Source organism: Serinibacter arcticus (genome assembly GCF_003121705.1).
GTDB lineage: Bacteria > Actinomycetota > Actinomycetes > Actinomycetales > Beutenbergiaceae > Litorihabitans.
On the sequence record NZ_PYHR01000002.1, the window covers coordinates 2,875,870 to 2,932,772 of the forward strand.

At 73.0% G+C, this 56,903-nt stretch carries 52 protein-coding genes, 2 pseudogenes and 1 riboswitch (2 of these 55 only partly in view); of the genes and pseudogenes, 30 read left to right on the forward strand and 24 right to left on the reverse strand.

Features of this window, described 5'->3' with window-relative positions:
• From kdpB to C8046_RS12885, 5 genes and pseudogenes are all read left to right on the forward strand, one after another.
• A pseudogene (kdpB, locus tag C8046_RS12865) lies at window positions 1-1,210 on the forward strand (potassium-transporting ATPase subunit KdpB) (it extends 985 nt beyond the left edge of the window).
• Window positions 1,211-1,316: 106 nt separating this feature from the next.
• Window positions 1,317-1,825: pseudogene (kdpC, locus tag C8046_RS12870) on the forward strand (potassium-transporting ATPase subunit KdpC).
• Window positions 1,826-1,844: 19 nt separating this feature from the next.
• Complete coding sequence (locus tag C8046_RS12875; protein ID WP_109229792.1) at window positions 1,845-4,412, forward strand: ATP-binding protein; 2,568 nt, start codon at window positions 1,845-1,847, stop codon at window positions 4,410-4,412.
• On the forward strand, window positions 4,409-5,080 hold the full coding sequence (locus C8046_RS12880; protein ID WP_109229793.1) for a response regulator transcription factor: 672 nt from the start codon (window positions 4,409-4,411) through the stop codon (window positions 5,078-5,080). Before C8046_RS12875 ends, C8046_RS12880 begins: the two co-directional genes overlap by 4 nt.
• Window positions 5,081-5,221: 141 nt before the next feature.
• Entirely contained in the window at window positions 5,222-5,623 is a 402-nt protein-coding gene (locus tag C8046_RS12885; RefSeq protein WP_199224475.1) for a DUF5684 domain-containing protein, read from the forward strand.
• Window positions 5,624-5,642: 19 nt separating this feature from the next.
• Here C8046_RS12885 and C8046_RS12890 read toward each other — a convergent pair whose 3' ends face one another.
• The 4 genes from C8046_RS12890 to C8046_RS12905 all read right to left on the reverse strand — a co-directional run bounded on the left by C8046_RS12890 (window position 5,643) and on the right by C8046_RS12905 (window position 10,382).
• Window positions 5,643-6,281: a maleylpyruvate isomerase N-terminal domain-containing protein gene (locus tag C8046_RS12890; RefSeq protein ID WP_109229794.1), complete on the reverse strand. Its 639-nt coding sequence runs from the start codon at window positions 6,279-6,281 to the stop codon at window positions 5,643-5,645.
• 41 nt (window positions 6,282-6,322) lie between these two features.
• The gene (locus C8046_RS12895; protein ID WP_235866322.1) at window positions 6,323-7,354 is read right to left on the reverse strand and encodes an NAD(P)H-binding protein; all 1,032 of its coding nucleotides are present in this window, start codon (window positions 7,352-7,354) and stop codon (window positions 6,323-6,325) included.
• A gap of 126 nt (window positions 7,355-7,480) precedes the next feature.
• Window positions 7,481-8,011, reverse strand: coding sequence for a flavin reductase family protein (locus C8046_RS12900; RefSeq protein WP_109229796.1), 531 nt, complete (start codon window positions 8,009-8,011; stop codon window positions 7,481-7,483).
• 43 nt (window positions 8,012-8,054) lie between these two features.
• A complete protein-coding gene (locus tag C8046_RS12905; RefSeq protein ID WP_235866323.1) occupies window positions 8,055-10,382 on the reverse strand; it encodes a glycoside hydrolase family 3 N-terminal domain-containing protein in 2,328 nt (775 codons plus the stop codon).
• Between the two features lie 126 nt (window positions 10,383-10,508).
• Here C8046_RS12905 and C8046_RS12910 point away from each other — a divergent pair, with 126 nt between their 5' ends.
• Complete coding sequence (locus C8046_RS12910) at window positions 10,509-11,438, forward strand: SMP-30/gluconolactonase/LRE family protein (RefSeq protein ID WP_109229797.1); 930 nt, start codon at window positions 10,509-10,511, stop codon at window positions 11,436-11,438.
• An 86-nt stretch (window positions 11,439-11,524) separates the two neighbouring features.
• Entirely contained in the window at window positions 11,525-12,925 is a 1,401-nt protein-coding gene (locus C8046_RS12915; protein ID WP_109229798.1) for an MFS transporter, read from the forward strand.
• On the opposite strand, the gene C8046_RS12920 is transcribed toward C8046_RS12915, so the two are convergent.
• Complete coding sequence (locus tag C8046_RS12920) at window positions 12,898-13,530, reverse strand: MBL fold metallo-hydrolase (RefSeq protein WP_109229799.1); 633 nt, start codon at window positions 13,528-13,530, stop codon at window positions 12,898-12,900. The genes C8046_RS12915 and C8046_RS12920 overlap by 28 nt on opposite strands.
• 152 nt (window positions 13,531-13,682) lie before the next feature.
• Window positions 13,683-14,090, reverse strand: a complete 408-nt coding sequence (locus tag C8046_RS12925; protein ID WP_109229800.1) for a hypothetical protein — start codon at window positions 14,088-14,090, stop codon at window positions 13,683-13,685.
• An 80-nt stretch (window positions 14,091-14,170) separates the two neighbouring features.
• Here C8046_RS12925 and C8046_RS12930 point away from each other — a divergent pair, with 80 nt between their 5' ends.
• The gene (locus C8046_RS12930; RefSeq protein WP_146197160.1) at window positions 14,171-15,061 is read left to right on the forward strand and encodes a hypothetical protein; all 891 of its coding nucleotides are present in this window, start codon (window positions 14,171-14,173) and stop codon (window positions 15,059-15,061) included.
• Between the two features lie 48 nt (window positions 15,062-15,109).
• On the opposite strand, the gene C8046_RS12935 is transcribed toward C8046_RS12930, so the two are convergent.
• The gene (locus C8046_RS12935) at window positions 15,110-16,228 is read right to left on the reverse strand and encodes a GTP-binding protein (protein WP_109229802.1); all 1,119 of its coding nucleotides are present in this window, start codon (window positions 16,226-16,228) and stop codon (window positions 15,110-15,112) included.
• 52 nt (window positions 16,229-16,280) lie between these two features.
• On the opposite strand from C8046_RS12935, the gene rpmB reads away from it, so the two are divergent.
• The 7 genes from rpmB to C8046_RS12970 are packed head-to-tail and all read left to right on the forward strand — an operon-like array spanning window position 16,281 to window position 18,175.
• Window positions 16,281-16,517: a 50S ribosomal protein L28 gene (gene rpmB / locus C8046_RS12940; protein WP_109229803.1), complete on the forward strand. Its 237-nt coding sequence runs from the start codon at window positions 16,281-16,283 to the stop codon at window positions 16,515-16,517.
• Entirely contained in the window at window positions 16,517-16,687 is a 171-nt protein-coding gene (gene rpmG, locus C8046_RS12945; RefSeq protein WP_109229804.1) for a 50S ribosomal protein L33, read from the forward strand. The genes rpmB and rpmG overlap by 1 nt, the downstream gene beginning before the upstream one ends.
• The gene (gene rpsN, locus C8046_RS12950; protein WP_109229805.1) at window positions 16,687-16,992 is read left to right on the forward strand and encodes a 30S ribosomal protein S14; all 306 of its coding nucleotides are present in this window, start codon (window positions 16,687-16,689) and stop codon (window positions 16,990-16,992) included. The genes rpmG and rpsN overlap by 1 nt, the downstream gene beginning before the upstream one ends.
• Window positions 16,993-17,031: 39 nt before the next feature.
• On the forward strand, window positions 17,032-17,310 hold the full coding sequence (locus C8046_RS12955; protein ID WP_109229806.1) for a type B 50S ribosomal protein L31: 279 nt from the start codon (window positions 17,032-17,034) through the stop codon (window positions 17,308-17,310).
• On the forward strand, window positions 17,307-17,429 hold the full coding sequence (gene ykgO / locus C8046_RS12960) for a type B 50S ribosomal protein L36 (RefSeq protein WP_109229807.1): 123 nt from the start codon (window positions 17,307-17,309) through the stop codon (window positions 17,427-17,429). The genes C8046_RS12955 and ykgO overlap by 4 nt, the downstream gene beginning before the upstream one ends.
• A complete protein-coding gene (gene rpmF / locus C8046_RS12965; protein ID WP_109229808.1) occupies window positions 17,429-17,599 on the forward strand; it encodes a 50S ribosomal protein L32 in 171 nt (56 codons plus the stop codon). Before ykgO ends, rpmF begins: the two co-directional genes overlap by 1 nt.
• 51 nt (window positions 17,600-17,650) lie before the next feature.
• Window positions 17,651-18,175: an NUDIX hydrolase gene (locus C8046_RS12970; protein WP_109229809.1), complete on the forward strand. Its 525-nt coding sequence runs from the start codon at window positions 17,651-17,653 to the stop codon at window positions 18,173-18,175.
• Window positions 18,176-18,227: 52 nt separating this feature from the next.
• On the opposite strand, the gene C8046_RS12975 is transcribed toward C8046_RS12970, so the two are convergent.
• Complete coding sequence (locus C8046_RS12975) at window positions 18,228-19,757, reverse strand: HNH endonuclease signature motif containing protein (RefSeq protein WP_158277214.1); 1,530 nt, start codon at window positions 19,755-19,757, stop codon at window positions 18,228-18,230.
• Between the two features lie 248 nt (window positions 19,758-20,005).
• Between C8046_RS12975 and C8046_RS12980 the strand changes: the two genes are divergently transcribed.
• From C8046_RS12980 to C8046_RS13010, 7 genes are all read left to right on the forward strand, one after another.
• Window positions 20,006-21,700 (forward strand): molybdopterin-dependent oxidoreductase, encoded by a 1,695-nt coding sequence (locus C8046_RS12980; protein ID WP_109229811.1) that lies wholly within the window; start codon window positions 20,006-20,008, stop codon window positions 21,698-21,700.
• 389 nt (window positions 21,701-22,089) lie between these two features.
• On the forward strand, window positions 22,090-22,803 hold the full coding sequence (locus C8046_RS12985; RefSeq protein ID WP_109229812.1) for a fasciclin domain-containing protein: 714 nt from the start codon (window positions 22,090-22,092) through the stop codon (window positions 22,801-22,803).
• A gap of 212 nt (window positions 22,804-23,015) precedes the next feature.
• Window positions 23,016-23,116: riboswitch (SAM riboswitch) on the forward strand.
• 49 nt (window positions 23,117-23,165) lie between these two features.
• Window positions 23,166-24,179, forward strand: coding sequence for a methylenetetrahydrofolate reductase (locus tag C8046_RS12990; protein WP_109229813.1), 1,014 nt, complete (start codon window positions 23,166-23,168; stop codon window positions 24,177-24,179).
• Between the two features lie 222 nt (window positions 24,180-24,401).
• Window positions 24,402-26,780: a 5-methyltetrahydropteroyltriglutamate--homocysteine S-methyltransferase gene (metE, locus tag C8046_RS12995; protein ID WP_109229814.1), complete on the forward strand. Its 2,379-nt coding sequence runs from the start codon at window positions 24,402-24,404 to the stop codon at window positions 26,778-26,780.
• 498 nt (window positions 26,781-27,278) lie between these two features.
• The gene (locus C8046_RS13000; RefSeq protein ID WP_109229815.1) at window positions 27,279-28,673 is read left to right on the forward strand and encodes an ABC transporter substrate-binding protein; all 1,395 of its coding nucleotides are present in this window, start codon (window positions 27,279-27,281) and stop codon (window positions 28,671-28,673) included.
• A 143-nt stretch (window positions 28,674-28,816) separates the two neighbouring features.
• The gene (locus tag C8046_RS13005; protein ID WP_109229816.1) at window positions 28,817-29,806 is read left to right on the forward strand and encodes a carbohydrate ABC transporter permease; all 990 of its coding nucleotides are present in this window, start codon (window positions 28,817-28,819) and stop codon (window positions 29,804-29,806) included.
• Window positions 29,803-30,747: a carbohydrate ABC transporter permease gene (locus C8046_RS13010; RefSeq protein WP_109229817.1), complete on the forward strand. Its 945-nt coding sequence runs from the start codon at window positions 29,803-29,805 to the stop codon at window positions 30,745-30,747. The genes C8046_RS13005 and C8046_RS13010 overlap by 4 nt, the downstream gene beginning before the upstream one ends.
• A gap of 323 nt (window positions 30,748-31,070) precedes the next feature.
• Here the strand turns inward: C8046_RS13010 and C8046_RS13015 are convergent, their stop codons facing one another.
• From C8046_RS13015 to C8046_RS13030, 4 genes are all read right to left on the reverse strand, one after another.
• Window positions 31,071-31,982 (reverse strand): hypothetical protein, encoded by a 912-nt coding sequence (locus C8046_RS13015; protein ID WP_109229818.1) that lies wholly within the window; start codon window positions 31,980-31,982, stop codon window positions 31,071-31,073.
• Window positions 31,983-32,315: 333 nt separating this feature from the next.
• Window positions 32,316-34,157, reverse strand: a complete 1,842-nt coding sequence (locus C8046_RS13020) for a DEAD/DEAH box helicase (protein WP_158277215.1) — start codon at window positions 34,155-34,157, stop codon at window positions 32,316-32,318.
• Window positions 34,067-36,286, reverse strand: coding sequence for a TM0106 family RecB-like putative nuclease (locus C8046_RS13025; RefSeq protein WP_109229820.1), 2,220 nt, complete (start codon window positions 36,284-36,286; stop codon window positions 34,067-34,069). Before C8046_RS13025 ends, C8046_RS13020 begins: the two co-directional genes overlap by 91 nt.
• Window positions 36,287-36,355: 69 nt before the next feature.
• Window positions 36,356-37,453, reverse strand: coding sequence for a carboxylate-amine ligase (locus C8046_RS13030; RefSeq protein ID WP_109230932.1), 1,098 nt, complete (start codon window positions 37,451-37,453; stop codon window positions 36,356-36,358).
• 127 nt (window positions 37,454-37,580) lie between these two features.
• Between C8046_RS13030 and C8046_RS13035 the strand changes: the two genes are divergently transcribed.
• The 3 genes from C8046_RS13035 (at window position 37,581) to C8046_RS13045 (ending at window position 41,050) form a co-directional block, all read left to right on the forward strand.
• Window positions 37,581-38,648, forward strand: a complete 1,068-nt coding sequence (locus C8046_RS13035; protein WP_109229821.1) for a VIT1/CCC1 transporter family protein — start codon at window positions 37,581-37,583, stop codon at window positions 38,646-38,648.
• 28 nt (window positions 38,649-38,676) lie between these two features.
• The gene (locus tag C8046_RS13040) at window positions 38,677-39,612 is read left to right on the forward strand and encodes a hypothetical protein (RefSeq protein ID WP_146197161.1); all 936 of its coding nucleotides are present in this window, start codon (window positions 38,677-38,679) and stop codon (window positions 39,610-39,612) included.
• A 67-nt stretch (window positions 39,613-39,679) separates the two neighbouring features.
• Complete coding sequence (locus C8046_RS13045; protein WP_109229823.1) at window positions 39,680-41,050, forward strand: MFS transporter; 1,371 nt, start codon at window positions 39,680-39,682, stop codon at window positions 41,048-41,050.
• A gap of 16 nt (window positions 41,051-41,066) precedes the next feature.
• On the opposite strand, the gene C8046_RS13050 is transcribed toward C8046_RS13045, so the two are convergent.
• Window positions 41,067-41,390, reverse strand: a complete 324-nt coding sequence (locus tag C8046_RS13050; RefSeq protein WP_199224476.1) for an AzlD domain-containing protein — start codon at window positions 41,388-41,390, stop codon at window positions 41,067-41,069.
• Window positions 41,387-42,130, reverse strand: coding sequence for an AzlC family ABC transporter permease (locus tag C8046_RS13055; protein ID WP_109229824.1), 744 nt, complete (start codon window positions 42,128-42,130; stop codon window positions 41,387-41,389). The genes C8046_RS13050 and C8046_RS13055 overlap by 4 nt, the downstream gene beginning before the upstream one ends.
• Before the next feature lie 67 nt (window positions 42,131-42,197).
• Between C8046_RS13055 and C8046_RS13060 the strand changes: the two genes are divergently transcribed.
• Window positions 42,198-42,785 carry a helix-turn-helix domain-containing protein gene (locus C8046_RS13060; RefSeq protein WP_109229825.1) on the forward strand — a complete coding sequence of 196 codons (588 nt, stop codon included), beginning with the start codon at window positions 42,198-42,200 and terminating at the stop codon, window positions 42,783-42,785.
• A gap of 21 nt (window positions 42,786-42,806) precedes the next feature.
• Here the strand turns inward: C8046_RS13060 and C8046_RS13065 are convergent, their stop codons facing one another.
• Together C8046_RS13065 and C8046_RS13070 are read right to left on the reverse strand one after the other, a co-directional pair.
• Window positions 42,807-43,469 carry a hypothetical protein gene (locus tag C8046_RS13065; RefSeq protein ID WP_109229826.1) on the reverse strand — a complete coding sequence of 221 codons (663 nt, stop codon included), beginning with the start codon at window positions 43,467-43,469 and terminating at the stop codon, window positions 42,807-42,809.
• Window positions 43,470-43,508: 39 nt separating this feature from the next.
• Complete coding sequence (locus C8046_RS13070; RefSeq protein ID WP_235866324.1) at window positions 43,509-44,243, reverse strand: hypothetical protein; 735 nt, start codon at window positions 44,241-44,243, stop codon at window positions 43,509-43,511.
• Window positions 44,244-44,370: 127 nt separating this feature from the next.
• Here C8046_RS13070 and C8046_RS13075 point away from each other — a divergent pair, with 127 nt between their 5' ends.
• A complete protein-coding gene (locus C8046_RS13075) occupies window positions 44,371-45,915 on the forward strand; it encodes a CotH kinase family protein (RefSeq protein WP_235866325.1) in 1,545 nt (514 codons plus the stop codon).
• 45 nt (window positions 45,916-45,960) lie between these two features.
• Here C8046_RS13075 and C8046_RS13080 read toward each other — a convergent pair whose 3' ends face one another.
• The 5 genes from C8046_RS13080 to C8046_RS13100 form a co-directional block, all read right to left on the reverse strand.
• Window positions 45,961-47,589 (reverse strand): phytoene desaturase family protein, encoded by a 1,629-nt coding sequence (locus C8046_RS13080; protein ID WP_109229828.1) that lies wholly within the window; start codon window positions 47,587-47,589, stop codon window positions 45,961-45,963.
• Between the two features lie 54 nt (window positions 47,590-47,643).
• The gene (locus C8046_RS13085; RefSeq protein WP_109229829.1) at window positions 47,644-48,006 is read right to left on the reverse strand and encodes a hypothetical protein; all 363 of its coding nucleotides are present in this window, start codon (window positions 48,004-48,006) and stop codon (window positions 47,644-47,646) included.
• Between the two features lie 51 nt (window positions 48,007-48,057).
• Window positions 48,058-48,732 carry a Pr6Pr family membrane protein gene (locus C8046_RS13090; RefSeq protein WP_109229830.1) on the reverse strand — a complete coding sequence of 225 codons (675 nt, stop codon included), beginning with the start codon at window positions 48,730-48,732 and terminating at the stop codon, window positions 48,058-48,060.
• 132 nt (window positions 48,733-48,864) lie between these two features.
• Window positions 48,865-49,230, reverse strand: a complete 366-nt coding sequence (locus tag C8046_RS13095; protein WP_109229831.1) for a hypothetical protein — start codon at window positions 49,228-49,230, stop codon at window positions 48,865-48,867.
• Window positions 49,231-49,496: 266 nt separating this feature from the next.
• Entirely contained in the window at window positions 49,497-50,144 is a 648-nt protein-coding gene (locus C8046_RS13100; protein ID WP_109229832.1) for a GrpB family protein, read from the reverse strand.
• A 65-nt stretch (window positions 50,145-50,209) separates the two neighbouring features.
• On the opposite strand from C8046_RS13100, the gene C8046_RS18480 reads away from it, so the two are divergent.
• Window positions 50,210-50,665: a DUF6630 family protein gene (locus C8046_RS18480; protein ID WP_158277216.1), complete on the forward strand. Its 456-nt coding sequence runs from the start codon at window positions 50,210-50,212 to the stop codon at window positions 50,663-50,665.
• Between the two features lie 13 nt (window positions 50,666-50,678).
• On the opposite strand, the gene C8046_RS13110 is transcribed toward C8046_RS18480, so the two are convergent.
• Genes C8046_RS13110 through C8046_RS18835 form a run of 3 tightly spaced genes read right to left on the reverse strand, consistent with a single transcriptional unit; the run spans window position 50,679 to window position 53,235 of the window.
• Entirely contained in the window at window positions 50,679-51,989 is a 1,311-nt protein-coding gene (locus tag C8046_RS13110) for a uracil-xanthine permease family protein (RefSeq protein WP_109229833.1), read from the reverse strand.
• A 56-nt stretch (window positions 51,990-52,045) separates the two neighbouring features.
• The gene (locus C8046_RS18485) at window positions 52,046-52,192 is read right to left on the reverse strand and encodes a hypothetical protein (protein ID WP_158277217.1); all 147 of its coding nucleotides are present in this window, start codon (window positions 52,190-52,192) and stop codon (window positions 52,046-52,048) included.
• A 29-nt stretch (window positions 52,193-52,221) separates the two neighbouring features.
• A complete protein-coding gene (locus C8046_RS18835; RefSeq protein WP_199224477.1) occupies window positions 52,222-53,235 on the reverse strand; it encodes an LppM family (lipo)protein in 1,014 nt (337 codons plus the stop codon).
• 117 nt (window positions 53,236-53,352) lie between these two features.
• Between C8046_RS18835 and pgi the strand changes: the two genes are divergently transcribed.
• A complete protein-coding gene (gene pgi, locus C8046_RS13120; protein WP_109229834.1) occupies window positions 53,353-55,032 on the forward strand; it encodes a glucose-6-phosphate isomerase in 1,680 nt (559 codons plus the stop codon).
• A 461-nt stretch (window positions 55,033-55,493) separates the two neighbouring features.
• Window positions 55,494-56,903 carry the 5' portion of an ExeM/NucH family extracellular endonuclease gene (locus tag C8046_RS13125; protein ID WP_235866326.1) on the forward strand. It continues 3,495 nt past the right edge of the window, so 1,410 of the gene's 4,905 nt are visible here — the first part of the coding sequence; the start codon lies at window positions 55,494-55,496; its stop codon lies off the right edge, out of view.

A 56,903-nucleotide genomic window follows, 5' to 3' on the forward strand; every position in this document is an offset into this window, starting at 1 on the left:
GGCGATGTCGGGCCGCGCCGTCGAGGCGGCGGGCGACGTCACCACCCTGCTGCTCGACAAGACCGGCACCATCACCTACGGCAACCGCCGGGCCACGGACGTCGTCCCGCTCACCGGTGTCACCCGCGAGGAGCTGCTGCGGGCCGCCGCGCTCGCGTCGCTGGCGGACCCGACGCCGGAGGGCGCCTCGATCGTCGTCCTCGCCCGGGAGGAGGGCCACACGCATCTCGACGGCGACGCCCCCGCCGGCGAGGTCGTCCCGTTCACGGCGCAGACCCGGATGAGCGGCCTCGACCTCGCCGACGGGACCCGGTTGCGCAAGGGCGCCGGCTCCGCCGTCGCCGCCTGGGTCGCCGACGCGGGCACCGACCTGCCGCCGGCCACCGCCGCCGAGCTCGACGGCGCCGTCGCGGCGATCTCCGCGAGCGGCGGGACCCCGCTGGTCGTCGCCCACCAGGCGGGCGGTGCGGCGCGCGTCCTCGGCGTCGTCCACCTCAAGGACGTGGTCAAGGCCGGCATCACGGAGCGCTTCGCCGAGCTCCGCTCGATGGGCATCCGCACCGTGATGATCACGGGTGACAACCCCCTGACGGCCGCTGCGATCGCGGCGGAGGCCGGCGTCGACGACGTCCTGGCCGAGGCCACGCCCGAGGACAAGATGGCCTACATCCGCAAGGAGCAGGCCGGCGGCAACCTGGTGGCGATGACCGGCGACGGCACGAACGACGCCCCCGCGCTGGCGCAGGCGGACGTCGGGGTCGCGATGAACACCGGCACCTCGGCCGCCAAGGAGGCCGGGAACATGATCGACCTCGACTCCGACCCGACCAAGCTCATCGACATCGTCCGCATCGGCAAGCAGCTCCTCATCACGCGCGGCGCGCTGACCACCTTCTCCATCGCCAACGACGTCGCGAAGTACTTCGCGATCATCCCCGCCATGTTCATGGGGGTCTTCCCCGGCCTCGCGACGCTCAACGTCATGCAGCTCGCCACCCCGGCCTCGGCCGTGCTCTCGGCGGTCGTCTTCAACGCTCTCGTGATCATCGCGCTCATCCCGCTGGCGCTCCGGGGGGTGGCCTACCGGCCCGTGTCCGCCTCGGCGCTGCTGCGCCGGAACCTGCTCGTCTACGGCCTCGGCGGTGTCGTCGGGCCGTTCGTCGGCATCAAGATCGTCGACCTTCTCGTCAGCCAGCTGCCCGGCTTCTGACCCCCAGAACTGGAGATCACTCGTGTCCACCCTTCGCCAGTACGGCGTCGCCCTGCGGTTCCTGCTCGTCGCCACCCTCGTGCTCGGCCTCGGCTACCCGTTGCTCGTGACCGGCCTCGCCGCCGTCGCGCTGCCCCACCAGGCGGCCGGCTCCCTCGTCCGCGTCGACGGCCAGGTCGTGGGCTCGTCCCTGATCGGCCAGTCGTTCGCGGGTCCCGACGGCGCGCTCCCGGGCTACTTCGCCCCCGGCCGTCAGCCGCCGGGGACGGGTACGACGGCGCCGCCTCCTCCGGCTCCAACCTCGGCCCCGAGAACCCCGACCTCGTCGCCGCGATCGCCCAGCGGCAGGCGGAGATCGCCGAGCGCGAGGGGGTCGCCGTCGCCGACGTCCCCGCCGACGCGGTCACCGCCTCGGCCTCCGGGCTCGACCCCCACATCAGTCCCGCGTACGCGCTGCTGCAGGTGCCGCGCGTCGCCGCCGAGCGCGACCTGCCCGAGTCCGAGGTGGAGGCGCTCGTGCGGTCTAGCATCGCGGGGAGGGACGCCGGCTTCCTGGGCGAGCCCCGCGTGAACGTCCTCGCGCTCAACCTCGCCCTGGACGAGCAGCAGGCGTGAGCCCGAGGAGAACGACCGCATGAGCAGCACCGACGGCCACCGCGGGCGAGGCACGCTCCACGTCCTCCTCGGCGCGGCCCCCGGCGTCGGCAAGACGGTCGCGATGCTCGAGGAGGGCCACCGGCTGCGGGAGGCGGGCTCCGACGTCGTCGTCGCCCTGGTGGAGACGCACGGACGGACGGCGACGGCGGCCGCGCTCGGTGACCTCACCCTCGTCCCGCGCCTGACCGTCGGGCACCGCGGCGTCACGCTGAGCGAGCTCGACGTCGACGCGGTGATCGCCCGCGCGCCCGACGTCGCCCTCGTGGACGAGCTCGCCCACAGCAACGCGCCGGGGTCGCCCCGGGCCAAGCGGTACGAGGACGTCGCCCTGCTGCTCGACGCCGGGATCGACGTCCTCACCACCGTCAACATCCAGCACATCGACTCGCTCAACGGCGTCGTCGAGCAGATCACCGGGGTGGCGCAGCGGGAGACCGTGCCGGACGCGGTGCTGCGCGGCGCGGACCAGGTCGAGCTCGTGGACGTCGCGCCCCCGACGCTGCAGGGCCGCCTCGCGCAGGGGAAGGTCTACCCCGCCGAGCGGGTCGACGCGGCGCTGTCGAACTACTTCCGGCTCGGCAACCTCACCGCGCTGCGCGAGCTCGCGCTGCTGTGGCTCGCCGACGAGGTCGACTCCTCGCTGCGCTCCTACCGCGACGCGCACGCGATCTCCTCCACGTGGCAGGCGCGCGAGCGCGTCGTCGTCGCTCTCACCGGGGGCGCCGAGGGCGAGACGCTGCTGCGGCGGGGAGCCCGCATCGCGGCGCGCACGGCCGGCGGTGAGCTGCTCGCGGTGCACGCCATCGCCGCCGACGGGCTGCGGTCCGCGTCCCCGGGCACGCTCGCGGAGCAGCGCACGCTGGTGGAGAGCCTCGGGGGGTCGTTCCACCAGGTCGTGGCCGAGAACGTCGCGAGCGCTCTGGTGGAGTTCGCGCGCGGGGTCAACGCGACCCAGCTCGTCATCGGTCTCAGCCGCCGGGGACGGCTCCGCTCGATCCTCGGCGGACCCGGCGTCGGCCGCACGGTCATCGGCGAGGCGGGCTCGATCGACGTCCACATCGTCAACCACGACGCCGCGGGAGGCGGGCTGCGGCTGCCGCGCCCGGCCCGCGGCGTGGGTGGACTCTCCGGCGGGCTGACGGCTCGCCGACGGCTCCTCGGCCTTGCGGTCTCCCTCCTCGGTGGACCTCTGCTGACCTGGGCGATGATCGGGTGGCGCTCGCCCGAGTCGATCATCGGCGACGTCCTGCTCTACCAGCTCCTCGTCATCGTGGTCGCGCTGGTCGGCGGGCTGTGGCCGGCGCTGCTCACGGCGGTCCTGTCGGGCATGACGCTCGACTTCTTCTTCATCGAGCCGTTCCACACGATCACCGTGGCCGAGCCGCTCCACGTGCTGGCGCTCGCGCTCTACGTGGTCAACGCCATCCTGGTGAGCTACGTCGTCGACACCGCCGCGCGGCGCTCGCGGACGGCGCAGCGCGCCGCGGCCGAGTCGGAGCTGCTCGCGGGGGTGGCGGGCAGCGTGCTGCGCGGGCAGGACGCGCTCGAGGCGATCCTCGGGCGCACGCGCGAGGCGTTCGGGCTCGCCGCCGTGCGCGTCGTGGTGGACGGCGAGGTGCTCGCGGCGTCGCCCGCGCGAGGGACCGGCACGGCCGCGACGGCGACGGCGGAGGTCGCGACGGCGGAGGTCGCCGTCGGGGAGCGGGGCGTGCTGGAGGTCGTGGGCCGCGTCCCGACCCCGTCCGAACGCCGGCTGCTCGGCGTGATCGCCGCCCAGGTCGACGTCGCCCTGGAGCACACCGACCTCGAGCGCACGGCGCGCTCGCTCGCCCCGCTGGCCGAGACGGACCGCGTGCGCAGCGCGCTGCTGTCGGCCGTCAGCCACGACCTGCGGCGGCCGCTCGCCGCCGCCGTCACCGCCGTCGGGGCGCTCCGCTCCACGGACGTGGCGTGGTCCGAGGCGGACCGTCGCGAGCTGCTCGCCACCGCCGACGAGAGCCTCGGGACGCTCACGTCGCTGGTGACCGACCTGCTGGACGTCACCCGCCTCGAGGCGGGGGTGCTCGCCGTCGCGACCGCGCCGACCTACCCGGGCGACGTCGTCGTCGCGGCGCTGGACGAGCTCGGGCTCGGCCCGGGCGACGTCGAGCTCGACCTGGCGCTGCCGGCCGTACCGCTGCTCGCCGATCCGGCGCTGCTGCAGCGCGTGGTGGTCAATCTGCTCAGCAACGCGGTGCGTCACCACGGGGCGGCCGCGGGCGCCGTCCGGATCACGACGTCGCTGCTCGGCGAGACCGGCCAGATCCGGGTGATCGACCGCGGCCCGGGCATCCCACCCTCCCAGCGCGAACGCGTCTTCGTGCCGTTCCAGCGGCTCGGCGACACCGACAACGCGACGGGTCTCGGGCTCGGGCTGGCGCTGTCGCAGGGGTTCGTCGAGGGGATGGGTGGCACGCTGGAGGTCGAGGACACCCCGGGTGGCGGGGTGACGATGGTGGTGGGCCTCGCCGTCGCCGATCGGTCGAGCAACCAGGAGCACGCGTGAAGATCCTCGTCGCCGACGACGACCCGCAGATCCTCCGCGCGCTGCGGATCACCCTCCGGGCGCGGGGCTACGACGTCGTCACGGCTGCGGACGGCGCGGGGGCGCTGAACGCCGCCGTCGAGCACACCCCCGACCTCGTGATGGTCGACCTCGGGATGCCGAACCTCGACGGGCTCGAGGTCATCCAGGGGATCCGCGGCTGGTCGAGCGTGCCGATCCTCGTGGTGTCCGGGCGGACGGGGTCGGCCGACAAGGTCGAGGCGCTGGACGCCGGCGCCGACGACTACGTGACCAAGCCGTTCGCCATCGACGAGCTGCTCGCGCGGATCCGGGCCCTGTCGCGGCGCGTGCAGCACGAGGTCGTCGAGCCGACCGTGACGTTCGGGGACGTGGTGGTGGACCTCGCCGCCACGACCGTGCGGCGCGACGGCGCGGCGGTGCGCCTGACCCCGACGGAGTGGCTGTTCCTGGAGCTCCTGGTGCGGAACGAGGGGCGCCTGGTCACCAGGCAGCAGCTGCTGCAGGAGATCTGGGGCAGCGAGCACGTGACCGACACCGGCTACCTGCGCCTGTACGTCTCGCAGCTGCGGCGCAAGCTCGAGGCGGATCCCGCCCAGCCCCGCCACCTCCTCACCGAACCCGGCATGGGGTACCGCTTCCAGCGGTGAGGGGCCGCGCGGGCACCCGGCACGGGCGTCCACGGTGCGGACAGCCCGTCGCCCCGGGGTGCGGGGCCCTCGGGGTGCGCGTTACGGTGCGGGCGCCCGCCCACTGACCTGGGCCTCACCCATCTGACCAGGGAGCACCTCGTGACCACGCTCGACATCCTCGCCTCCGGCAGCTCGACCGACTTCTCGGCCTACACCTCGGGCCCGGCGATCGGCGGTGGCCTCGTCGGCTACCTCATCGGCGCGATCTTCCTCGGCCTCGTCTTCAAGAAGGCCGGCGAGCCGCTCTGGAAGGCGTTCGTGCCGTTCGTCAACGCCTACACGCACGTCAAGCTCGCCGGTTTCAACGGCTGGCTGTTCCTGCTCCTCATCATCCCGGTCGTGAACGTCGTGTTCCTGATCATCGTCTCGCTGCGGATCGGGAAGGCCTTCGGGAAGGGCGGCGTCTTCAGCTTCTTCCTGCTGTTCCTGTTCTCGCTGATCGGCTACATCGTGCTGGCGTTCGACGACTCCCGCTACGACCGCTCGCAGCTCCCCGCCTGAGCCTCGCCCCGTGCGCGGCTCAGGCCGCGCGCGGGCCGAACAGGGCCACCGGCTCCAGCAGCCCGACGCCGTCGGAGACGCGCGCGATCTGCTCCGTCGAGCGCCGCGAGAACAGGATCCGCAGCAGCTCGTAGTCGTCGCCGTCCAGCGTCACGAGGGCGGTCGGCACCCCGACCCGCCACGACGCCTGGGTGGTGCGCACCTCGAAGCCTCGCACCCGCGGCCGGCCGCCGATCACGGCGACGACGAGCGGGAGCAGCAGCTCCCACGTCGCGGCCGGTGCCCGCGGCAGGTCCAGCGCCTCGCGCAGGTCGGCCTCGTGCGTCAGCAGGTCCCACACCGGCGTCGGGCCCGCGGCCGTGAGCGTCCCGGCGGGCATCCGCCCGGCGGAGGCCCGCAGCTCGGACGCGAGCTCCGCCGTCGTGCGCGAGCGCCGCTCGACCACCTGTCGGTTGGTCCACGACCGCCCCGGGGAGCCGTCCAGCCGGCCGTCGACGACGTCGGTCGCCGCGCCCGCGAGGTGCCCCAGCAGGTCGTGCACGGTCCAGGCCGGCGTCGCGGGCACGGCTCGTCGGCCGACCCGCTCGTCCACGCCCGCGGCCAGCGTGGCGACGCGCTCGACGGCGTCGGCGTAGAGGCCGGGGAGGTCGGGAGTCATGTCCGTGCAACGCCCTCGGGCGGCTTCGCGATTCCCGGGGGTCAGCCCAGTCGCTTCTGGAACGCGTCGATCGCTCCGGTGATCCGCGAGACGATGCCCGAACCGCCCTCGGCCCAGTCCGGGTCCTGGGGCAGCGGACCCATCGGGTCGGCGGTCGCGGGGTCGGCGTCGGGATCCTTGTCCGCCAGCGCGCGTCGGATCGACTCCTCGAGGCCGACCAGGCGGTGCCCGGCGGGCAGCAGCTCGCGGACGAAGTCGTCGTCGGCCGCGACCATGTCGTGGCTCAGGCTGTCGACCAGGGCCTCGACGGTCGCGGTCGGCACGTCGGTCAGCCGGGCCGCGATCGCGCCGACGGCACCCTCGGGCAGCAGCGGGAGCGGGATCTGCGGGCGCGGCAGCTCGGTGATCCGCGCGTAGGTCGCCAGGAGGTCGGGGTAGGGCAGGCGGTCGGGACCGCCGACGTCGAAGACGCGCGACCCGTCCCAGCCCACGGCCCCCACGAGGGCGGCCACGGCGTCGACCACCGCGATGGGCTGGATCTCGGAGTGCATCCAGGTCGGGATGGTCTGGAGGGGGAGGCGCTCGGAGATCTGCCGGATGATCTCGAACGACGTCGATCCGGAGCCGAGCAGGACGGCGGCGCGCAGCGACACCGTGGGGATGCCCGAGTCGCCCAGCGCCTCCTCGACCTCGAGCCGCGAGCGGATGTGGTCCGACAGGTCCTCGCGCGGCACGTCGGGCACGATGCCCGAGAGGTAGACGATCCTGGCGACGCCGGCGGCCCGCGCGTGGCGTGCCATCCGCTCGGCGGCCTCGCGGTCCTTGCGGACGAAGTCCTCGGCGTCCAGACCGTGGATGAGGTAGACGACCGTCTCGACGCCGGCGACCGCCTCGCGCACCTGGTCGTCGTCGTCGACGTCCATCGCGACGTGCTCGGCCCGGTCGCCCCACCACAGGGAGTCCAGCTTGCCGGCGGAGGAGGCCGAGGCCCGCACCGCGTGGCCGGCCTCGAGGAGGGCCGGCACGAGCCGGCTCCCCACGTATCCAGTCGCACCTGTCACCAGAACAGTCATGGGGCCACTCCCGCCGTCGCGCATCGCTGCCGCCGGCACACCGCCTGACTGCTTGTCGAGTATCACCCCGTGCCGGGTGGACCGACCCGTCGGGTTCTGCTCGGGTTTTCTGCCGGATCCCTCCGCTCAGCCCTCGAGCGGGCGGACCTCGGCCCAGGCGCCGGTGCGGTAGGCCAGCGGGGGAGCCTCCGGCCGGTGTCCGCCGTGGTCGGTCGCGGCGATCGCGACCAGGTGGCTGGAGCCGAGCGGCACCCGCGTCAGCACGGTGCCGCGCACCCACTCGCGCGCGCCGTCGACGACCGGTTCGCCGCCCGGGAGGCGCGACCAGCCGCCGTCGGCGAACCGGTCGACGCCCCGCGCGGCGAACCGCTCGGCCAGGGCCGCCTGGTCCAGGGCGAGGAAGCTGACCGCCACGGAGCGCGCGACGGCGAGGGCCGGCCACGACGAGGAGCGCCCCGAGACGCAGAACGCCAGGACGGGCGGGGTCGAGGACACGGACACGACCGAGGAGGCCGTGAAGCCGACCGGGGCACCGCCGTCGTCCGTGAGCGCGACCACGCAGACCCCGGCGGGGTGGCGGCCGACCAGCGCGCGGAAGGCGGCGGTGTCCATCGGTTCGTCGGCGGGGTGGTCGGCGGGGTGGTCAGCAGCGCTCATGCCACCATCCTGCGCTCCCGGCCTGGGCTCGGACGGCGTGGGTTCAGACCACGTCGAACGTGCCCGTCAGCAGGACCTCGTTCCGTGAGGACGGCCCCACGAGCAGGGCGAACGAACCCGGCTCGACGATCCGCTCGCCGTCGGCGTCCACGATCGTGCACGCGGCGACCGGCAGCTCGAGGTCGACGACGGCGGACTCGCCCGGCTCGAGCCACACCTGGCGGTGCGTCTTGAGCTCCTTGTCGGCCCACGTCACCGAGGTCACGACGTCGCGCACGTAGACCTGCACGGTCTCGAGCACGCGGCGTGCCCCCGTGTTGGCGACCGTGACCGAGGCCCGGACGACGTCGCTCCTCCCCACGACGGGGGTCGATACCCGCAGGTCGGAGTACGCCACCGACGAGTAGGACAGCCCCTCGCCGAAGACCCACGCGGGGTCCTGCGTGAGGTCGGCGTACCGGGTCCCGTGCTGGCTGGTGATCTGGTTGTAGAAGATCGGCTGCTGGCCGACGTGACGCGGCCACGACAGCGGCAGCCGTCCGGTCGGCTCGATCCGGCCGAGGACGAGCTCGGCCACGGCGTGGCCCCCCTGCATGCCCGGGTTGGCCGCCCACACGATCGCGTCGGCCGCCTCGACGGACGGCGGCAGCACGTGCGGCTTGCTCGCCAGGACGACGACGACCAGGGGCGTACCGGTCTCCCGCGCCACCTCGGCCAGGGCGTCGAGCAGCGCGACCTGTCCGCCGACGAGCTCGAGCGTCGCCGTCGAGCGGCCCTCGCCGACCAGCTCGATGCGGTCGCCCACGACGGCCACCACGACGTCGGACGCCCGGGCGGCCGCGACCGCGTCCGCGATCAGCGCCTCGTCCGGCGGGGTCGGCACCACGATCTGGGGCCGCGGCTGGCCGTCGGAGAACGTCGCGCCCAGCGGGTCGTTCTCCAGGGTGAGGATGTCGGCGCCGCGTGCGTGCAGGACCTCCCAGCCGTCGGGCACCTGCGCACGGAAGCCGTCCAGCACCGTGGTCGTCATCTCGCGCGGGTGCCCGTCCATCAGCCACGGGGCCTGGCCCGACGCCCCGGCCCAGTCGCCCAGGATCGTGTGCTCGTCGTCGGCGTTCGGGCCGACGACGGCGACCGTGCGCGGTGCGACGTCGGGCGAGGCGTCCAGCGGCAGCACCCCGCCGTTGCGCAGCAGGACGAGCGAGCGGCGCGCGACCTCGAGGTTGAGCTCGGCGTGCTCGTCGCTGCCGATCACCGCGGCCTGACCGGCCACGTCCGGGCGACGCGCGTCCTCGAACAGCCCGAGCGCGAACTTCACCTGCAGGATGCGCCCGACGGCGGCGTCCACGGCCTCGATCGGGAGGGTCCCCTTCTCCACTGCCTCCTGCGCGCCGGCGAAGAACTCCGGCGTCGTCATGATCATGTCGTTGCCGGCGAGCACCGCACGGGCGGCGGCGTCGGCGAAGTCGGGGCTGATCCGCTGGATCCGCACGAGCTGGCCGACGTTGTCCCAGTCGGTCACGAGCATGCCGCCGTAGCCCCACTGCTCGCGCATGACCTCGCCCAGGAGCCAGGTGTTGATCGTGATGGGCACACCGTCGGTCGACTGGTAGCCGAGCATGAAGGTGGCGCAGCCCTCGCGGGCGACGCGCTCGAACGGCGGCGTGTACCAGGACAGCATCTTGCGGCGGGAGACGTCGGCCTCGCTGGCGTCGCGGCCGCCCTGCGTCTCGGAGTAGGCGGCGAAGTGCTTCGCGGTGGCGAGGATCGCCGTCGGGTCCTCGAGCCCGTCGCCCTGGTAGCCGCGGACCATGGCGCTCGCGAGCTCGCCGATGAGGTGGGGGTCCTCGCCGAAGGTCTCGGAGACGCGGCCCCAGCGCAGGTCGCGCGCGATGCACAGCACGGGGGAGAAGGTCCAGTGGACGCCGGTGGGCGCGACCTCGACGGCGGTGGCCCGCGCGACGCGCTCCACGAGAGCGGCGTCCCAGGTCGCGGCCATGCCCAGCTGGGTGGGGTAGATCGTGGCGCCGCGGAAGAAGCTGTGGCCGTGGATGCAGTCCTCGCCCACCAGCAGCGGGATCTGCAGCCGTGTGGTGGCGACGAGGTCGTGCGCCTCCTGGAGCTGCTCGGGGGAGGCGTGCAGGATCGAGCCGACCGCCATGTCGACGACGATCGAACCGAGGTCGGCGTCGACCCCGTACCCCGCCCCCGCGGGGAGCTGCATCATCTGGCCGACCTTCTCCGCGAGCGTCATGCGCCCCACGAGGTCGGCCACCCGCTCCGTGATCGGGAGGCGAGGGTCGGTGTACGGCGCTGCCGGTGAGGTGCCGGTCCGGGCGTTCTCGGGGGAGGAGGGGGTCGCAGAGGTCACGGGTCGTCCTGACGTCGATGGCGGGCGTAGGTCGAGGCTACCGAGGCGCACGAGGTCCGTCGAATCGCTTCGACGGCGAGGGCGGCGTCCCGCCCGGGTCGACGGCGCTGCGCTTAGGGTTGACGGGTGACTGAGCGATACGAGGTACGTCTCGACGTCGTCGACCCGTCCGTGCGTGGCCTCGTGGCCCCGGGTGCGCGCCTGAAGGAGATCGCGTCCGGCGGCGAGTGGTTCGAGGGCCCGGCCTGGCTCGGCGACACGCTCGTGTGGAGCGACGTCCGCGGCAACCGGCTGCACGCCTGGGACTCCGGCCGCGGAGCGCGGGTGTGGATCGCCCCCTCCCACCACCAGAACGGCCACACCGTCGACCACGAGGGTCGCCTCGTCGCCGCGGCGAGCGGTGAGCGCGCCGTCCTCCGGCGCGAGCACGACGGCCGCTGGACGATGCTCGCGGACTTCTACGACTGGAAGCGGTTCAACTCCCCGAACGACGTCGTGGTGGCCGCCGACGGCGGGATCTGGTTCACCGACCCCACCTACGGCCTCACGCAGCCCACCGAGGGCTTCGACCCCGAGGGTGCGGTCAGCGAGATCGGTGGCCAGCACGTCTACCGGATCGGGGCGCGCGGGCTGCGCGACGGCACCCGGTCGATGACCGCCCAGCTGCCCGCCATGCGTCAGCCCAACGGCCTGGCGTTCGGCGCCGACGAGACCGTCCTCTACGTCACGGACTCCGAGGCGCGCCACATCCTCGGCTTCCGCGTGCGGATGAGCCTCGACGGTCCCGAGCTGCGGCAGCCGTGGATCGTGCACCGCACGTTCGAGGGCAGCCCGGACGGTCTGCGGGTCGACCCCGCGGGACGGATCTGGTCCTCGAGCGCCGCCGGGATCGAGATCCTGCGGCCCGGGCTGCCCGGGGAGCAGGCGCGTCACCTCGGCACGATCCGGGTGCCGCAGGAGACCTCGAACCTCGCCTTCTCTCCCGACCTCAAGCGGCTCGCGATCACGGCGTCGTCGTCGGTCTACCTGCTGAAGCTCGGCGACGTCACCCGCTGACCCACCGCTCGCGAGGCCTTTCGGGTGTGTCGGCGAGGCCCTTCGGGTGTGGTCGCGAGGCCTTTCGGGCGTGACACCCGCGCCGGATGCGGCACGATCTCCCCGTGACCCCCACCCAGCGGCGCGTGCTCGTCGTCGCGATCCTCGCCTCGTTCGTCTCGTTCCTCGACGGGAGCGTCGTCAACGTCGCCCTGCCGGCGATCTCCCGCGAGCTCACGACCGGGCCGCTGACCGGCCTGCCCCTGCAGCAGTGGGTCGTCGACTCCTACCTCGTCACGCTCGGGGCGCTCATCCTCCTGGCGGGCTCGCTCTCGGACGTCCTGGGCCGCCGACGCGTGCTGATCGCCGGACTGGTGGGCTTCGCCGTCGCGAGCGTCCTGTGCGCGATCGCGCCGAGCGGCGTGCTGCTCGTCCTCGCCCGCGCGCTGCAGGGCGTGGCGGGCGCGCTGCTCGTGCCGTCGTCGCTCGCGATGATCATCGCCGCGTTCTCCGGCGCCGCGCAGGCACGGTCCATCGGGGTGTGGACGGCGTGGACGGGCACCGCCTCGATCGCGGGACCGTTGCTCGGCGGCCTGCTCGTGGACCACGCCACCTGGCGCTGGGTGTTCTGGATCAACGTCCCCGTGCTCGCCGTGACGCTGTGGCTCACCCGCGGCGTGCCGGTCGAGACGGTGCCGGTCGTCCGTCGACGGCTCGACGTCGTGGGGGCGACGATCGCCGCCGTCGCGCTCGCGGCCGGGGTGCTCGGGCTGATCGAGCAGGGACGCCTCGGCTGGACCCACCCGGTGGTGGTCGGCGGCCTGGTGATCGGCGTCGTCGGGCTGGTCGCGTTCGTGTGGTGGGAGCGGCGGGTCGCCGACCCGATGCTCCCCCTGCGCCTGTTCGACAGCCGCAACTTCACGTGGGGCAACGTCGCCACGGCCGCGATCTACGCGGCGCTGTACTTCGGCGGCCTCGTCATCACGCTGTTCCTCCAGGAGGTCGCGGGGTGGAGCGCGACGGCGGCCGGCCTGTCCCAGCTGCCCATCACCCTCGTCATGCTCGCGCTCTCGGCGCGGTTCGGGGCGCTCGCGGGGCGGTTCGGCCCGCGCGTGTTCATGACGGTCGGGCCGATCGTCGGCGGCGTGGGCTACCTGATGCTCCTGGGCGCCCGCGAGGACGTCGTCTACTGGACGCAGCTGCTGCCCGGGCTGGTGGTGTTCGGCCTGGGGCTCGCGATCACGGTCGCCCCGCTGACGGCCGCGATCCTCGGTGCGATCAGCCCCGACGACGCCGGCATCGGGTCAGCCGTGAACAACGCGGTCGCGCGCGTGGCCGGGCTCGTCTCGATCGCGCTGCTCGGCGCGATCGTCGGCGGGGTGCTCACGGTCGAGGGCTTCCACCGCGGACTGCTCGTGACGGCGGGGCTCCTCGTCGTGGGCGGCGTGGTCAGCTGGTTCGGGATCCGCAACCCGGTGGTTCACCAGCCGCGGTCGATCCACTCCTGACGGTGGACGGCCTCGGCGCCGATCGTGGTGTCGGGGCCGTGGCCCGTGTGGACGACCGTGTCCTCGGGCAGGGTCAGCAGGTTCTCGGTGATCGACTCGACGATCTGCGGGAACGAGGAGTACTCCCACCGCGTCGCCCCCGGGCCGCCCTCGAACAGGGTGTCGCCCGTGAAGACCGCGCCCAGCTCGCTCGCGACGACGACGCTCGCGCCCGGCGTGTGGCCGGGGGTGTGGCGCACCTCGAGGTGGGTCCCCGCGACGGTGACCGTCTGGTGGGCGGGGAGCCCCGCCGTCGGGACGGGGATCTCGGGGTGCGCGGCCTCCCAGAGCTCGGCGTCGGCCGGGTGCAGCCACACCGGACCGCCGGTGAGGCGCTCGAGCTCGGGCGCGCCACCGATGTGGTCGCGGTGGCCGTGGGTCAGCAGGATCCCGACGACGCGGCGCCCGCCGATCGCGTCGGCGATCACCTGCGGCTGGTGGGAGGCGTCGATGACGACGACCTCGGTGTCGTCGCCGACGATCCAGACGTTGTTGTCGAGCTCGACCTCCCGCCCGTCGACCGGGTGGGTGCCGTGGGTGAGGACGCGTTCGATGCGGGCCGTCATCGTTCCACCGTACGCGGGCGGCCCCGCGAGGTGCAGAAACCCCTCGCCGGTGGTGCAGAAACCCCTCGCCGAGGGCACGTGCCGCCGGCGAGGGATTTCTGCACCACCGCCGAGGGGGTTGCGCACCGCCGGCGAGGGGTTTCTGGCGTAGGTCAGCCGCTGACGACGACCATCTCGTTCGGGGTCTGCGGCAGCTCGACGGACTTCCAGACCTCACCCGTGGTGTAGTCCACGACGTGCAGCTCGTTCGTCGCGGGCTCGGTGATGTAGGCCATGCCGTCCATCACCTTGATCGCGGGCTGGGCCTGCTGCCACTCCTCGGGCACCTCCCAGGCGTCGATCACCGGGGCGGTGCGGACGATCTCGCCCGTGGTCGGGTCGATGACGCGCAGCGCGCCGTCGGTGCCGAGCACGAGGGCCGTGTCGTCGTCGCCGCGAGCGAGGTTGCGGAAGGTGTACTGCGAGCCGATGTCGACGATCTGGATCGTCTCCGCCTCGGTGTCGATGAGCGAGACCGACGTGAGAATGCCCTCGGGGTCGGTCTTGTAGTCGCCGAGCACGACGGCGGAGCTCTCGGTCCCGAACTGGTTGCCGATGCGGCCGTAGGCGTCGGGGAGGCGACCTTGTGGAAGTGGTCGCCGTGGAGGATCAGCACGCCGTCCTCGCAGCCGAGCACGACCGTCTCCTCGCCGGCGACGGTCTCGCCGTGCACGCCCGGGCACTCGGCGCTGGCGTCGAGCTCGGCATCGGCGGCCTCGAGGAGACGGGCACCCGTGCGGCCCTCGTCCGTCCCCTCGGTCACCACGAGGTGCCCCGCCTGCGTGGCGACGGCGACGCCGTGGTGTGCGGACGGCGTCGTGAACGTGCGGGTGGGCTCGACCTCGTCGTGCTCGAGCGCCTCGGTCCAGCCGTCGGCCGGGACGACCGTGATCTCGCCGGTGCCGTCGTCGAAGAGCGCGGTCAGGCCGTCGTGGACGACGACGTGGCCGGGTGTCTCGGCGGCGACCAGCACGTCGTGGAGGGCGGGCTCGGCCGTGTAGTAGTGCGAGTGGTCGCCGTGCGCCTGGCTCCAGGTGCCGGCGTCGAGGAACGCCCAGCCGCCCTGCGTGGAGACGGCCACGTGGCGGCCGTCGCCGGCGTCGGACAGGCGGTTGAAGCCGTCGAGCGGGAGGTCGGCCTCGACGTCGAGCGACGTGGCGTCCAGCACGAGCACCCCGCCGTCGTAGGTGAGGGCGACGCGGGGGTCCGGGCGGCGGCCTCGGTGGCCCCGGCCTCGTGCTCGTGGCCGTCCTCGGCGTGGTCGCCGTCGGTCTCGGCGGGATCGGCGGACTCGGTCGACCCGGCCGTCTCGCTGGAGGCCTCGTCGGTGGGCGAGGCGGAGTCGCCGGAGCCCGGGCTGCCGCAGGCGGAGAGCACGAGCGCGAGGGCCGCGAGGGAGGCGCCCGCCGCGAGAGCGCGGCGAGGCGTGGTGGCGGTGGTGCTGGACATGGAGTTCCTGGCCCGGGTGGGCGCGCCTTTCGTGGAGGGGTGATTGCTGGTGGTGACGATAACGACTATGAGAACGGTTATCAAACTGCGGTCAGGCTGCGGCGTCGCCCCGGTAGAGGTCGGCGGGGGAGCCGAGGTAGGGCTCGAACGGGTCCTCCCGCCCGAGCCACGTCGCCGGCCCCGCGGCCATCTCGACGTCGTCGAGCAGCGCGCGCTCGAAGGCGCGCCGGACGGCCTCGGCGCCCGGTCCGACGCCCGTGACCTGCAGCGCCGTGCTCGGCTCGGCCTCGTCCCACGTGCCCGCGACGCCGACGCAGACCGTGCCGCCGAGCGCCTCCCACCCGCACACCGCATCGGGGCGGTTCGGGAGCCAGAAGCGCCCGCGGCTCACCGTTCGAGCGGTGGCGAGCTCGCTCATCGTCGCGAGGACGCGGTCGGGGTGGAAGGGGCGCGAGCTGTGGAGGTCGAGGGTCCACACGTCGGCGGGGCCGGCCTCGAGCGGGGGCGTCGCCGGGGCGGTGGCCGTGAACCGATCGGCGGGATCGAGCGTCGCGGGGTCGTGACGACGGTCGAGGTCGACGGGGTCGTGGCTCCCGGCCAGCGCAGCGTCGAGCCAGGGGTGGCAGAGGTCGTCGTGACGGGTGGAGCGCGCCCAGCGCAGGGTGTCCGCGAGGGCGGCGCCCTGCGCGGAGGCGGCCGGGGCGTGCGCGGCCGGGGACTCGTGGTCGAGCAGGATGATGTCGGCGGAGACGAGGTGGGACAGGAGGGCGTCGTCGCCGTCGAGGAGGTCACCCTCGATCTCGGCGGCGTTCACGACGGCGACGGTCGCGCCCAGCCGCACGCCCGCCAGGGGTCCGTCGGGTCCGGCGTGCCCGTGCAGGATCCGCGTGGCCGGCAGGATCTCGGCGCCCAGCGGCAGGGCGAGGACGATGCCGCGCGGTTCGCGCGCCAGCAGGTCGGCGATCGCCGGGATCGCGTCCTCACGCAGGGCGCAGCCGGCGCACGCGTGCTCCATCGGGATGATCTCGTCGCTCCCGGGGCCGCGCGGATCGACGACCCGGCGTCGCAGGACGACGTCGTCGCCCCGCTGCTCCAGGTCGTGGACCACGGCGAGGACGTCCGGGTGGTCGAGCAGGGCGGTGACGAGCGCAGCCTCGCGCTCCGCGGGATCGGTCGCGGCGAGGACGACGACGGTGGTGGGGGAGGTCATGCCGTGAGCGTAACCCTTGACGAGAATGATTATCAATATCTAGTATCGAGGCATGACAGCAACCTGCCAGCTCACGGGTGCCGCCCCCTCCTTCGGGAAGCAGGTGTCGCACTCGCACGTGCGCACCTCCAGGCGGTGGGACCCCAACCTCCAGCGCAAGCGCTACGTGGTGCCCTCCCTCGGGCGCACCGTCACGCTCACCCTCTCGGTGCGGGCCATCCGGCTCATCGACCGCATCGGTATCGAGGCCGCCGTCGTCCGCATCCGCGCCCGGGGAGGGAAGGTCTGATGGCCGGCCGTTCCCAGGACGTGCGACCCGTGATCAAGCTGCGGTCCACCGCGGGCACGGGCGTGACCTACATGACCCAGAAGAACCGGCGAACGACGCCGGACCGGCTCGTGCTGCGCAAGTACGACCGCGTGGTGCGGCGCCACGTCGAGTTCCGCGAGGAGCGCTGATGGCCAAGACGTCGAAGGTCGCTCGCAACCTCCAGCGCCAGGAGGTCGTCGCCCGGTACGCGGACGTCCGCCGCGAGCTCAAGCGCGCGAGCGTCGACCCCGCGCGTCCGGCGGCCGAGCGGGAGGCCGCGATGCGGGCGCTCCACCGGCTGCCCCGGGATGCGAGCCCCACGCGGGTGCGCAACCGGGACGTCACCGACGGTCGTCCGCGCGGCTACTACCGGAAGTTCGGGCTCTCGCGGGTCTCGCTGCGCGAGCGCGCGCTGCGGGGCGAGCTGCCCGGTGTCACCAAGTCGAGCTGGTGAGTCGCATCCGTCTCGCCGGCGTTCTCACGAAGGATCCCCATGAAGAAGGACATCCACCCCCCGTACGGCGACGTCGTCTTCCGTGACGTCTCCGTGCCCGAGGGCACCCCTGGTCGCGAGTTCCTCACCCGCTCGACCGCTGCTGCGTCGACGACCGCCACGATCGAGTGGGGCGACGGCCGAACCTACCCGCTCGTCGAGGTGCAGATCTCCTCGGTGAGCCACCCGTTCTACACGGGCCGCCAGAAGATCCTCGACACCGCCGGCCGGGTCGAGAAGTTCAACCGCCGGTACGGCCGAACGGGGGCCGCCTCGTGAAGGTGAGGGCGTCGTTGCGGTCGCTCGCGCAGAAGGACGGCTCGATCGTGGTCCGTCGCCGAGGTCGCGTGTTCGTGATCAACAAGAAGAATCCGCGCTGGAAGGGCAGGCAGGGCTGATGGCGGTTCCCAAGCGGAAGCTCTCGCGCTCCAACACCCGGTCGCGCCGGTCGAGCTGGAAGGCGACGCCGGTCGACCTGGTCCCCGTGCGGGCGGCCTCGGGGGAGTGGGTGCGAGTGCCGCGACGCCTCGCCCGGGCCGTCCAGCGTGGGCTCGTCGTCCCGGACTGAACCGCTCTCCGACCCGGGGGTGGTCGCCGTGCTCTGGTTAGCCTGGAGCGCATGGCCACCCCCGAGTTCATCCTCGAGCTGCGCCGGCACATCGGCACGGCGCCGCTGTGGCTCACCGGTGTGACCGCCGTCGTCCTCCGCGAGCGGGCGGGCGATGGTGGCGACGCCGTGGGTTCCGACGGCGGACCGCGCGCCGCCGGCCTCGAGGTGCTGCTCGTGCGGCGGTCCGACACCGGGGCCTGGACCCCGGTCACCGGCATCGTCGATCCGGGTGAGGAACCCGCCGTCGCCGCAGCTCGCGAGGTCCTCGAGGAGGCGGACGTCGTCGCGACGGCGCAGCGTCTCGCCTCGGTCTCGGTCACCGCTCCCGTGGTCTACGGCAACGGCGACCGGACCCAGTACATCGACCTCACCTTCCGGTTCGGATACGTCTCGGGCGATCCTCACCCCGCCGACGGAGAGAACACCGACGCCGCCTGGTTCGACGTCGCAGTCCTTCCGCCGATGTCCGACGGCATGCGCGCCCGGATCGACGACGCCCTGCCGGAACGAGGTGAGGCGCTCTTCGCCGTCTGACGTGCCGGAGTCGCATCGCTGTCTCGCCGCGCCGAAACCCTGGCGACGCGAGCTACCAGAGCGACGCGGGCTCGCCGCCGCCGGGTGGTGGCCGACCCGATCGGTCCACGGTCGTCCGGGAGGTGGGGGCGGCCGGTGCCCGAGGCCCGTTCGTGCCGGCCCGCCGATCGTCGGTCCCTCGACCACCGGTGGGACGACCGCCGCTGGTCTCCGCGCCGCCACCGATCCGTTTCGTGCGGGGGACGAGCAGGGCGTCGGCCAGGCGTGAGGTCGCGCCGATGCGACGACCGTCGGCAGCGGCGAAGACGAACCCGCCTCGGACGGGCAGCACCGAGATGTTGTGCCGGTGGACCTGGTGGTGGTGTCGCGAGCACAGGGTGACGCCGTTCTCCAGCGAGGTCGGCCCGTCGTTCGCCCAGTGGTGGATGTGGTGCACCTCGCACCAGGTCGCCCGCAGGCTGCAGCCAGGGAACTGGCAGTGCCGGTCGCGGGTCAGGATCGCCCTCCGGAGGTCGCCCTCGAAGGTGCGCATCGACTGTCCGACGTCGAGGGGTGAGCCGTCGGCGTCCAGGGCGACACGCTGCAGCAGGGCGTCGCACGCCAGCACGTCCAGTGCAGCGAACGGGATCAGCGTTCCGTCCTGCAGCTGGGCGAGCGGCGGTTCGACAGTCAGCCCGGAGGCGCGGAACGCGGTGCCCGAGCGCCCGGCGCCGTCTCCGACCGCCCCGCCCGCGTCCGCCACCGCGGCCGCTCCAGCCTGCGCCGCGAGGCCGGCCTCCCGCTGCCCGCACATCAGGCGCCGACGTTCGGTCAGCAGGAGCCAGGTCGCGATCGGGACGAGGATCGACAGGTGGGGTCGCACCTGGGCGCCGCCCTTGTGCGATCCGCACGACAGCGCATGGTCGGCGAGCCCCGCGAGAGCGTCGGCGCGGCGCTGGTCGGGCGAGCGGTCGTCGTCGCCGGCGGGTACGGGGGTGACGGCGTCGAGCGCGGTGCGGAGGGTCTCGCCGGCGACCACGTCGAGCAGCCCCTCGATCCGGATGCCGCCCTCGCGCGGACTCAGCCGGACGAAGCGTCGCCGCTGCACCTCCTCGTGGCCGTGGTCGGCGGAGTCGGCCTCCAGCGAGGCGACGAGCGCTCGCAGCTGCTTGCGCGTCTCCGGTACGGACAGGGTCGACGCCGCCTCGACGATCTCCTTGCTCGCTGTGAGCACCCGCTCCCGGGCTCGCTCCGACGCCTCGCCGAGCACGTCCCCGATCGCGCGGACGTGCTCGATGCTGACCGCGCCCGCCGCGGCGGCCTCGCGGATCGCCGGCAGCTGCACGAGCGTCTCCGCCGTGCGCTCCTCGCCGATCGACGCCCCGCGACCCTGGCGCGACGTCCGCCCGCGCCACTCGGTGTAGGTCACCCCGGCGTCGCTGCCCTCCCAGGCGCCGGCCCGCTGGATCCGCGCGGCGAGGTCGGCGCGTGCGAGGCCGATGACCGTCGCGGTCTCGTCCAGCAGCCCGAGCGCCTCGCGCAGCTCCGCCGCGCTCCCGGCGCCCCCACCATCAGCTCCACCCCCGCGAACCGCCCCGGCCACCTCGCCGGCCGCATCCTTCGCGCGACGGGCCGTCCTCAGGACCGCACCCGGAAGCGGAACCAGCGCCCTCACGACCTCCGCCACCACCTCAACCACCCCCGCCCCGTCGTCCGCCGAAACCCGCCCGACTCGAACTGATGTTGTAACGCTACGCCCGACCACCGACATCGACCTGGCGGGCCCTCGACCCTGTGGACAACAGGCGTACCGTGAGCCATCCGCTCGACCCTCCGCGACGAACTACGGACATGGACACGACCCGACCCCAGCGCGACGGCGACAGCGACGCCTCCCCGTCAGCCCCGCCCCCCACCTCGACGATCTGGCTGCCGGGCCGGTGGCTCGGTGCGCTCACGGGCGTGGTCGTGGTCGGACTTGCGCTCGCCGTCGCCGAGCTGCTCTCGATCCTCGGCGACCGGGTGCAGCTGCTGAACCAGTTCAGCTCGCCGCTGCTGGCCGTCGGCGCCGCCTTCATCACGCTCACGCCCGAGTGGCTGAAGCAGTTCGCGATCGCCACGTTCGGCGAGCAGGACAAGGTCGCGCTGCAGGTCGGCATGGGCGTCACGGTGCTGATCGCCGCCGCCGTCATCGGTCTGGTCGCGCGCCGCAGCCCGAGGGTTGCGGCCGTCCTGCTGGCCGCGTTCGTCGCGATCTGCGGAGTCGCCGTCCTGACCCGCCCCGCCGCGGTCGGGGTCATCGACCTGCTGCCCTCGATCGTGGGCGGCGTCGTCGGCGTCCTGGTGCTGGGCTACCTCTTCCGTCGTCGCGAGGTCGCGGCCCCCGCCGCACCGGTCGACCCCGATGTTGAGCCCACCCCCCAGGACTACCCGTCCCGCCGCACCACCACGCCGGTGATGGACAGCGCGCTCGGTCGCCGTCGCTTCCTCAGCCTGGTCGGCATCACCGCGGCCGCGGCCACCGCCGCCACCGCGATCGGCCGCTTCCTCCCCAGCTACGCCGACGTCCAGGCGAGCCGCGACGCCCTCCAGGTCCCGTCCGCCACGCCGCAGAGCTTCCCCGACGGCCTCACCCTCGACACCATCGAAGAAGCCGTCGACGGTCAGGGCGCGTTCCTCACGCCGAACGAGGACTTCTACCGCGTGGACACCGCGCTGACCCTGCCGAACATCACGGCTGACGACTGGTCGCTGAAGATCCACGGCCTCGTCGACCGCGAGCGCACGCTCACCTACGACGAGATCGTCAACCTCCCGCTCGTCGAGCGCACGATCACCCTCACCTGCGTGTCCAACGAGGTCGGTGGCGGGCTCGTGGGCACCGCGACGTGGATCGGCACGCCGATCAAGGACCTGCTCGAGGACCTCGGGCCGAGCTCGGACGCCGACTGCGTGCTCTGCACCAGCATCGACGGCTTCACCCTCACCGCCCCGCTCGAGGCGCTCGTCGACGGCCGGGACTCGCTCCTCGCCGTCGCCATGAACGGCGAGATCCTCCCGCAGCGCAACGGCTTCCCGGTGCGCATGGTCGTGCCCGGCCTGTACGGCTACGTCTCGGCGACGAAGTGGATCGTCGACATGAAGGTGAGCAGGTTCTCCGACGAGGTCGCCTACTGGACCCAGCGCGGCTGGGCCGAGCAGGCGCCGATCAAGACCGCCTCGCGCATCGACGTCCCGCGCGGCTTCAACCAGGCCGCCGTCGGCGACGAGGTCGTCATCGCGGGTGTCGCGTGGGCGCAGCAGCGCGGGATCGAGAACGTGGAGATCCAGATCGACGACGGCGAGTGGCAGCCCGTGGAGCTCTCGCCCGCGCTCTCGAACGACACGTGGCGCCAGTGGCGCACGACGTGGGTGGCCGAGCAGGGCGTCCACACCATTCGCTGCCGCGCGTACGACGGCACGGGCGAGCTGCAGACGGAGGAGATCGCACCCCCGATCCCGAACGGCTCCTCCGGCTACGACGCCCGGAGCATCACGGTCTCCTGAGGGGGCCACCAGCACCCAGCACCACCGAGGGCGATCCTGTCGCCGTCGCCGATCCACCCAGGATCGTCACGACGGCGGAGGGTCGCCCTCACTGCTGTCCCCACCGTGCGTGGTGGCGGCGGCCCGACGCCGGCCGTCCCTCGTCAGGACGGCGTCCGCCCCTGTGTCCAGGGGAGGACACCACTCTCTGTACAGGGGAGGACACCACCCGTCTCCCGCCGTCAGCACCCGCATCACCACGGCCCACCACCCGCGCCGATGCACGGTTCCGCCCTCCCGAGAACCCGCTCAGAAAAAATCTCGCGATCCGACCCATCCGTATTCCCCACCACGTCGAACTACTCGTGAGACCGGCCACCAGGCCGCACCCGTCACGAAGGAGCTTGACAATGTTCACCACCCGGAAGACCTTCACCTCGATCGCCGCTGTTGCCGCTCTCGCGCTCACCCTCTCCGCCTGTGGCGGTTCGGGTGACGAGGACATGACCGAGGAGTCCAGCCCCACGATGTCCGAGTCCGAGACGGCGTCGCCGTCGCCCTCGGAGACCGAGACCGAGTCGGCCTCCCCCTCGGAGACCGAGTCCGCGACCGACGACATGGCTGACCCGGCCGCGAACCTCGTCGGCGCCGGCTGCGCCGCCTACGCCGAGGCCGTTCCGGACGGCGCCGGCTCCGTCGGTGGCATGGCGCTCGACCCGGTCGCCACCGCTGCGTCCAACAACCCGCTCCTCACCACGCTGACCGCGGCCGTCTCCGGCGGGCTCAACCCGGGCGTCGACCTGGTCAGCACGCTGAACAGCGACGAGTTCACGGTCTTCGCGCCGGTCGACGAGGCCTTCGCGGCCGTCGACCCCGCCACGATCGAGACGCTCAAGACCGACAGCGAGCTCCTCACCACGATCCTGACCTACCACGTGGTCCCCGGCCAGCTCGACCCGACGGCCGTCGTCGGCGAGCAGACCACCGTCCAGGGTGGGACCGTCGAGGTCACCGGTGAGGGCGACAACCTCATGGTGAACGGCGCCAGCGTCATCTGCGGTGGCGTCCAGACCGCCAACGCCACGGTGTACCTGATCGACTCGGTCCTCATGCCCCCGATGTGATCAGCACCTCCCCCTCTAGGCCATCGCAGGGCCGACAGACTCCCGGTGTCTCACGGTGCCGGGTGGCCGGTTGAGGGACCGGTGGGCCGATGCCCCGCCTCCGATCAGGGAGGCGGGGCATCGCGCTGTCTCGGGAACGGGTCGCGCATCTCGCGATGCGGACGCCCGCTCCGAACGATGGACGCCCCCCGCGCGTCCCCGCTACTCTCCTAGAACCATCCAGAGCGGCCGAGAGATCTGGCTCGACGACGCCGCAGCAACCCCCAACGGAAGCCTCCCGCGGGAAGGGTGCTCACGCCAGGACCGATGGAGAGAGCAATGCGGGCACCACTCCCGCGGAGCACGGCACGGGGGAGGCGGTCATGACGACCTCCGACCTGTACCGTCCGCCGCGACCGACGATCAGCTACGAGCTGTACCCCCCACGCACACCCAAGGGCGAGACCCAGGTGTGGGACACGGTCACCCAGCTCGCCGACCACGTCGCCGACTACTTCTCCGTCACGTACGGGGCCTCGGGCTCGACGGCGTCGACGTCGCAGGCGCTCGTCGAGCGCATCATCAACGAGACGTCCGTCCCGGTCATCGCCCACCTCACGTGCGTGGGTCGGACGGCCGAGCAGCTCCGCGAGGTCGTCGGAGCCTTCCTCGACGCCGGCGTCCGCAACTTCCTCGCGCTGCGCGGCGACCCGCCCGAGGGTGTCGTGGACTGGAAGCCCGCGCCGGGCGAGGTCGGCCGCGCGTGCGACCTGGTGACGCTGATCCGTGAGGTCGAGGCCGAGCGCTTCGGCTCCCGCGGGCTCGACCCGATCTCCCGGCTCGCCGACCACCGCAGCCGCCGCACGGCGGTGAGCATCGCCGTCGCCGCCTACCCGGGCCTCGAGCGTGCCGGTGCCGCGCCCGACGGCGGTCACCCCGCCGGCGGCGTGACCGACGGCGCGGTCGCCGGGGCCAGCCGGTTCCGCGTCCGCGAGGACGAGCTCGTCGCGCTGCGCGCCAAGCAGGACGCCGGCGCCGACTTCGCGATCACCCAGCTCTTCTTCGACGCCGCGGCCTACCGCGAGCTGCTGGGCGCGTCCCGGGCGGCCGGGATCAGGCTGCCGCTGGTGCCCGGGATCCTGCCGCTGACGGACCCCGCCCGCATCCGTCGCCTGTGCGACCTCAACGGCATCGCCCACCCGGCCGAGATCCTCGGCACGCTCGACGCCACGACCGACCCGGAGGAGCGCCGTCGGATCGGCCTCGAGGCGACGACGTCGCTCGTCCGCGACGTCCTCGCGGCCGGCGCCCCCGGGCTGCACCTGTACACGTTCAACAAGGCCGACGGCGTCACCGCCCTCCTGGAGGACGTGCTCGCCGAGCGAATGCCGGCCTGATCCCGACGGCGGAGCACGCCTCCGCCGCCCCGCCCGACCCCCGTCGGGCCCCACGCCGATCCGACACGGATCCGTACGAAGCGTCGCAAGCCGGAGCCCCGCGCGACGTGACCATCCGCAGCACCCGACACACCGACGTCGCAAGCCGGAGCCCCGCGCGACGTCGCCCCTCCGCACACCGTGATGTCGCCCGCGACGTCAACAACGCCCCAAGGAGACGCCATGAGCGCCACCACCCAGCACCACGAGCTCCCCACCGCCACGATCCTCGGCTACCCCCGCATCGGGCCCCGCCGCGAGCTGAAGAAGGCGGTCGAGTCCCACTGGGCCGGCCGGACGACCGAGGCCGAGCTCGAGCAGGCGGCGGCCGAGCTGCGCCGCCGCACCCTCACGCACCTGCGCGACCTCGGTCTCGCCGTTGAGGACTCCTCGATCCCGCTCGACTTCTCCTACTACGACCAGGTGCACGACGTCGCCGTCGCGCTCGGGGTCGTCCCGGAGCGGTTCGCGGACCTGCGCGCCGCGGACGGCACGATCGACCTCGCCGGCTACTTCACGCTCGCCCGTGGCGAGGGTGATCGCGTCCCGCTCGAGATGACGAAGTGGCTCGACTCCAACTACCACTACCTCGTGCCCGAGATCGGCCCGGCGACGGCGATCTCCTACGCCGGTTCGCGTCGCGTCCAGGAGGTGCGCGAGGCCGCCGATCTCGGCATCACCGGGCGCCCGGTGCTCATCGGGCCCGTGACCCTGCTGCTCCTGGCCAAGGCCGCCGACGGCTCGCCCGAGGACTTCTCGCCCCTGGATCGGCTCGACGACGTCGTGGCCGCCTACGCCGCGCTGCTCGCCGACCTGCGCTCCGCCGGCGCCTCGTGGGTGCAGCTCGACGAGCCCGCGCTGACCAGCGACACCTGGGCGACGCCGACGGCGGAGGTGGCCTCCGCCGTCGCCCGCGCCTACGGGGTGCTCGCGTCCGCGCCGGTGGGCGCCGCCTCGGACGACGGCGACGCCGCCCGCCCGGCGATCCTCGTCACCGCCGGTTACGGGAGCCTCGGCGACGCCGTCGACCCGCTGCTCGCCGCCGGCGTCGAGGCGATCGCGCTGGATCTGGTCAAGGGCGCCGTGCCCGCGACCCGGGCGCCCGACGGCGGGGCCCGCGACTTCTCCCACGTCGCCCTGGTCGGTGGCGTCGTCGACGGCCACAACGTCTGGCGCACCGACCTCGACCGCGCCGCCGGTCGGCTCGAGGAGCTGGGGGCGCTCGGCGCCGCGGCGACCGGCGTCACGACGTCGACCTCGCTCTTCCACGTGCCGCACACCGTGGCCGACGAGGCGGGCAACCCGGAGCTGCCGGCCGCCGTCGCCGGCTGGCTCGCGTTCGCCGACGAGAAGGTGGGCGAGGTGCTGGCGCTGGCTGCCGGACCGGACGGTGCTGCCGAGGTGTTCGCCGCCTCGCGCGCCGTCGTGGCCGACCGGGCCGCCGCGCCCGGGGTGCGCCGCGGCCAGGTGCGCGAGCGGGCCGCGGGACTTCCGGCGTCGGCGTTCACCCGCGAGGCGTACGCCGAGCGGCAGGCCGCGCAGGACGCCGTCCTGGACCTCCCGGCGCTGCCGACCACGACGATCGGCTCGTTCCCGCAGACGGGCGAGCTGCGCCGGGCGCGCGCCGAGCTGCGGGCCGGGACGCTGGACGAGGCCGCCTACGCCGAGGCGATGCGGGCCGAGGTGGCGCGCGTCATCGCGCTGCAGGAGGAGCTGGGCCTGGACGTGCTGGTGCACGGCGAGCCCGAGCGCAACGACATGGTGCAGTACTTCGCGGAGAACCTCGACGGGTTCGCCGTCACGCAGCACGGCTGGGTGCAGAGCTACGGCTCGCGCTGCACGCGCCCGTCGATCCTGTGGGGCGACGTTTCCCGCCCGGCGCCGATCACGGTGCCGTGGGCCACGTATGCGTCCTCGCTGACCTCGGCGCCCGTGAAGGGCATGCTGACCGGTCCGGTGACGATCCTGGCGTGGTCCTTCGTCCGCGACGACCAGGGCCTGGGCGAGACGGCCAACCAGGTCGCGCTCGCGCTGCGGGACGAGATCGCCGACCTCGAGGCGGCCGGGATCGGGATCATCCAGGTCGACGAGCCGGCGCTGCGCGAGCTGCTCCCGCTGCGTCGGGCCGACCACGAGGCCTACCTCGACTGGTCGGTGGCCTCGTTCCGTCTCGCGACCTCGGGCGTGGGCGTGACCACGCAGATCCACACGCACCTGTGCTACTCGGAGTTCGAGGAGGTGTTCGGGGCGATCGACGGTCTCGACGCCGACGTCACCTCGATCGAGGCCGCCCGCTCGCGCATGGAGATCCTGCCGGCCGTGGCCGAGGCGGGGTTCGAGCGGGGCATCGGCCCGGGCGTCTACGACATCCACTCGCCGCGCGTTCCGTCGCAGGAGGAGGTCGTCGAGCTGCTGCGCGGGGCGCTCACCTCGGTCGGGCCGCGCACGCTCTGGGTGAATCCGGACTGCGGCCTCAAGACGCGGGGCTACGACGAGACGACGCGGTCGCTGACGAACCTCGTGGCGGCGGCGCGCGAGGTGCGTGGGTCGCTCGTGGGCTGACGCGCTCCGAACCGACCTGAGGAGCGGGCCGACACCCACCGGGGAGGTGGGGGTCGGCCCGTTCGTCGTGGGGTGGATCGGGGGTGCGCGTCGGGGCTCGTGCGAGTGGGTTGTGGGGGCGGGGGAATTCATCGCGGGGAATTGCTGTCCTGAGCAAGACCTGACGCGTTATCAACCGAATGTTCTGGGCCGGCGCCGAGGCCGATCTGTCCCGTTCTGCGGGGGCTGACGGGCCCGGGTGTGGGAGCGCTTCCAAGCTGGCGGGTCGACATCGTTCGGAAGTGATCGTTAACACGGGTGTAAACAGTGACAAACGATGCGTTCAGCACCGCAAGGAAGGTGAAAATGAGACGCAAACGTTACCCTCATCGAATCGTTTCGGCGCTTGCGGGAGGGGGGAGCGGGGGGTTGTATCAGCACGTCGCCGCGACGGTTTGGCGAACGCTGGTGCCCACGTCGGCATCGGATGCACCACGGAGCTGTGGAGGAAAACAGCAGATGACTTCTTCAATTCGCATTCGCAAGCGTGGAAGCGCCGCCATCGTGGCGACCGCCGCGCTCGCGCTCGTGCTTTCTGCATGTTCCGGCGGGGACTCCGGCGGCGGCGACAGCGGTGACGGTGGCGACGGCGGGGATGCCGCGGCCACCGAGATCGACTGCGCCCCGTACGAGGAGTTCGGCGACCTCGAGGGCACGACGGTCTCCGTCTACACCTCGATCGTCGAGCCCGAGTCGGACACCCAGATCGAGTCCTACAAGCCGTTCACGGAGTGCACCGGCGTCGAGATCGCGTACGAGGGTTCGCGCGAGTTCGAGGCCCAGCTCCTCCTGCGCATCCAGTCCAACACGCTGCCGGACATCGCGTTCCTGCCGCAGCCGGGTCTGCTCCGCACGATCGTCGCCGAGTACCCGGACGCGATCAAGCCCGCCCCCGAGGCCACGACCGCGATGGTCGAGGAGTACTTCAACGGCGCGTGGAAGGAGTACGGGTCGGTCGACGGCACGTTCTACGCCGCGCCGCTCGGCTCCAACGTGAAGTCGTTCGTCTGGTACTCCCCGTCGATGTTCGAGGAGGCCGGTTACGAGGTCCCCGAGACGTGGGACGACATGATGGCGCTCTCCGAGGAGATCGCGGGCGCCGGTGGCGCCCTCCCGTGGTGCGCGGGCGTCGAGTCCGGTGACGCCACCGGCTGGGCCGGCACCGACTTCATCGAGGACGTCGTCCTCCGCTCGGCCGGCATCGACGTGTACGACCAGTGGGTCACGCACGAGATCCCGTTCAACGACCCGGCGATCGTCGAGGCGTTCGACACGGCCGGCGAGATCCTCAAGAACCCGGACTACGTCAACGCCGGTCTCGGTGGGGTCGACTCCATCGCCACCACCCCGTGGGGCACCGCCGGTCTCGGTGTGCTCGACGGCACCTGCTGGATGCACCGCGCGGCGAACTTCTACGCCACGCAGCTCCCCGAGGGCACGAACGTCGCCCCCGACGGTGACATCTGGGCGTTCTACCTCCCGGGCGACGGCGAGACCTCGCCGGTGCTCGTCGGTGGCGAGTTCACCGCCGCGTTCGCCGACCGTCCCGAGGTCCAGGCCTTCCAGACCTACCTCGCGTCGGCCGACTGGGCCAACGCCAAGGCGATCGCGACCCCCGACGGCGGCTGGATCAGCGCCAACCAGGGCCTCGAGCGCGACAACCTGACGCAGGAGTTCGACCTGCTCTCCTACGACGCGCTCAACGCCGACCCCGAGGCCCAGCGCTTCGACGGTTCCGACCTCATGCCGGGCAACGTCGGCGCCGGCACCTTCTGGACCGGCATCGTGAACTGGCTGACCGGTTCCTCGACGGAGGACGTCGTGGACACGATCGAGGCGTCCTGGCAGGACTAGCCCCTCGGTGAGTGGGGGCCCATCCGTGATCGGGTGGGCCCCCACTTTCCCGTGACATCCGTCTTCACCGGGGTGGGCTCGCCCCCGTCCCGTCACCACAGAGCTGCGGCGGCAACGACGCCGCCGCAAGAGGGGAGTTCTCCATGGACTGGCTGCTGAGGCCCGACGACACAGCGGGCAAGCTGCTCGTGATGGTGCTGGCCATCCTGCTGTTCGCCGGCGTGATGGCCCTGATCCTGTTCGCCGTCGACCGCTCGTCCCGGACGCCCCGGTGGGTTCTCGCCACCGCGTTCGTCGGACCCGCGATCCTGCTGGTGAGCGTCGGCCTGGTCTACCCGGGCATCCTCACCATTCTCAACTCGTTCAAGAACACCAACGGCACCGAGTGGGTGGGCTTCGACAACTACGCGACCGCCTTCGGCGAGGGCGCGTTCCAGCTGGTGCTGCGCAACAGCGCGATCTGGGTGATCGCCGTCCCGCTGGTGGCCACCGCGATCGGCCTCATCTACGCCGTCCTCGTCGACCGCACCCGGTTCGAGAAGCTCGCGAAGGCGCTGATCTTCCTGCCGATGGCGATCTCGATGGTCGGTGCCTCGATCATCTGGAAGTTCGTCTACGAGTTCAAGCCCGACCAGCCCGGCGTCAAGCAGACCGGTCTGCTGAACCAGCTGCTGGTGTGGGTCGGCCTCGAGCCGCAGCAGTTCCTCATCACGCAGCCGTGGAACACGTTCTTCCTCATCGTCGTGATGATCTGGATCCAGACCGGTTTCGCGATGACGGTGCTCTCGGCCGCCATCAAGGCGATCCCCGACGACATCATCGAGGCCGCGCGTCTCGACGGTGTCAAGGGTGTCGGCATGTTCCGCCACATCACGATCCCCAGCGTGCGTCCCGCCCTCGTCGTCGTCATGACCACGATCGCCATGGGAACGCTGAAGGTGTTCGACATCGTCCGCACCATGACGGGTGGCCAGTTCGGCACCTCCGTCATCGCGAACGAGTTCTACACGCAGCAGTTCCGGCAGGCCAACCAGGGTCTGAGCTCCGCGCTCGCCGTGATCCTGTTCGTGCTCGTGATCCCGATCGTCGTCTACAACATCGGTCAGATGAAGAAGTCGGAGGAAGTGCGATGAGCTACCCCTCGATCGAGTCGACGTCCGTCGTCGACGACGAGGCGCCGGAGCCCGGTCAGAAGTCCACGGGTCGGGCCAAGCGCGCCAAGGTGGTCGAGCGCGCGGAGTCGGCCTCCTCACGACTGTCCTCGCCGTGGGCCTCGGGCGCGGCCATCCTCATCGCGATCCTGTGGACCGTCCCGTCGCTCGGCCTCCTCGTGACGTCGTTCCGGCCGGAGATCGACATCAAGCGTTCCGGGTGGTGGACCGGCCTCGCCGGCCCGTTCACGATGAGCAACTACGAGAACGCGCTGTCGGGCTCGGGCGGGCTCGGGGCGTTCTTCCTCAACTCGTTCGTGATCACGCTGCCCGCCGTGGTCATCCCGATCACGATCGCGCTGCTCGCGGCCTACGCGTTCGCCTGGATCGACTTCAAGGGCCGCAACCTGCTGTTCGTGGCCGTGTTCGCGCTCCAGGTCGTGCCGCTCCAGGTGGCCCTGGTGCCGCTGATCAAGGCGTTCGTGAGCCTCGGCGTCGAGGGCACGTTCTGGGCGGTGTGGGCGTCGCACGCGATGTTCGGCCTCCCGCTGGCGATCTTCCTGCTCCACAACTTCATGAAGGACATCCCGCCGGCGCTCGTCGAGGCCGCCCGGGTCGACGGCGCCGGTCACGTGAAGATCTTCTTCCAGGTCCTCATGCCGCTGCTGGTCCCGGCGATCGCCTCGTTCGCGATCTTCCAGTTCCTGTGGGTGTGGAACGACCTGCTCGTCGGCCTGACGTTCACCAACTCGGGCAGCCGTCCGATCACGGTGGCGATCGCCGAGCTCGCGGGCTCCCGCGGCGGCCAGTGGCACCTGCTGACGGCCGGCGCGTTCATCTCGATGATCGTCCCGATCGTGGTGTTCGTGGCGCTGCAGCGGTTCTTCGTCCGCGGCCTCCTCGCGGGCTCCGTCAAGGGCTGACCGCCACGCACGACCCAGCACGACGAGGGCCCCCGACCGCACGCGGCCGGGGGCCCTCGCTCCGCGCCCCCTGCCCCCTCGAGGGGGTACTTCCTGCCCTTCGAGGGGGTACTTCCGGACGTTCGCGGGGGTACTTCCTGCCCCGCGAGGGGGTATCCGTACGTTCGCGGGGGTACTTCCTGTCCCGCGAGGGGGTACTTCCGGACGTTCGCGGGGGTGATCGCTGCCCTCGCGAGCTCTCGCTGGGGGTTGAGTCCTTGTCCTCACGACGGCGGAGGGTCACGTCCGCGGGGACGTGACCCTCCGCCGTCGTCACCCCGTCGTCACCAGGTGCGAGGGCGCACCGGGTAGCCCAGGGCGCGGCCGATCGACTCCTCGAACGACGTGTCCTCGCCGATGATGCGCTCTCGAGTCGCGATCTCGAAGGCGATCGAGTGCACCCTCGAGATGTGGGTCCGGCGGTCGTCGTCGTGACGGCGATCGGCCTCGACCGAGTGGTGACGTCGGCCGTCGTACTCGACGGCGAGCCGGATGGCTTCGTAGAACGCGTCGAGGCGCCACTCCTGGCCACCGGCCTCTTGCAGGGAATGGTTGAGCGCGGGAAGCGGGAGCCCGGCGTCGAAGATGCGACAGCGCATCCACGACTCCCCGTGACGATCCGCGGCGCCGTCGAGGATGGGGGCCAGGTCCCGAGCCTGACGGAGCCGGGGAACTCGACGGAGTGAGGCGAGGTAGTCCAGGACCGGCTCGACGTCGACGGCTCGGGCACGGACCATCGCGTCCCCGGCGGCCAGCGCGTAGGGCCGCCAGAGGCGACGGAGCAGGTCCGACGTCGTTCGCACGGGTGAGGTCAGGGCCACGCCGTGGATGACGCGGGCGTCGTCGTCGGGCAGGTTGGTCTGCCGGACGGAGACGAGGGACGACGTCGGCCTCGTGCCGTTGTGGGGAACGAGGCAGTGGACGCGACCGTCGTGCAGGACGCCAGGGGGTCGGGTGTCTGCACCGTAGACCCAGGCGGCGGTGTGGTCGCTGATGACAGCACCGGCGGGGAGGACGAGCGCGACCGCCGTCAGGCGAAGAATCAGGTCGTCAGGTGCGCGAGAGTCGACGACGACGCCGCGCAGCATCCGGCGGACGGCCCCGCCGTCGTGCGCGTCACGCAACTGCCGCGGGCTGAGCCCGACGTCGCTGCTGCGGCTGGTGGCGAACGGGAGGCCGTTGTTGATCAGTGCCATGCCGCAGGATTGCGGTCGCGTGGGACGTGCGGTCGACCGCCGCGGAGATCGGGGGAGACCGGGGCCGGCGGTCGAGGCTGGGGACAGTCGACGGTCCGAGAATGCTGGGGCAGAGACCGGCTGGTCGAGGAGCTGTGCAGCACGGCCGGGGGCGGCGTGGGACCGTCGTCGGGCAGGGGTGGGGGCGGACGTCGCCCCCTGAAGGGGCGGGAAGTACCCCCCCCTCAAGCGACGGGAAGTACCCCCTGGTGGGGCGGGAAGTGCCCCCTCGAACGGCAGGAAGTGCCCCTCGAGGGCGGGAAGTACCCCCTGGTGGGCCTGAGGGACTGGGGGCTAGGGGCTGGGGTGGGCCGTGGCCATCAGGCGTCGGAAGGCGCCGAGGTCGGCGAGGGCCTGGCCGCCGTGGGGGAGCGCGTCCGTGAGGCCGGGGGAGTGGACGACGTAGGCCGCCCACTTGGCCCGGGAGATCGCCACGTTGAGGCGGTTCCGGTTGAGCAGGAACTCCAGACCGCGCGGAGCGTCCGTCGCCGAGGACGCGGCGAGCGTCACGATCGCGACGGCGGCCTCCTGCCCCTGGTACCGATCCACGGTCCCCACCCGCACCTGCGTGAGCCCGACGGCGTCCAGCGCCGTTCGCACGCACGCCACCTGGGCGTTGTACCCGGCCACGACCATCACCTCGGTCATCGGCAGCGGCACGTGAGGCGCGAGCGCGTGCTCGTCGCCACCCGGCGTCCACGCCCGCCCGAGGACGTCCTGCACGATCCGCACGACCTCGTCCGCCTCCTCGGGGCTCGCCGTCGAGCTGCCGCGGTGCGACACCAGCCGTCGGTGCACGCCGGGCGCGATCCCGTCGAGATGGCGCCGCTGCGTCACCACCGGCTGCGGCAGAAGCCGGCCGTCGTAGCTGAGCGCCGAGACGGCGGAGCACAGGTCGGGGTGCAGCCGCCACGTCCGCTCGATGAAGTAGCCGCGGTCGGCGGGCATCGTCGCGGCCCCGCCCGCGATCCAGGACAGGGCGGACGTGTCCACGGCCTCGTCGTGCGACCCCTGCGTCACCTGAGGGAGCTGCTGCGGATCCCCGAGCAGCAGCAGTCGCTGCGACGCGGTCGACGCGGCGAGCGTGTTCGCGAGCGAGAACTGCCCCGCCTCGTCCACGACGAGCAGGTCGAGCTCGCGATCACCGATGCGCTTGCGGTTGGTCAGGTCCCACACGGTGCCGCCGAGCACGCAGCCGTCCTCGGCGTGCTCGGCCAGGAACCGGGCGTAGTCCGGCTTCGGCACGATCGTCCACGGCGGCGGAGCGATGCCGTTCGTCACCGTCGGCAGGTCCTTCGGCATCTTGCCCACGCGGGCCTTCTCGAGCCCGGCCGCGATGACCTCGTCGAGCAGGTTCTCCACGACGGCGTGCGACTGCGCGACGACGCCGATGCGCCAGCCCCGCTCGCGCACGAGGCGCGCGATGACGCGCGCCCCGACGTAGGTCTTGCCGGTCCCCGGCGGTCCCTGGACGGCCAGCGTCGCGGAGTCGAGCCGCGCCGTCGCCTCCGTGATCGCCGCGACGTAGTCGCCGTCGACGACCGGCGGCAGCCCACCGCCACCGGTCAGCCGCGGTCGCCCGCGGCGCAGCAGCTCGACCCCGCAGCGCGGTTCCGCGCCCAGCCGCCCTCGGACCGCACCCGGGTCGACGGCGAGGCGCACGCGCGCGTCGTCGACGTCGTCGCCGTTCTCACGACCGGACGCCGCCGCCACGAGCTCGCCCCCGGTCACGCCGGCGACCTCCTCGGCCAGGTGCTCGAGGACCTCCTCGATCGACCGCGTCGGGATCGGTGGCCCCGGGACGAGCGCGACCGGCGTCGCCGTCAGTCCGTCGGGGCCGAGCGCGAACGGCGCCGGCGCGCCCTCGCGCACCACGACAGCCGCCCGGGTCCCGTCGGCCGAGACCTCCACCTCCTCGACGTTCGCGCGGGTCGTCGCGTAGGCGGCGCCCGACCCGACGACGAGCCCCTCGGCCTCCCGCACCGCGTAGACCAGGAAGCCCTCGCGCAGCCCCTCGGGGGAGCTGCCCGGCCCGAGGTCGCCGGTCAGGCGCAGCGTGCGTGACTGCCGCGTCGATCCCCCGGACCACCCGGTGAGCGTCTCGCAGCCGACCGGGGAGTCGTCGACGACGAGCACGTCCCGCGTCTCGGCCCACCAGTCGAGCGGCAGCGTGAGCCGGTCGAAGTGCGCCCGCCAGACGGGGGCGTCCTCGCGTCGGTGGTAGTCCAGCGCGGCCGCGAGCAGGGCGAGCGCCTGGTCGTCGGCGTCCTCGCGCGGTCCGGGCCCGGCCGCGTCGCGCAGCACCCCGGCCAGCCGCTGGCGCGGCGTCGGCTCGAACGGGTGCGCCTCGTCGAGGATCCCCGCGACGTCGGACTCGCGCACGGGGGCAGCGGCCGCCGCACCTCGCGGGGCTCCACGACCTCGAGCCCCGGCTCTCCCACGGCCTCGGCCGCGTGCCGACCGTGCGCGAGCGAGCGCAGCCACTGCACCAGCCGCCGCGTCGAGACGCAGTCGTAGCGGTTGTAGCTCGCGAGCTCGTCCATCACGTGGGCGAACTCGGCCTCGTCGCCTGCCGCGCGGGCCGCCGTCGCCTCGGCGTAGCGCGCCACCGAGTCGCCGCCGGTCGTGACGCCGTCGAGCTCGCGCAGCTCCTCGCCCATGTAGAGAGGCTCGAGCTTCTTGATCGAGTAGCTGGCCTGCGAGACGGCGACGGCGTTGCGCACCACCGGGAACAGGTCCACCAGGACCCCCTCGCGCGCCAGGGTCAGCACCGCCTCGAGACCCTCGCCGTGACGCTCGGCCAGGCGCTCGAGCGCCACCCGCTCGTAGTTGGCGTAGTGGTAGATGTGCATGTCCGGGTGCAGTGCGCGCCGGGCCCGCACGTAGGACAGGAAGTCCACCAGCGCGGCCTTCTCCTCCGCGCGGTCGTGCGCCCAGAACGTCACGTACCGCTCGGCCTCGTCGCCGTCCGCCGGCTCCTCGATCAGCCCGAACAGGTACTCGAGGCCACCCTCCATGCCGCCGGAGACCGACCACATCGGATCGCCCTCGAAGTCGAAGTAGACGTCCCCCGGCGACGGCTCGGGCAGCGCCCGCAGCGACGCCGGATCCACCACCTCGTAGCGCACCACCGGCTCGATCCCGCGCGCCACCTCGGCCGCGGCACCGTCGGGCGCCGAGCCGTCAGCCCCCACCAGACGCATCCCGGGGCCGGCGACGAGCCCGTGGGCCGCGGCCTCGTCGAGCCGGGCCAGCTGCCCCGCCTGCAGCCGGGCCTGCCGCGTCAGGCGTGCCTGGACCGGCGGCGCGACACGGGGGACCGGGTGCGCCAGCGCGGCGAGATCCGCCACCGTGCGCACCCCGGCCCCCATCAGCCGGGTGCGCTGGACGGCGCGGATCCCGTGCACGAGACGGACGTCGCGGCTGCGCTCGACCTCGGGTCGGCACGCGTCGCACCGCCCGCACGCGCGGCGGCCGAGAGCGACGTCGTCGGGCAGCGCCGCGAGCACCGCCGGCGTCCCCGCGGGGTCGGCCCACTCCTCCCACGCCACCGGCACCCCGGACGCGACGTGCGCGTCGATCAGCGCCTCGACCGTCCGGCGCTCACCGCGGTAGACCTCGAGCAGGTCCTCCAGCAGCTGGTCGCTGCGCTCACCGTTGCCGTGGTGCACGGTCACGCGGTTGGCGACCGGCACGCCGGCCGCGAGCAGCTGGTCGGCGTAGGCCGCCATCTGCAGCAGCGCGCTCGCACGCACGTGGTTGGTCAGCTTGGTGTCGACGACGGCGTAGACCGGGCCCTCGACGCCGTCGCCCCGCCCGCCGAGGACGGGCCGGGGGCCGGCCTCCGCCGTCGCGCCGGCACGCTCCTTGAGCAGGAAGTCGGCGCGGCCGTAGAAGCGGCCGTCGAAGAAGGTCGCCTGGAACACCACGTCCGCGCCGGCCGCGATCGCCGCGAGCGTGGCGTCGCGCGCCGGGACCATGCCGCGCCGAAAGGCCTCGGGCCCCTCGCCGTCGTCCACGATCTCGGCCACCCCGCGCTGCGCGGCGCCGTCGAACGGGCCGAACTCGGCGCGGTAGGCGGCCAGCACCCGCTCCTCGTGCGCGTCACCCATCGTCGCGGCGCGGCGCATCATCGGGTCGGGCTCGACCTCGAGCGCCTCCGCCCGGCCGAGCTTCACGTCCAGCGTCCGCAGCAGCTCGTACGGGCACGCGGCCAGCGTGATGTCGGTCGGTGAGTAGACGACCACGTCGTCGAGCAGGAACATCGCACCCCTTCGGAAGACTGTCCCCCGAGGCTATGCCGACCCACCGACATCGGCCCGTGCGTCAGCCCCTCACGCCACCGTCCGCGCGTGCGCGCGCCGCACCACCGTCGCCAGCGACCCCGACTGCGCGAACCACTCGCGCTGCACCCGGGCCCCGTTGGTCTCCGCGAGGTGCGCGACGCCGTCGCGCACCACCGCGGCGTCGCCCGTCTCCTCGAGCGCCTCGCCCACGTGCTCCAGCAGCTCGGCCACCACCGCCGACGCCGGCAGCGGCCGGAACGTCACGGGCGAGACGAGCTGCTCGGCGATCCCGCTCCGCGCGGCACGCCACCCCATCAGGCGCAGCACCTCCATCCGGACGGGCGACGGCGGCTCCTCCGAGCGCGCCGCCGTCGTCACCAGGGCGCGAGCCAGGCCCGCGAGCGTGACGGCGTGCTCCGCCTCGAGCATCACGTCGCCCACCCGCACCTCGACGGTCGGGTAGCGCGCCGAGAGCCGGGCGTCGAAGTAGACCATCGCCTCGTCGAGGATCGCGCCGCTCGCCACGAGGCCCTCGACCACCGCGTGGTAGGTCGCGGCGTCGCCGAAGAGCTCGGTCGGTCCCGTGCTCGGCCAGCGCCCGAACACCGAGCTGCGGTAGCTCGCGTACCCGGAGTCCTCGCCCTGCCAGTACGGGGAGTTGGCGCTGAGAGCGGTGAGCACGCTGAGCCACGGGCGGATCCGGTCGATCACGCGGACGCCCTCCTCGTCGTCGGCGACCCCCACGTGCACGTGCGTCCCGGAGGTCAGCTGTTCGCGCGCGGACAGCGCCAGGAGCTCCTTGATGCCGTCGTAGCGCTCGTTGGACCGGATCTGCACCGTGACCGGGAGGGGTGAGGTCCCGACGGCGACGATGTCCGCCCCCACCCGCTCGGCCGCCGCCTGCGTGCGACGTCGCGCGGCCCGCAGCTCGACGCCGATGTCGGCCAGCTCGGTGCACACGGGCGTCGAGGTCTCGATCTGCTGCTCGACGAGCTCGCCCTCGATGTCGCCGCCCGGACCGCCGTCCCCCGAGGGACGGTGCCCCTCGACGGCGTCGCCCAGCGCCAGCGCCGCACTCGCCCGGGCCACGGGCGAGCCGTCCGACCCCACGAGCACGTACTCCTCTTCCACACCCACGGTCCGCATCGCCCCAGCGTGCACGAGGTCCACCCGGATCCGGTAGAACGATGTGCGACCACCGGGTCACCCGGCCGCCCCACGCCCGGAGTTCGGCCACCCGACACGTTGCGCGCCGCGGCGCCCTCCGGTCAGGATGCACGTCGTGCCCTCCCCCTCAGACCTTCGCCGCTGGCGCGCCTACCTGGCCGACGAGCGTGCCGAGGCCGCCGTCTACCGCGACCTCGCGAGCCGTCGCGACGGCGAGGAGCGCGCCATCCTGCTCGATCTCGCCGAGGCCGAGAAGCGGCACGAGCAGCACTGGCTCGACCTGCTGGGCGACGACGTCGGCAAGCCGCGCAGGGGCGCGCTGCGGACCCGCTGGCTCGGCTTCCTCGCCCGCCGGTTCGGTTCGGTGTTCGTGCTCGCGCTCGCGCAGCGCGCCGAGGCCCGCGCCGTCTACGCCGACGAGCGCGACGCCACCCCGCAGATGGTCGCCGACGAGCGCATCCACGAGGAGGTCGTCCGCTCGCTGGCCGCGCGCGGTCGCGCCCAGCTCTCCGGCTCGTTCCGGGCCGCCGTCTTCGGCATGAACGACGGCCTCGTCTCCAACCTCGCCCTCGTGCTCGGCATCGGGGCGACCGGGGTGAGCACCGGCGTCGTGCTCGCGACCGGCATCGCCGGCCTCCTCGCCGGCGCGCTCTCGATGGGCGCGGGGGAGTTCGTCTCGGTCCGCAGCCAGCGCGAGCTGCTCGAGGCCTCGACTCCGGACCCGCTCGCCCGCACCGCCTTCCCGCACCTCGACCTCGAGGCCAACGAGCTCGCGCTGGTCTACCGGGCGCGCGGCGAGAGCCACGAGGAGGCGCAGGCGCACGCGCTCCGCTCGATCCGCTCCTACCGGCCCGACCAGGTCCAGCCGCGCCGCAGCGGTGCCGAGTACGAGGAGATCGGCAGCGCCTGGGGGGCCGCGCTCGCGAGCTTCGGCCTGTTCTCGGGCGGCGCGATCATCCCCGTCCTGCCCTACCTGGTCGGTCTCTCCGGCACGACGGCGGTGCTCGTCTCCGCGGGCCTCGTGGGACTCGCGCTGCTGGTCACCGGGGCGATCGTCGGCATCCTGTCCGGCGGTCCGCCGCTGCGCCGGGCGCTGCGCCAGCTCGCGATCGGCTGGGGCGCCGCCGCCGCGACCTACGCCCTCGGCCTGCTCTTCGGTGCGAACGTGGCCTGAGGCCGCGTTCGGCGCAAGGATCGGAGTCGTGGTGACAGAGACAGGTATGGACACGACCCGGTGGTTCTCGACCGGACGACGACGCCCCGCGCCCGCCGTCGCCCTCCTCGCCGCCGCGGCCCTCGCCGTTCCCGCCCTCGCGGCCTGCGGCCAGCGCCTCGACCTGCCGACCGGCGCCGGCGCCGCCTGCGGCGATCCGCTCCCGGCCGCGGACCTCACGCTCGAAGGCCTCGGCGAGGGCGAGATCCTGCTGGTCGAGTCGGCCCTCGGGTTCGAGGAGGTCGTCGTCTACCGCGACGGCCGGGTCGTCGTGGTGGGTGGCGACGAGGCCGCGTGGGAGCGGTCGTTCGAGGACGACGGCGAGGACGGCGACGCCGACGCGTCAGCCGCCGCGCAGCCCAGCTCCGCGCAGCTCAGCGCGGCGCACCTCACCGCGGCGCACCTCACCGCCGCGCAGCCCACGCCCGCCTCCGCCGTCGTCGTCCCGGCGATGGCCTGGACGCCGCACCCCTCCTCGCCCCTCCTCCTGCTCGGTCAGCTGCCCGAGTGCGCGCTGGCGGAGCTCGACGGCCTCGCGGGCGAGCTCCGCGAGATCCTCGACCGCACCGACGGCGACCTCGGGTTCCCCCAGATCACCGACCAGTCGACCAGCGCGTTCGACTACCGCGGCGCGAACGCCCTGACGGCGAGCGCCTACGCGCTCCACGACGACTACGAGGACGGCCTCACGAGCGACGAGCGCACGGGCCGCGACCTGCTCCGCTCGATGGAGGACGTCGTCGCGTGGAACCTGCCCGACGTCGTCGCCGCGACCCCGGAGACCTTCGAGACCTATCCGGACGGCGGGTTCGAGTGCGCACCGCTCACCGGGGCGGCCGAGTTGACCGCCATGCTCGAGGAGTTCGAGCGCACCGGGGAGTCGACGGCCCGCCCCGTCCCTCCGGGGTTCGAGCCCTGCGACTGATCACGACGACGGCTCCACCCGCCACGACCCCGGGGGACGCCGACCCCGCGGAGTAGCGTGGACCCACGTGCCCCGCGTCCTCCTCGACACCCGCCCGCTGCGGGTCTCGCCGGCCTACCGCCGGATGTTCTGGGGACTGGGCGTCTCCCAGATCGGCACGCAGGTCAGCCTCGTCGCCGTCGGGCTCGAGGTCTACCACCTGACCGGTTCGACGTTCTCGGTCGGGCTGCTCGGGATCGCTGCGCTCGTGCCGCTGGTCGTGCTCGGCCTGTACGGCGGGGCGCTCGCGGACGCGTTCGACCGCCGCACGATCGCGCTGGCCTCCGCGTCGGTGATGTTCCTCGCGACGGCGGGGCTCGTGGTCCAGGCCGCGCTCGGCCTCGAGTCCGTCACCCTGCTCTACGCGCTGATCGCGGTCCAGTCGGCCGGGATGGCGGTCAACACCCCGACCCGGATGGCGATCATCCCGCGGCTCATCGGCATCGAGCTGCTCCCGGCCGCCAACGCCCTCGGGGCGCTGACCGGGTCGCTCGGGCTGACGGTCGGGCCGGTGGTGGGGGCGGTGCTGGCGGCCAACGTCGGCTTCGCCTGGACCTATGCGCTCGACCTCGTGCTGTTCAGCTTCGCCCTGTACGCGCTGCTGCGGCTGCCGAGCCTGCCACCGGACCGGGCGCCCGAGGCGGCGCCGGACCCGACGCCCGAGCCGCTCGACCTCGTCACCGACGCCGATCCCGACACCGTCACCCCCGCCGTCGCCCCCGTCCCCGCACGCCGTCGCGTCGGCTTCGCGGCCGTGTGGGAGGGCCTGCAGTTCCTGCGGACCCGCAAGAACGTCCGCATGACCTTCCTCCTGGACATCGTCGCGATGGTGTCCGCGATGCCGCGCGTGCTCTTCCCGGCGGTCGGGGCCGTCATCCTCGGTGGCGGCGAGGCCACGACCGGCAGCCTGACCGCGGCGATCGCGATCGGCTCGGTGCTCGCGAGCGCGCTGTCCGGCGGTCTCACGCGCGTGCGGCGGCAGGGCGTGGCGATCGTCGTCGCGATCTGCGCGTTCGGGGCCTGCACCACGGGGTTCGGCGTCGTCCTCCTGATCGCCGGCCGGACGTCACCGGACTCGGTGCTGCTGCCGCTGCTCATCGTCGGCGGGCTGTGCCTGGTGGGGGCAGGGGCCGCCGACGCCGTCAGCTCCGTCTTCCGCCAGACCGTGCTGCAGTCCGCCACGCCCGACCACCTGCGCGGCCGCCTGCAGGGCGTCTTCATCGTCGTGGTCGCGGGCGGGCCGCGCCTGGGTGACCTGGTGCTCGGGTCCGCCGCCACCTGGTGGGGCGAGGCGCTCGCGGCGGTGGGCGGCGGGATCGTGTGCGTCGCCGTCGTCCTCCTGCTCGCGGGTGCCAACCGCGGATTCCTGCGGTACGACGCCCGCCATCCGGTCGCCTGAGGCGCCGCGTCGCGCCTCACTCCAGCCCGAGCAGCCGCAGCCCCGCCGTCACCCCCGCGCCGAGCAGCACGCTCACCGCGAGCGGCGCGCGCAGCCACGCCGCCGTCAGCGCGCACGCGACGCCGAGCGGGCGCGCCCAGCCGCCGATCTCGTGGCCGTTGTAGATCGCCGTCGTGAGCGCGACGCCCACGAGCAGCGCGACGATCCCGTGGTCGAGCACCCGCTCGGACTCCCTCGCCCGCGGCCCCTCGGTCACGCGGCCGCCCAGCGCGACGCCGACGCGCCGGGTCCCGTAGGTCCCGATCCCCAGCAGCACGACGGCGATCATCACCTCGGTCACGACGTCACCAGCCCGTCGCGGGCGCCGCCCGCGCCGCCAGCGTCGCCGTCGCGCCCCACGAGCAGCACCGCGACCGCCGCGAGCCCGATCACGGGCGCGAGCCCGAGCGGCACGTGCGGCGTCGCCACGAGTGCGATCGCCCCCGCGAGCACCGCGACGGCGACCGTGCTCCCGCTCCGGATCGCGGGCATCGCGAGCGCGCCGAGCAGCGCGGGGAGCACGGCGTCGAGCCCCCAGGCCTCGGGCTCCGGGACCACCTGCCCGAGCGTCGCCCCGACGACGGCGCCGACCGGCCACCCGACCGCGACGCCGATCCCGGTCAGGAAGAAGGTCGTGCGGCGCTCGGCGAGGGTCCGCACCGGGCCGACAGCGGCCCGGGGTCCGCTCGGCGCGGCGGCCAGCGCGACGGTCTCGTCGTTGACCAGGTGCGCCCCGACCCACCGCTGCCAGCCGCGCAGCAGCGGCGAGGCGGCCATGCCGTAGACGACGTTGCGGAGGTTGAGCAGGAGCGAGGCACCCAGCGCGAGCCACGGGCTGGCGCCGACCCCGACCATCCCGACGAACAGCAGCTCGGCGGACCCGGCGAGCACGACGACCGCGAGCAGCACGATCTGCCAGACGACGAACCCGTTCGCCGTCGCCGTCACGCCGTAGGCGACACCGACGAGGGCGACGGCGAGCGTCACCAGCAGCACGCTGCGGCGCAGCTCGCGTGGCACACCTGACCAGAGGGAGGACATGTCGAGGATCGTGGACCCCGACCCGGTCGTTCGTCAAGCCGAACGCTTCGTGCGCTAGCCTGAACGCATGGACGAGCTTCCCGACGACGTCGCGCCCGCGCCGCAGCCCGACATCCGGGCGCTCGTGGCCACCGGGCTGCGCGCCGCCCGGGCCCGCAGCGGCCTCAGCCTGTCGGAGGTCGCGCGCCGCGCCGGCGTCGCGAAGTCCACGCTCTCCGCGCTCGAGGCGGCCCAGGGCAACCCCGGCGTCGAGACGCTCTGGGCCCTGAGCGACGCGTTGGGCGTACCGTTCTCCGCCCTGGTCGACCCGCCGCCGTCGCCCGTCCGCCTCATCCGGGCGGGGGAGGGGCCACGCGTGCCCTCGGGCGACGCCACCAGCTACACCGCGACGCTGCTCGCCGCCTGCCCGCCCGGTGCGCGACGCGACGTCTACCTGATCACGGGAGAGCCGGGCACCCCGCGCCGTTCGGCTCCCCACGCCCACGGCACGCAGGAGCACGTCGTGCTCGCGTCGGGGCGCGCCCTGGTCGGTCCGGCCGAGGCGCCCGTCGAGCTGGCGCCGGGAGACTACCTCGCCTACCCGGGCGACGAGCCGCACGTCTTCGACGCGCTCGTGCCGGGGACGACGGCGGTGCTCCTGTCCGAGCGGGGCTGACCCACCCGACCGGGGCGGCGGTCAGTCGTCGCCGTCGAACAGTCCGCCGTCGAGGAGCCAGTGGTAGCGCAGCCTCAGCGCACGCTCGGAGCTGGCGATGAGCGCCGCGACCGCGAGGGTGATGTTCGCCCAGCCGGCGAGGTGGATCGGGCTGACGAACGTGCCGAGGTGCTCGGCGACCGGAGGGATCCGTGTGATCTGCTCGACCGTCTGCGGGATGCCGAGCGCCAGGGCGACGAGCAGCACCAGCACGCTGACGATGCCGATCGCGCGGCTCAGCCCGGGGCGGTTCTGCTCGAGGCGTGCGCGGCGGCCCTCGGCCGAGGCGGGGTCGGGCACGAGCTGGCGCTCCACGCCGCCGACGCCCACGAAGTGACAGCGCCGCATCCCGAAGCCCGACGCCGCGACCTCGATCACCCCGCCCGGCACGTCGAAGGTGGCGGGGAGCGTGGAGCGGTTGACGTTGACGTCGTCGCGGTACAGCTGGCCGATCACGTCGCCGTTGTCGTCGCCCCACAGGCGCACGTCCACGCTCCAGCGGTGCTCCGTGCCGTCGTCGTCCCGCAGCGGCAGGTGCAGCAGGGCTCGGGAGAGCGGCTGCCACCACCGGTAGCGCTGGAGGGCGTGCCCGTCCCCGGCCTTGACCCGGCGGGCGGCGCGCCGACGCCTGAAGTCGTTGAACATCGCCTCGACCCTAACGCGAGCCTCGTGGGGGGCGGGGGATCAGGCCAGGCGCCGCGGAGCGCCGTCGTCCACGGGCAGGAGGGCCACCTTCTGCCAGATCTTCCGCGACATCCCGGTGGTGAGCGCCTCGATGTCGGAGATCGTGGCGAGCACCGCCGAGTCGGTCGTGCGCTCGGCGTAGAGCGCCGCGGTCTTGCCCACGAGCGAGAGCAGCTCCGAGCAGTAGTCGAGGTAGCCGGCCATCTCGCTCGGCGTCATCGCGTTGTCGACGGTCTCGGCCGTCGGACGGAAGGCGGGGCTGAAGCGCTCGGGGTCCTTGGTGAGCTGGTGCATGTCGATGACGTGCGCGAGCGACCTCATCCTGTGCAGCACGCGCAGCACGCGGGTCCGCTCGACGCGGGTGGGCAGCAGCCAGAGGAACAGGATCGCGATGCCGACGAACACGGCGTCGTTGATCGTGGTCTCCAGTCCGCGCAACCACTCCAGCGTCGGCAGCGCCGGGACCTCCGAGCTCTGCCGCACGAGCTCGACCAGCGCGAGCACCACCACGGCGACCATCAGCAGCACGAGCAGGGCGATCACGATCCGGCAGGCCGTCCGGAGCAGCCGGAGCGGGTCGCGCGCGCGGCTGGCGTCGCGGACGTCGGTGGCCACCACCCGCAGCCGGCCGGCGACGGCGGTGAGGCCGCGCTCGGGGAACCGCGCCGCGATGCGGTGCTCGAGCCGAGTGATCGTGGCGAGCACCGCGTCGGCGTCGAGCCTCTCCTCGCGCACGCTGCCACCTCTCGTCGTCGTGGTGGTGAGCCTAGCCGCGGGCACCGACAGCGCCGCGGGCCCGTCTCACAGCGGCACCACAGGTGCGACCCATCGGCGTCGAAGGCTCCCCCGGTGAGATCGGACCATGATGACGACGCGACCCACCACGCGACCCACCTCACGCACCGCCGCCGGTCGGCTCACCGCCCTCGGCGCCGCCGTCGCGATCGCCCTCGCGGGGTGCGCCCCCGCGACGGGCGACGCGGCCGGCTCGGCGACGGCGAGTCCCGCCGTCGCGACCGGGGAGCCCGGCACCTTCTTCGACGCGAGCACGGTCCACGAGATCGCGATCGACGTCGACGACGCCGCCCTGACCACGATGCTCCAGACCTACCTGGACTCCGGGGACAAGGAGTGGATCACCGCGTCGGTGACGATCGACGGCGAGACGTACGACGGCGTCGGGATCAAGCTCAAGGGCAACTCGACGCTGCGCGGCGTCACCGTCGACACCCCGGCGCAGGACCTGCCGTGGCGGATCCGGCTCGACAAGTTCACGGACGACTCGGACGTCGACGGGTACACCGACCTCGTGGTGCGCGCGAGCTCGTCGGAGACGTCGCTCAACGAGGCGGTCGCGCTCGACCTCCTCGAGGCGGCGGGCCTCGCCTCGGAGCGGGCGGTGGCGACGCGGTTCTCGGTGAACGGGAGCGAGGAGGTCGTGCGGCTGACGCTGCAGAACCTCGACGACACCTGGACGCAGGAGAACTTCGCCGACGGCAGCGCCGACGCGGGGTCCGTCCTCTACAAGGCCGAGGCCGGTGGCGACTACTCCTGGCGCGGCGAGGACGGTGCGGCCTACGCCGAGGCGTTCGAGATCGAGGCGGGGGCCGACGACTACGCGCCGCTGGTCGAGCTGCTGGATCTCGCGAACAACGCGAGCGACGCCGACTTCGCGGCCCAGCTGCCGGAGCTGCTCGACGTCCAGCAGCTCGCCCGCTACCTCGCCTTCGAGGACCTCATCGGGAATTTCGATGACATCAGCGGGCCCGGCAACAACTCCTACCTCTACTGGGACGCCGCCACGGAAGAGTTCACGGTGGTCGCGTGGGACCACAACCTGGCCTTCGGGGTGGCCAACGTGGGCGGCGGTGGCGGAGTGACGGACGGCGGCGGGATGCCGGGTGCCGCGGGTGCGAGGGCGGGCGGGGTGCCGCCCGGGGCGGGCGAGCGTCCGACCGACCTGCCCGACGGCGAGGCGCCCGTCCTGCCCGACGGCGGACTGCCCGACGGCGGACTGCCCGACGGCGGGATGGACGGCGGGAGGGGCGGCATGACCCGGTCCAACCCGCTGGTCGACCGCTTCCTCGCCGACGACGACCTCGCCGCCCTGGTCGACGAGGCCGCCGCCGACCTGCAGGCCGAGCTCGTCGACTCCGGCCTGCTCGAGGACGTCGTCGCCACCTGGTCGTCGGTCCTCACCGACGGAGCGAGCGACCTCGTCCCGGCCGACGTCGTGACCGCCGAGGGCGACGCGATCACGTCCTTCGAGCCCGGCTCGGCCACCGGCCCGGGTGGCGGCGGCCCGGTCGCCGGCGGCGGCCGCCCCGGGGCCGGCTCGGGCGAGCAGCCGGCGGTCCCGAACCGTGAGGACGAGGACGGCGACGCCGCGGCGTCCGCCACCACCTGATCCCCGCCGGGCCGCGGGTCCGCAGGGCCGCCGGGTCGACGGCGGTCACTCCGCCTCGAGCACCGCCATCGCGGCGTTGTGCCCGCCGATCCCGCTGACCGCCCCGCCGCGCACCGCGCCGGAGCCGCACATCAGGATCCGGGAGTGCCGGGTCGCGACGCCCCAGCGCTGCGCCGGGGTGAGGCGGGTGCGTTCGCGCGCACCGCCGTCGCCCTCACCCGCCGGCGCCCGGTCGTCCTCCCGCCACGGCCATGACAGCGGTCCGTGGAAGATGTTCCCGCCCGGCATCCCGACGGAGTTCTCGATGTCGCGCGTGGTCCGCACCTCCAGGCACGGCCGACCGTGCTCGTCGAGCGCCAGCACGTCGGCCAGCGGCTCCGCCAGCACGGAGTCGAGCGAGGCGAGCACGGCCGTCTCCAGCCGGGCGCGCAGCTCGTCGTTGCCGATCGTCTCGACGAGGCGGTCGGGGACGTGGATGCCGAACACCGTGAGCGTCTGGGTCTCGCCGGCCGCGAGCTCGTCGCCGAGGATCGTGCGGTCGCTGAGGGTGTGGCAGTAGATCTCCGCCGGCAGCGGGGAGGGGACCTCGCCGTCGCTCGCCTGGCGGAACGCCTCCTCGAGCTGGGTCGCGAGCTCGTTGACGTGGAACGTGCCGGCGAACGCCGCCGCGGGGTCGACCTCGGTGTCGCGCAGCCGCGGCAGCCGCGTGACGAGCAGGTTGACCTTCACCTGCGCGCCCTCGACGGTGGGCCGCGGGCCGGGCGGGAGGCCGACGGCGGCGTCGAGCAGCTGGTCCAGGACGGCGGGCGCGACGCCGCTGAGCACCACCGACCCACGGACCTCGTGAACGTCGCCGCCACGCAGGTAGCGCACGTCGCCGTCGGGCGTCACGGACAGCACGCGAGCCCCGGTGACCAGCTGCGCGCCGGCCTGCCGCGCGGCGCGCGACAGGGCGCCGGACACCGCGCCCATCCCGCCCACGGGCACGTCCCAGTCCCCGGTCCCGCCGCCGATCACGTGGTACAGGTAGCAGCGGTTGGCGGCCAGGTCGTCGTCGTGAAGACCGGCGAAGGTGCCGATCAGGGCGTCGGTCGCCACGACGCCGCGCACCAGGTCGCTCGTGAAGCGACGCTCGACGGCCTCGCCGATCGGGCGCTCGACGACGTCGTGCCAGGCCTCGCCCGCCCCGGCCGCCCGCGCCGCGTCAGCCACCTGCGACCGCGTGGGCAGCGGCTGCGTCAGCGTCGGGAACAGCACCTCCGCGAGTCGGGCCGTGGCGTCGTACCAGGCGTTCCAGGGCTCGACGTCGGAACCCGCGTCGACGCGCTCGAACGCCCGGACGCGCTCGGCGTCGTCCGCCTCGTTGTCGACCAGCAGCCCGCGCGTGGGGTCGGCCGGGTCGGGCGTGTAGCAGGAGTAGCGACGGCGGACGAGCTCGACGTCGAGCCCGAGGTCGTCGACGATCTGCCGGGGCAGCAGGCTGACGAGGTAGGAGTAGCGGGAGAGGCGAGCGTCCACGCCGTCGAACGCCTGGGCCGAGACGGCGGCACCGCCCAGGTGGTCGGCGGCCTCGAGGAGCAGCACGCGGCGGCCCGCCCGGGCGAGGTAGGCGGCGGCGGTGAGCGCGTTGTGGCCCCCGCCGATGATCACGACGTCGTGGATCTGGGTGGTCATCCTCGGAGGCTAGCGCGCCGCGCGCGGGGCGGGCGAAGTGGCCTCCGTCGGGCGCTACCTGTCGGTGCGGAGCTGCTCGGTGACCAGCCCCGTCAGCGGGATGAGCAGGAAAGCGAGCCACGCGGGGAACGGGACGTGCGCGTTGCTCAGCACGAAGAAGAGGATGAGCGCGACGAAGACGGCGATGGAGGTGAGGAACTTCGCGGTCCTCTGCGTCAGACCGCCACGGGTCTGCGACGGTGGGACGACGGCGTAGGGCCGGTGCTCGTCGCCGGGCGCGGACCCGTAGGCCGGGGTGCCGGTGCCGGTGCCGGTGCCGGTGGCGTACGGCGAGGAGGCCGGGATCGCCGTCGGGTCCGTGACGTGCTCGACGGGGGCGTCCTGGGGTTCACGGTCGTTGCTCGGGAGTCCGCTCATGGGTGTCACCCTGCCGTACCGGTGTGGTCCGCGTCACCCACCGATCGGTGGTCAGCCGCCCGCCGGTGGGCGGATCGTGCGGTGCCCACCGAGGCGGTTGCCGCTCCACGCGACCAGCAGCGCCGCGAGGAAGAAGGCGACGGCGACGGCGAGGCTCCCGATCAGGACGGTGCCGTACCCGCTGGGGCGGGGATCCAGGAACGGGTAGGGGTACCAGTCGACGATCGGACCGCGGACCAACGAGTACACGAGGTAGGCGATCGGCACGGTCATCCACCAGGCGACCATCCGGCGCGTGATCCGGGTGCGAGGCGGCGCGAGGAGCCAGTCGAGGACCATGAGGATCGGGACGATGACGTGCAGGGCGTTGTTGGCGAAGTCGGGAGTCTGGACGTCGACGCCGCGCAGCATCGTGTTGTAGACGATCCCGGTGAGGGCGAGGAACGTCACGGCGGCGCCGCGCACCGCGTCCGGAACCCCCCGCACGAGCGCCACGGCCATGACGATCGCGCCGAAGACGTTCGAGAGGATCGTGAAGTAGGAGTAGTGGTTGGCCGGGGTGAAGGCGTCCCCGGTGACGTCGATGAGGTACACCTCGGCGGCGACGACCAGGACGACCACGAGCGCTCGCACCACGATGCTGGCGATGCGTCGGGCGGGAGCGAGGTGCGTGCGGGGAGAGGCGGCGTCGACCGTGCCTCGGGTGACGCCGTCGGGCGAGGACATGTGCTCAAACTAGGCCAAGCGCCCCGGGTGCACGACCGGAGAGCTCTCCGCGTGCGCCCGGAGCGCCTGGTGGGTCCTGCTGATGGCGCGACGTCTGCCCTCAATGGGTCGGCGTGCGCCGGTCGTTCGGTGTCAGCGCGTGGCGCCGAGCACGTAGAGCGCGGCCGCGGCCGCACCCTCGGGGGTCAGCCGCTGCGTCGAGCGCACGGCGACCTGCGCGCCGGGCGCCTCGCCGACGAGGTCACCGTCGGTGACGACCTCGACGCCCCACGAGCGGGGCGTGTCGAGGCCGTGGCCGCGGGTGGCGTCGACGACGAGGAACAGCCGGCGGCCGTCGTCGAGGAAGGCGATCGGGAGCGGGCGACGCAGCACGCTGGCGGCGTCGGGAAGCTGGCCGGCGAGGATCGCCTCGACCGTGTCGCCGACCGCGAGCGCGGCCGTCTCGGTCTCGTTGCGGCCCTGGCGGGTGGTGGTGTCAGAGATGTGGATCGTGGACATACGGGTACTCCTGCTACTGCGTGTCGTGGCCCGTTCGCCGGGCGGGCGTGCAGCACGCGGATCTCCGGCGCGCGACGCGCTGCCGTGATCTCGCTGGTGCCGGCTGCGGGGGTTTTCACCGCGTCAGAGCCGTATCGCGAACGGGTGAGGAACGTGTCGTCCCTCGGTTGGTGGTGCCTGCGCGTGAGTTCGCGAGCACTCGAGTCACCGACGCCGTGGTCGATGAGCCCGGTCCACCGTACGTTGCAACGGCGGTGCCGTCCAGTTCATTCCCGATCGGAGGCCGCGGGTGGGACCGCGCGGCCGGATCCGCCGTCGCGCGTCCGGCTCCACGCCTCGAAGGTCGTCTGCACGGCGTCGAAGTAGACGGTCTTGGCTCGCGTGTAGTCGTCGAAGTCCGCCTTGCCCACCTCGAGATCGGCGAGCCGGTGCTTGAGGTCCGCATACCGCTCCCGTTCGTCCGGGTGCGCCCGGAGCCAGTCCCGGAAGTCCACGGTGTAGCGGCCCCACGGCGAGTCGAGGCGCCGGACGTGGAGCACGGCGCTCTCGCTCGCGTGGATCCAGAGCGACTTCCGCCACACCTCGTCGCCGACCGGCTCGCCACCGCGCGGGAGATCGCGGTGGACACCCGGCGAGTCCGGTCGCGACCCCTGCGCTCGGGTCCAGCCGAGCGGTGCGAGTCGCGGTGACAGCTCGAGATCGGCCGGGAGGGGCAGGATCCGGAGCTGGAGGTCGAGGAACGGCTTCGCCGCCAGACCGGGGACCGAGGTCGAGCCGATGTGGTCCAGGAGGGCGTGTTCGGTGCCGGGGAGGTCGACGAGGGCGACGCGCAGCTCGTGGAGCAGGTGCTCGGCCCGGGGCGCCCACCGAGGGTCGGGCGGACTGAGCGCGGCGGGGTTGTGGGCGGCGGTCACGGGACCACGCTAGGTGCGACGTCGCGCGGGCGCGGGCGCGCAGCTCACCTCGTTACCCTCGTCGAGTGACCTGGAACCGCCTCTGCACGCTGCTCGACGACGACCCCCAGGTCGGCGAGGCCGTGGCCCTCGCGCTGGCGGCCGCGACCGACGACACCGACACCGACGCCGCCTGGGCCGCGCTGATCGACGCGCTCGACGAGGCCGGCGCCCTGGCCTGCCTCGACCGCGCCGACACGGGCGACCTGCTGGTCGACGCCGTCGCACCGCTCCCTCGTGTCGCCCGCGCCGCCCGCGAGGGCGACGTCGACCTCGGCGCCGTGGTCGACGTCGACGACCTCACCGAGGCGATCGCGCTCGCGAACGCCACGCTCGCCGTCGTCGGCCTCGAGCTGATCGCCCTGGACGAGGAGGACGGCGACGACGACTGCCTGCCGCTGGTCGCCGTCGGGACGGACGACGTCGCCGAGATCACGGCGCTGGTCGAGGCGCTCGGCCACCGTCTGCTGCCGGTCGGCTGACCGGCAGCAGGGACTAGACGACCTCGTCCGACGCCGGCACCGAGGCCGGCGAGACGGGCTCGGCGTGGGTGCCGCGCCAGCGGGCCACGGTCCGCATCAGGTGGTAGATCCCGAGCGCGGCGACCGTGCCGATCGCGATGCCCTCGAACGTGAGCGCGCCGGTGACCCAGGTGAAGTTGGCGATGCCGGCGATCAGGGCGATGGCCGCCGTCGTGAGGTTGACCGGGTCGGAGAAGTCGACCTTGTTCTGGATCCAGATCCGCGCGCCGAGGACGCCGATCATCCCGTACAGCACGGTGCCGGCGCCGCCGATCACGCCGGCGGGGATCGTGGCGATCAGCGCGCCGAACTTCGGGGACATCGACAGCAGCAGCGCGGTCGCCGCGGCGACGTAGTACGCCGCCGTCGAGTAGACGCGCGTGGCCGCCATGACCCCGATGTTCTCCGCGTACGTGGTGGTGCCCGAACCGCCGCCGGCGCCGGCGAGCGTGGTGGCCACGCCGTCGGCGAACAGGGCGCGGCCGGCCATCGGATCGAGGTTCTCGCCCGTCATCGCGGCGACGGACTTCACGTGTCCGATGTTCTCCGCGACGAGCACGAGGACGACGGGGAGGAACAGGCCGAGGACCGCGACGCTGAAGGTCGGCGTCGTGAACGTGGGCAGTCCGAGCAGGCTCGCCTCACGGACGGCGTCGAAGCTGACCTCGCCCCGGATGACGGCGACGGCGTAGCCGACGAGCACGCCGACGAGGATCGACAGGCGGCCGAGGATTCCCTTGAACAGGACGGTGACCAGGGCGATCGCGAGGATCGTGACGACGGCGGTGACCGGCGCGAGCTGGACGTTGTTCCACGCGGCCGGTGCCAGGTTGAACCCGATGAGCGCGACGATCGTGCCCGTCACGACCGGCGGCATCACGGCGTCGATCCACCGGTGCCCGACCCAGTTGACGATCAGGCCGACGACGGCGAGCGCGACGCCCGCGACGACCACGCCTCCCAGCGCACTCGCCATCCCGTCCGCCTGGTTCGCCGCCGCGATCGGCGCGATGAAGGCGAACGACGAGCCGAGGTAGCTGGGCACGCGACCCCGCGTGATCAGCAGGAAGAGGAAGGTGCCGACACCGGAGAAGAACAGCGTCGTGGCCGGCGGCAGGCCGGTGATGAGGGGGACGAGGAACGTCGCGCCGAACATCGCGACGACGTGCTGCATGCCGATCCCGATGGTGCGGGGCCACGAGAGGCGCTCGCCGGGGGAGACGACGGAGCCGGGCGCGATGCGCTTCCCGTCACCGTGCAGGGTCCAGGACAGGAAAGAGGGCATGGGTCATCCAGGGAGTCGGCGCTGAGGAGGGCGCTCGCAGCCTAGTGGTGCGGACGTCAGGGCGTCGGGGGCTTCCGGCCCTCGTCCGGGTCGGACGCCGCGCCGTCCTTCGTCCGCAGCTCGCGCCACACGTACCACCCGCCCCAGGCAAGCGACGGGAGGATCGCGATGACCAGGATGATGATCCACCAGATGGGTTCCACGCCGGACTCCTGCGGTCGAGGGGGAGGGGCTACTGCTGCGGGGGCGGGCCGTAGCCCTGGGGCGGCTGCTGGCCGTAGCCCTGCGGAGGCTGTTGCCCGTATCCCTGGGGCGGCTGCTGGCCGTAGCCCTGCGGAGGCTGTTGCCCGTATCCCTGGGGCGGCTGCTGCCCGTATCCCTGGGGCGGCTGCTGCCCATACCCCTGCGGAGGCTGCTGCCCGAAGCCCTGCGGCTGCTGCGGGTACCCCTGCGGCCCGTACCCCTGCGGCCCCTGCTGCTGCGGGTGCTGCGGCGGCTGACCGCCACCCTTCCCGCGACGCGCCAGGACGACCGCGACGACGGCACCGCCCACGAGCACCACGCCACCGATCGCGACGAACAGCCACACCGGGATGCCGCCGCCACCGCCCTCGGTCGAGGCGACCGCGTGCAGGGCGCCGTCGTAGGTCTTGAGGTCCCACGTCGCGGTGGTCCCCGAGATCTCGGCGCCCTCGGCCTCGAGGATCTCGCCCGGGAACGTGACGGCCATGGTGGCCTCGGTGATCATCGCGCTCGGGTCCATCGACGGCATGTCGGTCGGCATCTCGCCGCCCGACCCCATGGCCGAGGTGAGGGACTCCATGTCGAAGACGATGTTGCCGTCGTCGTCCTTGCTGAACGCGAAGGGCGGGGTCGCGGCGTCGCCGCCGTCGGACGCCGCCTCGCTGAACGTCTCCGCGGTGATGTCCTCGAAGCTCATGACGTACCCGACGTAGGTGTCGTCGTCGATGACCTCGGCCGTGACGCCCTCGGGCAGGTCGGAGGGGATCGTCATGGCCTCGGTCGGGTCCTCGCCCAGGCCCTCGAGCGCGCTGCGCTCGATCGCGAACTCCATCGAGCCGTCGAGGGTGAGGTCCTCGGAGACGGTGATGTCGGTGTTGTACTTCACGCAGCCGCTGAGCAGCAGGAGCGCTCCGGCTCCGACGGCGACCGCCGCAGCGGCGCGACGAGCGCGACGGGCGCGCGGGCGCGACGCGGTCGGGGGGTCGAGCAGGACGGTCGACATGGTGCTCCTCGGGGTGCGGGCTGGCCTGTGACGAGCCACTGTAGGGCGCGCCGGACCCCGCCGGGCGGCTCGGCGTCGGGCAGTTCTCCCCATCCCTCGCGCACTAGGGTCGTGTCCATGACCGCTCCCACGGATCCCACGACCACTGCTGCCTGGGGCGAGCTGACCGCCCTGCGCGCCGACTTCACCCCGGACCTGCGTGGCTGGTTCGACACCGACCCGACGCGCGTCGAGCGCCTCACCCGGACCGTCGGCGACCTCCACGTCGACCTCTCCAAGAACCTGGTCACCGACGAGGTCCTCGCCGCGCTGGTGCGCCTGGCCGAGCAGACCGGCGTGAGCGAGCGCTACGCCGCCATGCTCGCGGGTGAGCACATCAACACGACCGAGGACCGCGCCGTCCTCCACACCGCGCTGCGCCGCCCGGCCGGGGCGACGCCGTCGCTCGCCGTCGACGGCCAGGACGTCGACACCGACGTGCACGAGGTGCTCGACGCCGTGGCCGCCTTCGCCACCCGGGTGCGCGACGGCGAGTGGCTGGGCGTCACCGGCAAGCGCGTCGAGACGGTCGTGAACATCGGCATCGGCGGCTCGGACCTCGGTCCCGTCATGGTCTACGAGGCGCTCAAGCCCTACGCGCAGGCCGGCCTGTCGGCGCGCTTCGTCTCGAACATCGACCCAACCGATCTCGCGCAGAGCGTCGCCGACCTCGACCCCGAGACCACGCTGTTCATCGTCGCGTCGAAGACGTTCACGACCCTCGAGACCCTGACCAACGCGCGGCTCGCGCGCGACTGGCTGTGGGAGAACCTGGCCGCGTCCGGCGCGATCGGTGCCGACGACGACTCCCGCACGTCCGCCGTCGCGCACCACTTCGTCGCCGTCTCCACGGCGCTGGACAAGGTGGAGGCGTTCGGCATCGACCCCGCCAACGCGTTCGGCTTCTGGGACTGGGTCGGCGGCCGCTACTCCGTCGACTCCGCGATCGGGCTGTCGCTGGCGATCACGCTCGGCCCCGACGCTTTCCGCGAGCTGCTCGCGGGTTTCCACACGGTCGACGAGCACGTCCGCAGCACTCCGCTCGAGCACAACGTGCCCGTTCTCATGGGCCTCCTCAACGTCTGGTACACGAACTTCCTCGGTGCCCAGACCCACGCCGTGCTCCCGTACGCGCAGCAGCTGCACCGCTTCGCCGCCTACCTGCAGCAGCTGACGATGGAGTCCAACGGCAAGTCGGTCCGCTGGGACGGTACGCCCGTCACCACGGACACCGGCGAGGTGTTCTGGGGCGAGCCCGGCACGAACGGCCAGCACGCGTTCTACCAGCTCATCCACCAGGGCACGCGCCTGATCCCGGCGGATTTCATCGCCGTCGCGAACCCCGCCTACCCGCTGACGGACGACGGCCGCGACGTGCACGGCCTGTTCCTCGCCAACTTCCTGGCGCAGACCAAGGCGCTCGCGTTCGGCAAGACGGCCGCCGAGGTCGAGGCCGAGGGCACGACCGGGGCGCTCGTGGCGGCTCGCACCTTCAGCGGCAACAAGCCGACGACGTCGATCTTCGCGCCCGCGCTCACCCCGGCGGTGCTGGGGCAGCTCGTCGGGCTGTACGAGCACATCACCTTCACCCAGGGCGTCATCTGGGGCATCAACTCGTTCGACCAGTGGGGCGTGGAGCTCGGCAAGCAGCTCGCGCTGCAGATCGCCCCGGCGATCGAGGGCGACGACGACGCGCTCGCCTCGCAGGACGCCTCGACCCGGGCGCTCATCGCCTACTACCGCGAGCACCGCGGCTGAGGCCGGCGGGGCCGACCCGCGCCAGGCAGGATCGCCGAGACCGATCCGTTGCCGTCGAGACCGATCCTCCGTGGATCGGTCCCGGCGACGACGGGTCGGTCTCGTCGTCTCGTGGGACGCGGAGGCGCTCCCGCGCGCCGATGGGCACGTTCACATCGGCCGGGAAGGTGAACGCAGGGTGACCAGCAGGTGACCTGGGTCACGCGGAGTCGGGTTAGGGTTGTCCGGCATGTGGACGGACGGAGCTGTTCGTCCCACGGCACGGGGGTTGCTGCCGCGTTAACCGGACGGTTACCTCCTGGTCGCCTCGATGTCTGATGGGCGACCTACCGTCAGGTGGTCCTGTTGAGTTTTCGAGAGGTGATGTCATGCGTTCGTGGGTCCGACCCACCGCTGTAGCCGGTGCTGCTGCCCTAGCAATGGCGGGGGCGGTGATCGTCCCAGGGACCGCAGTCGCGGCCGTGAGCACGAGCGCTCCCGTGGTGATCAACGAGATCTACGGAGCGGGAGGGAACAACGGCGCGGTCCTCAACCAGGACTTCGTCGAGCTGCGCAACACCAGCAACGCCCCGGTCGACCTGAGCGGCTGGTCCGTCCAGTACGCCTCGGCGGCCGGTACGAACTGGAGCGGTCAGATCCCGCTGACCGGCACGATCGCCGCCGGTGGTTACTTCCTCGTCGGTGGTGCGAGCGGTGCCAACGGCGCCCCGATCCCGACGCCCAACTCGGTCAACCTCGGGGTGAACTTCTCCGGGACGACCGGCAACATCGCCCTCGTGCAGGGTCAGACGTCGGCCCTGACCTGCGCCGCCGCCGCGTGCGCCGCCGTGAGCAACGTCGTCGACATCGTCGGCTTCGGCGCCGGCGCCGCCTTCACCGGCTCGGTCGCCCCGGCGCCCAGCACGACGACCTCGATCTCCCGCGACGCCGCGGGCACCAACACGATCAACAACGGCGCGGACTTCACCGCCGGCACCCCCACCCCGACCGCCGGCTCCACCGTCCCGGTCGAGCCGGGCGACCCCGAGGACAAGACGATCCCCGAGGTCCGGGCGATGACGTCCGGCACGGTCACCACGCGCGGCGTCGTCACGGCGGCCTACCCCGTGGGCGGCTTCAACGGCTACGTCATCCAGACCCCCGGCACCGGCGCCGACAACACCGGCCGCACCGTCTCGGACGCGATCTTCATCTACTCGGCCGCCACGGTCGGCGACGTCCTCGTGGGCGACCACGTCGAGGTCACCGGCACCGTCGGTGAGTTCTACGGCCTCAAGCAGATCACCGTCCCCTCCGGCGGCATGACCGCCCTGACCGACCCGGTCGACCCCGTCGTCCCGGCGGCCATCGACCTGAGCACGGTCGCGGACCGTGAGGCGTTCGAGTCGATGCTGATCCAGCCGACCGGCGACCTCACGATCTCCAACACCTACTCGACGAACCGCTACGGCGAGGTCGGCCTGGCCACGGGCACGACGCCCCTGATCCAGCCGACGCAGGTGGGCGCCCCCGGCAGCCCGGAGATGCTCGCGCAGGTGGCCGACAACGCCGCACGGGCGATCGCGCTCGACGACGGCGCCACGACGGACTTCCTCAGCTCGGCCAACTCCGGCCTGACCCCGCCGTACATCTCCACGACGGACCCGATCGTCGTGGGCGCGGCCGTGGAGTTCACCGACCCGGTGATCCTCGACTTCCGCAACGACGTCTGGAAGCTCAACCCCACGAGCCGGGTCACCGCGGACGACCCGTCCGCCTACCCGGCGACGTTCGAGAACACGCGCACCGACGGCCCCGACCTCGAGGCCATCGGCGACGCCGACATCACGGTCGCCTCGTTCAACGTCCTGAACTACTTCACGACGCTGGGC

Coding starts and splice junctions, on each gene's coding strand:
- C8046_RS12875 (WP_109229792.1), top strand. CDS start 1,845: ATGAGCAGCACCGACGGCCACCGCGGGCGAGGCACGCTCCACGTCCTC.
- C8046_RS12890 (WP_109229794.1), bottom strand. CDS start 6,281: ATGACTCCCGACCTCCCCGGCCTCTACGCCGACGCCGTCGAGCGCGTC.
- C8046_RS12895 (WP_235866322.1), bottom strand. CDS start 7,354: ATGACTGTTCTGGTGACAGGTGCGACTGGATACGTGGGGAGCCGGCTC.
- C8046_RS12900 (WP_109229796.1), bottom strand. CDS start 8,011: ATGAGCGCTGCTGACCACCCCGCCGACCACCCCGCCGACGAACCGATG.
- C8046_RS12915 (WP_109229798.1), top strand. CDS start 11,525: ATGCGGCACGATCTCCCCGTGACCCCCACCCAGCGGCGCGTGCTCGTC.
- C8046_RS12920 (WP_109229799.1), bottom strand. CDS start 13,530: ATGACGGCCCGCATCGAACGCGTCCTCACCCACGGCACCCACCCGGTC.
- C8046_RS12935 (WP_109229802.1), bottom strand. CDS start 16,228: ATGACCTCCCCCACCACCGTCGTCGTCCTCGCCGCGACCGATCCCGCG.
- rpmB (WP_109229803.1), top strand. CDS start 16,281: ATGACAGCAACCTGCCAGCTCACGGGTGCCGCCCCCTCCTTCGGGAAG.
- rpmG (WP_109229804.1), top strand. CDS start 16,517: ATGGCCGGCCGTTCCCAGGACGTGCGACCCGTGATCAAGCTGCGGTCC.
- rpsN (WP_109229805.1), top strand. CDS start 16,687: ATGGCCAAGACGTCGAAGGTCGCTCGCAACCTCCAGCGCCAGGAGGTC.
- C8046_RS12955 (WP_109229806.1), top strand. CDS start 17,032: ATGAAGAAGGACATCCACCCCCCGTACGGCGACGTCGTCTTCCGTGAC.
- rpmF (WP_109229808.1), top strand. CDS start 17,429: ATGGCGGTTCCCAAGCGGAAGCTCTCGCGCTCCAACACCCGGTCGCGC.
- C8046_RS12970 (WP_109229809.1), top strand. CDS start 17,651: ATGGCCACCCCCGAGTTCATCCTCGAGCTGCGCCGGCACATCGGCACG.
- C8046_RS12980 (WP_109229811.1), top strand. CDS start 20,006: ATGGACACGACCCGACCCCAGCGCGACGGCGACAGCGACGCCTCCCCG.
- C8046_RS12985 (WP_109229812.1), top strand. CDS start 22,090: ATGTTCACCACCCGGAAGACCTTCACCTCGATCGCCGCTGTTGCCGCT.
- C8046_RS12990 (WP_109229813.1), top strand. CDS start 23,166: ATGACGACCTCCGACCTGTACCGTCCGCCGCGACCGACGATCAGCTAC.
- metE (WP_109229814.1), top strand. CDS start 24,402: ATGAGCGCCACCACCCAGCACCACGAGCTCCCCACCGCCACGATCCTC.
- C8046_RS13000 (WP_109229815.1), top strand. CDS start 27,279: ATGACTTCTTCAATTCGCATTCGCAAGCGTGGAAGCGCCGCCATCGTG.
- C8046_RS13005 (WP_109229816.1), top strand. CDS start 28,817: ATGGACTGGCTGCTGAGGCCCGACGACACAGCGGGCAAGCTGCTCGTG.
- C8046_RS13010 (WP_109229817.1), top strand. CDS start 29,803: ATGAGCTACCCCTCGATCGAGTCGACGTCCGTCGTCGACGACGAGGCG.
- C8046_RS13015 (WP_109229818.1), bottom strand. CDS start 31,982: ATGGCACTGATCAACAACGGCCTCCCGTTCGCCACCAGCCGCAGCAGC.
- C8046_RS13025 (WP_109229820.1), bottom strand. CDS start 36,286: ATGTTCCTGCTCGACGACGTGGTCGTCTACTCACCGACCGACATCACG.
- C8046_RS13030 (WP_109230932.1), bottom strand. CDS start 37,453: ATGCGGACCGTGGGTGTGGAAGAGGAGTACGTGCTCGTGGGGTCGGAC.
- C8046_RS13035 (WP_109229821.1), top strand. CDS start 37,581: ATGCACGTCGTGCCCTCCCCCTCAGACCTTCGCCGCTGGCGCGCCTAC.
- C8046_RS13055 (WP_109229824.1), bottom strand. CDS start 42,130: ATGTCCTCCCTCTGGTCAGGTGTGCCACGCGAGCTGCGCCGCAGCGTG.
- C8046_RS13060 (WP_109229825.1), top strand. CDS start 42,198: ATGGACGAGCTTCCCGACGACGTCGCGCCCGCGCCGCAGCCCGACATC.
- C8046_RS13065 (WP_109229826.1), bottom strand. CDS start 43,469: ATGTTCAACGACTTCAGGCGTCGGCGCGCCGCCCGCCGGGTCAAGGCC.
- C8046_RS13075 (WP_235866325.1), top strand. CDS start 44,371: ATGATGACGACGCGACCCACCACGCGACCCACCTCACGCACCGCCGCC.
- C8046_RS13080 (WP_109229828.1), bottom strand. CDS start 47,589: ATGACCACCCAGATCCACGACGTCGTGATCATCGGCGGGGGCCACAAC.
- C8046_RS13085 (WP_109229829.1), bottom strand. CDS start 48,006: ATGAGCGGACTCCCGAGCAACGACCGTGAACCCCAGGACGCCCCCGTC.
- C8046_RS13090 (WP_109229830.1), bottom strand. CDS start 48,732: ATGTCCTCGCCCGACGGCGTCACCCGAGGCACGGTCGACGCCGCCTCT.
- C8046_RS13095 (WP_109229831.1), bottom strand. CDS start 49,230: ATGTCCACGATCCACATCTCTGACACCACCACCCGCCAGGGCCGCAAC.
- C8046_RS13110 (WP_109229833.1), bottom strand. CDS start 51,989: ATGCCCTCTTTCCTGTCCTGGACCCTGCACGGTGACGGGAAGCGCATC.
- C8046_RS18835 (WP_199224477.1), bottom strand. CDS start 53,235: ATGTCGACCGTCCTGCTCGACCCCCCGACCGCGTCGCGCCCGCGCGCC.
- pgi (WP_109229834.1), top strand. CDS start 53,353: ATGACCGCTCCCACGGATCCCACGACCACTGCTGCCTGGGGCGAGCTG.